Here is a 46,284-nt window from a genome sequence, read left to right as displayed (position 1 = left end):
CCGAAGCTGAAACACAGGCACGCTGGCTGCTGAAGCAACGTGGGCTTGCCTACATCGAAGCCAATGCATCCCAGGCACTGCAGCCCCTCAACGTAGCCGACTCGCGCCTCGCGCGGCTGTGGCTTGCCGAATCGCTGGCGGCACAGGGGAAACACAGCCAGGCCACTGCCGAAATGCAGGCGTTCCTGCGGCAGTGGCCTGCCTCGGTGCTGTCTCCTCAGTTGCTGTCCAGGGCCGAGGCGATCCTCTCGGCCTCGAAGCAGAAGACCACCGCGTGATTACCCGCCCGCGTGAGGTGGGCCTGCAGCTCGCTGCGGGCGGCGGCGATCTCTTCCTTGCTGGCCAGCCGGGTGGTGGTCATGCAATAGAACGGATCGCCCGCGGCAGGCGTCATGGGCGCCAGCGCCTGCGCCGCATCCACGCCAAGATCGGCCAGTGCCTGGATGGGGTTTTCGTGGAAAAGCGCACGGAATGCATCATCGCTGGACAGCTTTTCCAGCAGCGTGTCCGCCATCACCGCATCCAGGCCGGGATGGCCAGCCGCAGCGTCGTCATTGTTGGAGCCGTTGCTCATTGTTCCCCCTGTCCGGTTGGGGGGCGCCAGGGGCGCTTGACCGGCTTCTTGAAGTTGTATGGATATGCAGCGCCCCCCTGCGCGGCATGAGGATCATACCCATGAACGTGCGTCGCTGTGCATGCGTTTTTTTTGAATCGCGGGAGACTGCGAGTTTTGATCTGGCCGGGCTGCTCGCTGGCGGTGTGGGGGTCGCGCGTACCCGTCGCTGGCTCGCACTGGCGCCGCACCTCGAGCAGGAAATCGAGGTGTCGGAGGCAGAGATGGCATGGCTGGGGCGTTTCAGTCCGCAGCTGTGGAGCGTGGCCGATGCCATGCCAGAGGACATCCTGTCGCGCCTGCTGGAAACAGGACTGCTGATTTCCGATGAGCCCCGCTTTGCATCGCAGTGCGCGGCCGATGAACGCCACCGCGCATTGAACTGGTGGCCACTGGCCGCGGTCGTGCACAAGGCCAGTTGCTGGAGCGGCGTGGACAGCGTGGCCTCGATGCAGCGGCTGGGCATGGATACGGTCGCCGGCCTGCTACGTACCTGCGGCACACCGCCGCCGGCTGTGGTCGAACGGGAGGGCTGCGGCCCGGACATCCCGCTGCAGCGTGTCCCCGCCGACAGCCTGGACAGGCTGCTCGAAAGACGCACCACGTGCCGCAACTTCGATAGCGGGCGGGAACTGGAGCAGGCCATGTTCGCGCGGATGCTGGACCGCGTCTTCGCCGCGCAGGGCAGCGTGGTCGCGGGCGAAGGCATCGAGTTCCTGAAGAAACATACTCCCTCAGGTGGAGGGTTGCATGCCACCGAGGCCTACCTCCTGGTGCAACGGGTGCAGGGCGTGCCGCCAGGCCTGTACCACTACCGCCCACACGTGCATGCCCTGCGTCCGTTGCCCGCCCCGGCCATGCCGCTGGATGAGCTGGCGCGCAGGGCACTGGCGGGGCAGTGGTGGTTTGCCCAGGCGCCGGTGCTGGTGATCTATGCGCCTCGCGTGGCGCGCAGCTATTGGAAGTACCGCGACCACCCCAAGGCTTACCGCGCGTTACTGATGGACGTTGGCCACCTTTCGCAGACGCTGTGCCTGAGCGCCACCGACCTGGGCCTGGGAGCGTTTGTGACCGCGGCGATCAACGAAGGCGAGCTGGAGCGTGCCTTCGGCCTGGCGCCCTTGTGTGACGGACCGGTCGCAGTGGGTGGATTCGGCTGGCGCGCCGCGCTACAGGAAGTCGCCGAGTTCGATCCCGGAGGCAGGGTCTGGGAACGAGCCGAATGAATCGTGGCCGCCGCCGCGGCACTGGCGCGCATCGACGCGGATTCTTGACGACGACTCCTCTTCGATCCGCCGGTCAGGCCTGTTGGTCGCCAGCGGACCTGCGCCGGGAGTTGCCTGGCTGAAGGCGGTCAAACCGGATCCGGCCAGGCGTGCGCCCGGGGATGGTGCATGGCGCGCCCATCGCCCCGCGAGTCGCATGGTGGGGCGATGGCCAGCGATCACATGGGATGGATGCGGTCCTGCTGGCAGTGAGGGCAAGTCGCACCGCCGCACCGATCATGCCCCGGTTATCCCGATTCTGATGATGGTTGCAACCTGATCGCCTCCGGGACAATGTGCGGATCAGCTTTCCGGGCCCGCCTCGAAATCCACCAGCACCGCGCCGTCGCCCACCTGGTCGCCGCCGCGCACGCGGTAGCCGTTGACCACGCCGTCGGCCGGCGCCTGCAGGGTGTGTTCCATCTTCATCGCTTCCATCACCAGCAGCGCGGTGCCACGGGTGACCCTGCTGCCCGGCTCAACCAGCAGCGCGATGACCCTGCCGGGCATCGGCGCCAGCAGGCTGCCACCGTGGTCGTTGCCGGCGTCGGCCTCGGCGACCGGATCGTGCACGGTGAAGCGGCGCTGGCCGCCTTCGCCGAAGAGGTAGAGCGCATTGCCGTCGTGCAGGACGTCGCCGCGGTACAGGCGGCCGCCGGCCTGCAGGGCGTAGCTCACTCCGTCCGCCTTGCCGTCGACCCGCAGCGGATCGCCGTCGCCGCCGTGGACCTGCCAGCCGTCCGCGTCGCGGCGCACCCGCAGCGTGCGTTGCTGCTGCAGGTATTCCAGCGTGACCGCGCGCGCGGCCGGGCCGGTCAGGCGCCAGCCGTCGGCGATGGACCAGGCAGACGCATCGGCCGGCGTTGCGGCGCCTGACCCGCTGGCGAGTACCGCGGCCACGGCCCAGTCGGCGTCGCTCGCGGCGTGCTGGGTGATGTCCAGCGCGTCGCGTTCGCGCTCGATCAACGCGGTGTCGAGATCGGCATGGCGGAAGGAGGCGGTTGCCACCAGCCGGTGCAGGAACGCGGCATTGGTGGTGACGCCGGCCACCTGGCAGCGCGCCAGTGCGCGCCGCATGCGCAGCAAGGCCCGGTCGCGGTCCTCGTCCCAGACGATCAGCTTGGCGATCATCGGGTCGTAGTAGGGGGTAATGGCATCGCCCGGTTCGACCCCGGCGTCCACCCGCACGTGGGCATCGGGCGGCGGCAGGCGCAGGTGGCGCAGGGTGCCGGTGGAGGGCAGGAACCCACGGTCGGCATCCTCGGCGTACAGCCGCGCCTCGATGGCGTGGCCGCGGATGGCCAGCTGCGCCTGGGTCTTCGGCAGCGGCTGCCCGGCGGCCACGCGCAGTTGCCACTCCACCAGGTCGGTGCCGGTGATCATCTCGGTCACCGGGTGCTCGACCTGCAGGCGGGTGTTCATTTCCATGAACCAGAACTCGCCGGTGGGTGCGGCGATGAACTCCACCGTGCCCGCGCCGACGTAGCCGACCGCGCGCGCGGCGTCGGTGGCGGCCTTGCCCATCGCCGCGCGGCGCTCGGGCGTCATGCCCGGTGCCGGGGCTTCTTCCAGCACCTTCTGGTGGCGGCGCTGCACCGAGCAGTCGCGCTCGAACAGGTGTACGACGTTGCCATGGCTGTCGCCGAACACCTGGATCTCGATGTGCCGCGGCCGTTCGATGTACTTCTCCACCAGCACGTGCGCGTTGCCGAACGCGGACTGCGCCTCGCGCTGGCAGCTGGCCAGGGCGGCGTCGAAATCCGCGCTGGCCTCGACCTTGCGCATGCCCTTGCCGCCGCCACCGGCGCTGGCCTTGATCAGCACCGGGTAGCCGATGGCGTCGGCCTGCGCGCGCAGGAACGCCGGTTCCTGGCGGTCGCCGTGGTAGCCGGGCGTCAGCGGCACGCCGGCCTGCTGCATCAGCGCCTTGGCCGCGCTCTTGTCGCCCATCGCATCGATGGCGCTGGCTGGCGGGCCGATGAAGACGATGCCGGCCTCGGCGCAGGCGCGGGCGAAACCGGCGTTCTCGGACAGGAAGCCGTACCCGGGATGGATCGCCTGCGCGCCGCTGCGGCGCGCGGCGTCGAGGATGGCGTCGCCGCGCAGGTAGCTTTCCGCCGCCGGCGCCGGGCCGATGCGCACGGCTTCATCCGCCAGCCGCACATGCCGCGCGTCGCGGTCCGCGTCCGAATACACCGCCACGGTGGCGATGCCCAGGCGGCGGCAGGTGGCGATGACGCGGCAGGCGATTTCGCCGCGGTTGGCGATCAGGATCTTGTCGAACATGGCGTATTCCATGACGTGCTGCGCGGTGGCAGCTTGAAGTATTGAAGAGCTTTCACTCCCCTGCCGGGGAGCGAGCTACTTTTCTTTGCTCGTGCAAAGAAAAGGTAGCCAAAAGAAAGCACGCCCTGCCTCCGCGCCCAACGCGCTGCGCGCGCCGGGTCCACTTCGCCGCCGGGATTTTTCGACACGACATCCGTGTCGTGTCGAAAAACGACGTGCATCCATGCACGTCGCCCTCCGGGTCCTCTCCGTCGGCTGCGTCGCTGCGGAAGGGAACCCGGGAAAGCGAAGGCAGCCGCAAGAGCCAGAGCACAAGCGTAGGCGTCCGGCTCGATGCGTGTCATGCCGACGGCCTCACATCCGGAACACGCCGAAGCGCGTGTCCTGCGCCGGCGCGTTGAGGCTGGCGGCCAGCGCCAGGCCGAGGATGCGGCGGGTGTCGGCCGGGTCGATCACCCCGTCGTCCCACAACCGCGCGCTGGCATAGTACGGGTGGCCCTGGCGTTCGAACTGCTCGCGGATCGGCGCCTTGAACGCCTCCTCCTCGTCGGCCGGCCACTGCCCGCCCTTGCCCTCGATACCGTCGCGCTTGACCGTGGCCAGCACGCTGGCGGCCTGTTCGCCGCCCATCACCCCGATGCGCGCGTTCGGCCACATCCACAGGAAGTGCGGCGAATAGGCGCGGCCGCACATGCCGTAGTTGCCGGCGCCGAACGAGCCGCCGATCACCACCGTGTACTTGGGCACGCGCGCGTTGGCCACCGCCATCACCAGCTTGGCGCCGTCCTTGGCGATGCCGCCGTGTTCGTATTTGCGGCCGACCATGAAGCCGGTGATGTTCTGCAGGAACAGCAGCGGGATCCCGCGCTGGCAACACAGCTCGATGAAGTGCGCGCCCTTGAGCGCCGATTCGGAGAACAGGATGCCGTTGTTGGCGATCACGCCGACCGGGTGCCCATGCACGTGGGCGAAGCCGGTGACCAGGGTGTTGCCGTAGCGCGGCTTGAACTCGTCGAAGCGCGAGCCGTCGACGATGCGCATGATCACCTCGCGCACGTCATAGGGCTTGCGGGTGTCGCTGGGGATCACGCCATACAGTTCGCGCGCATCGAACAGCGGCGCGTCGGCGGGCTGCAGCGCGACGCGCGGCTCGGGCCTGCGCCAGTTGAGGCTGGCGATGATGGCACGCACCCGCGCCAGCGCCTGCAGGTCGTTGTCGGCCATGTGGTCGGCGACGCCGGAAATGCGCGTGTGCACGTCGGCCCCGCCCAGTTCCTCGGCGCTGACCACTTCGCCGGTCGCCGCCTTCACCAGCGGCGGGCCGCCGAGGAAGATGGTGCCCTGTTCCTTGACGATCACCGTCTCGTCGCTCATCGCCGGCACATAGGCACCGCCCGCGGTGCAGCTGCCCATCACGCAGGCGATCTGCGGAATGCCCTGCGCCGACAGGTTGGCCTGGTTGTAGAAGATGCGCCCGAAGTGGTCGCGGTCGGGGAACACCTCGTCCTGCAGCGGCAGGAACGCGCCCCCGGAATCGACCAGGTAGATGCAGGGCAGGTGGTTCTGCTGCGCGATCTCCTGCGCGCGCAGGTGCTTCTTGACCGTCACCGGGTAGTAGGTGCCGCCCTTGACCGTGGCGTCGTTGGCGACGACCAGGCATTCCACGCCCTCGATACGGCCGATGCCGGCGACCATGCCGGCGCCCGGCACCGGGTCGTCGTACATGCCGTGCGCGGCCAGCGGCGCGATCTCGAGGAACGCGCTGCCGGGATCGAGCAGCGCGTCGATGCGCTCGCGCACCAGCAGCTTGCCGCGCGCGGTGTGCTTGGCCCGGGCCGCATCGCTGCCACCACGCGCGGTGCGTTGCAGGGTGGCGCGCAGGTCGTCGACCAGCGCCTGCATCGCCGCGCGGTTGGCTTCGAATGTCTCGCTGCCGGGCTGCAGCTGGGTTTTCAGTACGCTCATGGCAGTGGTTCCTGCGGTGGCCTGGGTGCCGTCGGTGGGGGCGTCCGAAGGGCGGGTGCGGGGCGCGCCGGGATCATGATGCGCGAACCCCGTCGATGCCGTTCACCCGCCAGCCCCCGGGGAGAGGTCCGGCGGTCGCCGGGCCTGGATCACGCGGTGCGCTGGAACAGCTCGCGCCCGATCAGCATGCGGCGGATTTCCGAAGTGCCGGCGCCGATCTCGTACAGCTTGGCGTCGCGCCACAGGCGCCCGGCCGGGTACTCGTTGATGTAGCCGTTGCCGCCGAGGATCTGGATCGCCTCGCCGGCGGCCCAGGTGGCCTTCTCGGCCGAGTACAGGATCGCGCCGGCAGCGTCCTGGCGGGTGGTGCGGCCCTGGTCGCAGGCCCTGGCCACCGCATACACGTATGCGCGGCACGCGTTGAGGCCCACGTACATGTCCGCCAGCTTGGCCTGGATCAGCTGGAAAGTACCGATCGCCTCGCCGAACTGCCGGCGCTCGTGCACGTACGGCAGCACCACGTCCAGCGCCGCGGCCATCAGCCCGAGCGGGCCGCCGGACAGCACCACGCGTTCGTAGTCCAGGCCGGACATCAGCACCTTGACCCCGCCGCCGACCTCGCCGAGCACGTTCTCCACCGGCACTTCGCAGTCCTGGAACACCAGCTCGCAGGTGTTGGACGCGCGCATGCCCAGCTTGTCCAGCTTCTGCGCGGTGGAGAATCCCTTCATGCCCTTCTCGACGATGAAGGCGGTGATGCCGCGCGACCCGGCCTCCGGGTCGGTCTTGGCGTAGACCACCAGCACGTCGGCATCCGGGCCGTTGGTGATCCACATCTTGTTGCCGTTGAGCACGTAGTGGTCGCCGCGCAGGTCGGCGCGCAGTTTCATCGACACCACGTCCGACCCCGCGCCCGGTTCGCTCATCGCCAGCGCGCCGACGTGCTCGCCGCTGCACAGCTTGGGCAGGTACTTGTGCTTCTGCGCCTCGCTGGCGTTCTTGCGCAGCTGGTTCAGGCACAGGTTGGAGTGCGCGCCGTAGGACAGGCCGATGCCGCCGGAGACGCGCGAGATCTCCTCCATCGCCACCACGTGGGCGAGATATCCCATGCCGCTGCCGCCGTATTCTTCCTCCACGGTCATGCCGAGCAGGCCCTGCTCGCCCAGCTGGCGCCAGAGCGCATCGGGAAACTGGTTGCCGGCGTCGGCAGCGGCCGCCAGCGGCGCGATGTGCGCGGCGGCGAACTGGGCCACGCTCGCGCGCAGCATGTCGATCTCTTCGCCGAGATCGAAGGAAAGGGTGGGGACGTGCATGGGGGCGGCTCCGGTACGGCAGGACGGGTGGGCGCTCCGGGAGGGGGACGGGCGGACCGTCGGCACGGGCGTTTACGCGCAGCCTAGCCGGTCTCCATGAAAAAGTGAATACAAATTCAATAATTGAACCTAGAATCAGCCCATGGCCTACAAACGTTCGGAACTGATGGAAAAGCGCCTCGCCGGCAACCGCGAGGCGATCCTGGCCGCGGCCCGCCGGCTGGTCGCCGCCGGCGGCTACCGCAATGCGCCGGTCACCGCGGTGGCGGCCGAGGCCGGGGTATCCACCGGCCTGATCTATCGCCATTTCCCGTCCAAGGCCGACCTGTTCGTGGAAGTGCTCACCGCCGCGGTCGAGCATGAGCTGGACATCCTCTCGGCCATCGCCGACCAGCCGCAGCCGGCGGCGCTGCGCCTGCAGCAGGCGGTGGCCTCCTTCGTGCGCCGTGCACTGGCCGGGCCGGCGCTGGCCTATGCCTTCATCGCCGAACCGGTGGACCCGGAGGTCGAGGCCGAGCGCATCCGCTGTCGCCGCCTGTTCGGCGACGTGTTCAAACGCATCCTCGGCGACGGCGTGCGCAGCGGCGAGTTCCCGCCGCAGGACCTGGACGTGGGCGCGGCCTGCATCGTCGGTGCGTTCACCGAGGCACTGGTCGGCCCGACCGCGCCCAGCCGCGACGGACTGCGCGGTGGCGAGCCGCTGGTCGAGGCGATCGGGGCCCTGTGCCTGCGCGCGGCCGGTGCCGGCATCGGCGCGCAGCGCGCCTGATCGCGGCCGGCCCGTGGCCACCGGTGCCCGTTGCCGGTGGGTGGGGGCGCTGGTCTATACTCCGCCGGTAGCTGTGGTCCACCGACTACTTGCCAGGGGTGTTGATACGTGCGGAATTACGACCTGCAGTTCCTGAAGCGCTTCTCCATCGTGATCGCCATCTTGGCTGTCGTCACGGTCGGGTTGATCATCTTCGCGTCGTTCCTGCAGCGCGCGATTCCCACCGAAGCATCCCCGCAGGCGGTCGCGCGCGTCGAGCAGCGCATCGCCCCGGCCGGCGCGGTCTACGCGGGCAGCACCGGCGCCGCGGCGCAGGCCGCGGCGGCCGAAGCCGCGGCAGCGCAGGCCGCGGCCGCGGGCGGCGCCTACGGCGGCACGCTCGATGGCAAGGTGATCTTCGACAAGCTGTGCACCGCCTGCCACCTGACCGGCGTGGGCATGGCGCCGACCCTGGACCATGCGCACTGGGACAAGCGCATCGCCCAAGGCAAGGAGACGCTCTACAAGCACGCCATCGAGGGCTATACCGGCCCCGACGGCGGGGTGATGCCGCCCAAGGGTGGCAACGCCGGCCTGAGCGACGAGCAGATCCACGCCACCGTCGACTGGATGCTGGCAAACCTGAAATAAAACGTGCCCATCATGGACACGCGGCGCCGCCCTCCCGGGCGGCGCTTTGCTTTCCGCCGTTCTGGAGTCCGCCCCATGCGCCATCTTCCCCCGCTGCTCGCCCTCTCGCTGTCCCTGGCCCTTGTGCCGCAGGCGCTCGCCCGGGGGCCGGCGGTCACCGCCATCGGCCAAGTGCAGGGCAGTGGCCCGCGCAGCCCGCTGGAAGGGCGCCAGGTCACCATCGAGGGGTTCGTCACTGCCGACCTGCGCGCCGGGCTCGGCGGCGTCTTCCTGCAGGATGCCGGCGATGGCGATCCGGCCACGTCCGATGCGCTGTTCGTGCAGCTGGACCCGGCGCGCGTGCTGCCCGCGGGGCAGTGGCTGCGTGTCACCGGCACGGTGCAGGAGCTGGCGGCCGGCAAGGGCGGCCAGACCCTGACCGCGCTGCAGGCCGAGACGCTGGCCGCGGCCCGTGCCCGCCCCGCGCCCGCGGTCACCGTGCTGGACGCCGTGCCCGCCAGCTGGGAAGCGCTGGAAGGGATGAAGGTGCGCATCACCGCACCGCTGACCCTGGCCGGGCAGGACCAGCTGGCGCGTCACGGCGAGCTGGCCGTGGCCTTCGACGGGCGGCTGTGGCAGCCGACCGAGTTGGCCGCCGCCGGCACCACGGAGAACGCGGCGCTGGTAGCCGACAACGCGCGCCGCCGGCTGCGCCTGGACGACGGCAGCAGCCAGCGCGATCCGGGCCGCGTGTCCTACCTGCCCGAGGCCGCGCAGCTGCGCACCGGCATGGTGTTCCGCGGCGTCGAGGGCGTGGTCGACCAGCGCCATGACGGCGACTACCGCCTGCAGCTGACCGCCGCGCTGCCGGTGCCGGCGATCGAGCGGCCGCAGCCGCCGGTGGTGGCCGGCGCACTGCGCATCGCCGCATTCAACCTGGAGAACTACTTCAACGGCGATGGCCACGGCGGCGGCTTCCCGACCCTGCGCGGCGCCAAGACGTTCGCGCAGTTCCAGGCGCAGCAGGCCAAGCTGGTCGCCACCATCCGCGGCCTCGACGCGGACGTGGCCGCGCTGATGGAACTGGAGAACGACGGCTACGGCCCGGACTCGGCGATCGCCGGGCTGGTGCGCGCACTCAACGAGGGGCAGGGCAAGGACCGCCACTGGGCGTTCGTCGACGCCGGCAAGGGGCCGGGCGACAACCCGATCCGCGTGGGCATCATCTACCGCGCCGCGCGGGTGGCGCCGGTGGGCAAGCCGGCGGTGCTGGAGCGCGAGCCGTTCGGCGAGCGCAGCCGGGTACCGCTGGCGCAGGCGTTCCGCATGGGCCGCAAGGGCCGGCCGTTCGTGGTCGTGGCCAACCATTTCAAATCCAAGGGCTGCAGCGAGGCCAGTGGCGCCGACGCCGACCAGAACGACGGCCAGGGCTGCTGGACCGCCACCCGGGTGGAATCGGCGCGCCTGCTGCACCAGTGGCTGCAGCGCGACCCGACCGGCAGTGGCAGCGTCGATGCGGTGTTGCTGGGTGACTTCAACGCCTATGCGATGGAAGCACCGATCCGCCAGCTGCAGGCCGATGGCTGGCGCGACGCGTTCAAGGTGGCCGGCGTGCCCCAGCCCTACAGCTACGTCTACAACGGCTTGACCGGGCGCCTGGACCACGCGCTGCTCAACCCGGGCATGGCGGCGCGGTTGAAGGGCGCGGCCGAATGGCACATCAACGCCGATGAAGCCGACGACGCCGGCTACCAGGGGCGCAACGTACCCGGCCCGTGGCGCAGCTCGGACCACGACCCGCTGCTGCTGGGCTTCGATCCCTGAGCCCGGGCGAAGCGGGCGCCGGTGTCATGTGCCTGGGGCCGGTGCCCCTCAGTGCGCGTGCCGCCGCGCCGCGTTCCACAGGTGGGCGCTGGCCAGTGCCAGGCTGCCGGCGACGGTAAGCGGCGTTTCGGCCCGCCCGCCCAGCCCGCCGCACGCCCCGGCCAGCAGCAGTGCCAGCCCGGTGCCCGCCAGCAGCCACAGCGCGGCCGGCAGCGGGCGGTGGCGATGCGCGCGCCACAGCGCGTAGCTGGTCAGCGGCGCGGCGATCAGCACGAACAGCCCATGCACCCATTCGGCCTCGCTCCAGGTGCCGAGCAGCGGCAGCAGCGCGGCCAGCAGCGGCAGCGCCAGGCAGTGCAGCAGGCACAGGCCGGACAGGGCGAGGGCGGAGACATCGAACAGGGCGGCGGCATGCTTCATCGGATCGGCTCCATTTGTTACAAAGTAACATAAAAAGGGGGGTGGGTAATCCCCTGGACAAGGAGGCCGTTCTGCAGGCTCAGCCCTGCGCGCCGCGCGCGATCAGCGCGATCGCCACCACCGCCAGGCCCAGGCCCAGGCGGTTCCAGGTGCTGGTCTTCTCGCCGAAGGCCAGTACGCCGATCAGCGCGCCCAGGCACACCACGCCGATGTTCATGCCGGCGAAGATGGTGGCCGGGCTGTGCGGCAACGCCTGGTGCGCGCGCACGTAGAACAGGATGTTGCCGAAGTTGATCGCGCCCAGCAGCAGGCCGAAGCCGAGGTTGCGCGCCTGCAGCCGCTGGCGGCCGCGGTAGTGGCGCAGCAGCTGCCAGCCCAGCATCAGCACGAAGGCGATGGCGAAGCTGGCCAGCAGCGCCGCGGTGGCCGGGGTGCCGGCCAGTGCCACCTGCTTGAGCAGGATGTCGATCAGCGCGAAGCCGGCCCATACCGCCAGCAGCCAGTGCCAGCTCGACGCCGTGCCGGCGCCGTGCTCGCCGCTGCGCGCACTCACGCCGACGATGGCCAACAGGCCCAGCCCCAGCCCGGCCAGTTTCCAGCCATTGGCGTGTTCGCCGAACAGCACGAACGCCGCGCCCAGCGACAGCAGCAGCGACAGCCGCTGCGCCACGTCGCTGCGCACGATGCCGGCTTCGCGCACGGCGCGCGCCAGCACCAGGAAGATGCCCGGCAGCGCCAGCGCCAGGCCCAGCAGCGCCGGCCACGGCGCATGGCCGTCGCGCAGCGACTGCAGCGATGGCCTGAGCAGCAGCAGCGACAGCACGCTGGCCGCCAGGTAGTTCCAGGTCACGGCCTGGGCGATGTCGATGCCGCGCCGCGGCGCCAGCTTCAGCAGGACCGAGACCAGCACGCTGCAGATCACGCTCAGGATCAGGAAGTGCATTGCCGTCGCTACCGGGGATGGCGGTGAAGCCGGTGAAGGGGGCCGGTATTATGGCGGCATGAGCAATCCTTCCTTTCCCCGCGAACCGGCGGTGCTGATGCTCGAGGGCCCGTGCGGGCCGCTCGAGGTCGCGGTCGATCCGCCCGAGGGCGATGTCGCCGCGCGGCCGGTCGTCGCCGTCATCTGCCACCCGCTGTCCACCGAAGGCGGCAGCATGCACAACAAGGTGGTGACCATGGCCGCGCGCGCCCTGCGCGAGCTGGGCATCACCACGGTGCGCTTCAATTTCCGCAGTGTCGGCGCTTCGGCCGGCAGCTACGACAACGGCGAAGGCGAGCAGGACGATCTGCGCGCGGTGGTGGCCTGGGTGCGCGCACAGCGCCCGGACTGCGCGCTGTGGCTGGCCGGTTTCAGCTTCGGCGCCTACGTCTCGCTGCGCGCCAGTGGCGCGCTGGCGCCGCAGGCGCTGATCTCGATCGCGCCGCCGGTCGGCCGCCGCACCTGGGATTTCGACGCGCTGCAGCCGCCGGCGCAGTGGCTGGTGGTGCAGGGCGACGCCGACGAGGTGGTCGACGCGCAGGCGGTCTATGCGTGGCTGGAGACGCTGGCCGACCCGCCTCAGCTGGTGCGCATGCCCGACACCAGCCATTTCTTCCATCGCAAGCTGATCGACCTGCGCGGCGCGATCCAGCACGAAGTGCGGCGCTGGCTGCCCGACGGCAGTTGCTGAGCATGGAGGCGACGACCCCCTCGCAGCGCTACGCCGCCGGCGTGGCCCGTGGCGACTGGCGCGACGATCCGGCCCAGCACCCGGCACTGGCCGAACTGGACCGCATCCACGAGGCCATCGTCGATTCGGCGCAGGACGGCTGGCTCGACCGGCTGTCGGCCTTCTGGAAGAAGCCCGGGCCGGTCAAGGGCCTGTATTTCTGGGGCGGCGTCGGCCGCGGCAAGACCTTCCTGGTCGACCTGTTCTACGACGGCCTGCCGATCGAGCAGAAGTACCGCACCCACTTCCACCGCTTCATGCGCGGCATCCACGAGCGCCTGCGCGAACACCAGGGCCAGAGCGACCCGCTGGCCAAGATCGCCCAGGAATGGCGCAGCAGGCTGCGGGTGCTGGTGCTGGACGAGTTCTTCGTCACCGACATCGGCGACGCGATGCTGCTGGCGCGCCTGCTGGAACGGCTGTTCGCCGAAGGCGTGACCCTGGTGACCACCTCCAACACCGCGGTGGAGAACCTGTATCTCAACGGCCTGCAGCGCGACAGCTTCCTGCCGGCCATCGCCCTGCTGCAGAAGTATTGTGTGGAGCTGTACGCCGAAGGCACCGAGGACTACCGCATGCGCGCGCTGACCCGCTCGCCGGTGTACCGCGCGCCGCTGGAAGGCGACAGCGACGCCTGGCTGGAGCGGCGCTGGAAGGAGCTGAGCGGCGGCCAGGACGCGCGCGCCGGCAACATCCAGATCGAGGGCCGCAAGATCCCCGTGCGCGGGCGTGGCAAGAGCATCGTCTGGTTCGATTTCGCGGCGCTGTGCGAAGGCCCGCGCGGGCCGTCGGACTACATCGAGATCGCGCGCGAGTTCAACACCGTGCTGCTGGGCGGCATCCCGCACTTCGACCGCCTGAACGAAGATGCCGCGCGGCGCTTCGTCAACCTGATCGACGAGCTCTACGACCGCCAGGTGAACCTGGTGTGCACCGCGCAGGACCCGCCGCCGCTGCTCTATTCCGGCACCCGCCTGGCCGGTGCCTTCGAGCGCACCGCCAGCCGCCTGATCGAGATGCAGAGTGCCGAGTACCTGGGAACCGCCCACCGCCTGTAGCCCGCTGGCCGCGTGCCGGGGCCGACCCCCGGCCGCGGCATGCGCCGCCAACCCCGTTCTTTGCCACCATCCGTTCTGTTCCGTGCCTGCCGCCGCGGCGGCCCACCCCGCAAGCAACGGAGTACGCAGATGAAGCACGCAAGCATGGCCTTCCGGCGTCCGCCGGTACGTTCGATGGCGTTCGCGCTGACGCTGCTGGCCGGCCTGCCGGCGCTCGCCGGCGAGCCGCGGTGGCCACCACCGGCGCCCGCCCCCGCCGTGGTGCAGCCCGACCTGCAGGCGCCCGTGCCCACGCGCCGGCGCCAGACCACCGCGGATTTCCGCGCGCCGGCGGCCAGCGTGTGCAGCGACATGCCGCGGATGCGCGAGGTGCCGGACCCGGACCCGCAGCCACCGGAGCGGGTGCGCGAGATCCCCACCCTGGTCGGCAAGGTTCCGCATCGCAGGGAACTGCACGAGATGGCGCCGCCGCCTCCGCCGCCGGCCCCCATGATCGCCGTCGACGCGGCGGTCAGGGTATCGGAGGTGGCGGACGCGCCCGCCGCGTCGTCGCCACCGGCGATGCAGCGCCCGGCCACGCCGGTGACCGCCGGCGTGGTCGATGACAACGCCGACTTCGGCGGGTTCCAGCAGTTCCTGCAGCGCCACCCCGAGGCGGCGCGGCTGGGGCGCGACGTGTCGGTGCGCCAGCGCCTGCGGGTGGTCGATGCGCAGGGCCGGCCGGTGCCCGATGCCGAGGTCGCCGTCTCCGCGGCCAATGGCGCGCGCATGTGGGCGCGCACCGATGCCGGCGGCCAGGCCTGGCTGCACCTGAATGCCTTCGACGACCGCGATTCGGCCAGCTACCGGGTCGACGTGCGCCGCGCCGGGCAGCAGGCCCGGGCGCAGTTGCGGCGCGGGCAGAAGGACGCGCTGGAAGTGCGCCTGCCCACCGCCGCGGCGATCCCGCGCGCGCGCCTGGACCTGGTGTTCATGGTCGATGCCACCGGCTCGATGGGCGACGAGATCGACAAGCTGCGCGCTTCGCTGCGCGACATCGTGCGCGGCATCGAGCAACTGCCGTCGCGCCCGGACGTGTGCCTCGGCCTGGTCACCTACCGCGACCGCGGCGACGAATACTTCGTGCGCAGCTGGGACCTCACCGGCAACGTCGCCGCGTTCCAGCAGGTGCTCGACGGGGTGCGTGCCGGCGGTGGCGGCGACATGCCCGAGGCGATGAACGAAGCCTTCGCGCATGCGGTGCAGGCGCTGGACTGGCGCGGACCGGCCACCACGCGGCTGCTGGTGTCGCTGGCCGACGCACCGCCGCACATGGACTATCCGCCGCCGCACTACGACCAGACCATGCTGGCGGCGCTGGGCAAGGGCATCAAGGTGTTCAGCGTGGCCGCGTCGGGGCAGGACACCACCGGCGAGATCGTGCAGCGGCAGATCGCCCAGTACACCGGCGGGCGCTTCATCTTCCTCACCTACAAGGTTGCGTCCGACCCGGGCAGCGGGCCGGGTCGCGAAACCGTGCACGATGTGGCCGACTATTCGGTGGATACGCTGGACGCGCTGGTGCTGCGGCTGGTGCGCGAGGAACTGGCGCAGCTGCCGCAGGGGTGAGCGCAGCGCCGGCGTCGTGTCGTCGGCCGGGGGGATCCTTTTCCCCGCGGGAGAAGCCGCCCGAAGCGCGGATCAGGGGGCGGCGTCGACGACGGTGAACCATCGGCCCTGACCGCCCTCACCCCGACCCCGCTCCCGCGGGGAGAAGGGCTTAGGGCAGCTCGATGCGGTTGTCCGGTGCCTGTTCCTTCGCCATCGGCGCCGTGGCCGGTACCCCGCCGCCGACGTTCATCATCCGCAGCGGCTGGCCGTCGTAGCGGAACTCCAGCGCCGACTGCACCCGGTCCAGCGCCAGGACCTGGGTACACAGGGACTGCACGTGCTGCTCCAGGGCGCGGGCGCGCGCTTCGATCTTCGGCTCCAGCTCCGCTTCCATCTTCCCGGTGCGTTTCTCGATGCGCTCTTCGCCGCCGGTGAGCAGGGTCCACAGCAGGCCGCGGGCGAGGGAGCCCTTGAGCGATTCGGCCGATGCCTGCACGCGCTGTTCGAAACCTTCGCCGAACAGCTCCTGCTCCCAGCGCCCGCGGCCGATGGTGGAGGCGACGAAGCGCTCGGCGTCCCTGCGCAGCGCGCGCACCTTGCGCGAATCGAAGTTGCCGGTCATGGAGCCGTACACCATGTCCAGCACGTCGAAGCTGATGCCCACCGATTCATTGGCGATGCCGGTGACCGCCGGCATCAACTGACGCACCCCGGTCTCCAGCACCCGCAGGCGTTGCGCGTCCGCGGCACTGACCACCTGCATGCGCCCGTCGATGCTCAGCTCGCCATCGTGGAACACGATCTCGCGCGGGCTGGCGTCGCGCTGCCGCAGCCAGATGCCGCCGCCGTCGACCAGCACGTCGTAATCGGTGCTGACCCCGCACTGGGTGGACGACAGCGCCGGCGGCTTCACCGGGCCGGCCTGCGCGGACAGGCATGGCAGGGCGAGCAGGGCAGCGGCGAGGAGCAGGCGGCGCATGCGGGGAATCCATTCGAAGGGCCGACAGGATCGCCGGCCGCGCCGTGGCCGGGCGCCCGCCGGAAGTCATGGCGCTGCAACCGGGGTATCGGACGATGAATGCGTGAGGTGTTTTCCTACCCGCCAATTGGCCTCCAAAGGGTTGACTGCGCAGTCCTGATGAGCCGTCAGTCCCGTGCCGGCCTGCCGCTCCGGAAGCGATCGCTTGTGCCACAAGGGGAGCGCGGCTATCCACAATATTTGGCGTTGACCTGGCCGGTCACCCCCACTATCTTGTGGCCCGTCGGTTCTGGCGGGTTGCTCCCCGCCGGATTGAAAGGGAAGCCGGTGACGCCTTCAATGGCCAGTCCGGCACTGCCCCGCAGCGGTAATTGGGAACGAACCCGCCACCTAGCACTGAGGCCCGATGCCTTGGGAAGCGGCGGAAGTAGGAGGAGGCCCCCGCCTCCGCGCCCATGAGTCCGAAGACCTGCCGACAGCCGCGCGAAGCACAGCGCGCGGTGCCGGCTGCGGAGTCTTCGAGGGGAAGACGGCTGGCGACGCGGCAGCGCCGGTGGCGACCTCGGGTCGTGCCCGTCGCGGATGCTGCGACGCCGTCCTTCCATGCTTGTCGCCCGCCACCGGCCCCCCTGGTTCCTGCGAGGGCAGGCGCCGCGTGCACCACGCCATGAGGACGCATTGCCGTGACCGCCACCGATACCGCCGTTGCCCCTGCCGAGGCCGGCTTCGAACTGACCCCCCCGCCGACCGCCACCGCCATGAGCGTGACCAAGCGCAATGGCGGCACCGAGCCGGTGGACCTGAACAAGATCGTCCGCGCGATCCAGCGCTGCTGCGACGGCCTGCATGCGGTCGATCCGATGCGCGTGGCCACTCGCACCATTTCCGGCCTCTACAACGGCGCCACCACCCAGGAACTGGACGAACTGTCGATCCGCACCGCCGCGCTGCTGATCGGCGAGGAGCCCGAGTACGGCCGCCTGGCCGCGCGCCTGCTGGCCAATTTCATCGCCAAGGAAGTATCCGGCCAGGAGATCCACGCGTTCTCGCAGTCGGTCGCCCGCGGCCACGAGGTGGGCCTGATCAACGAGCGCCTGCTCAATTTCGTGCAGGTCAACGCGCGCAAGCTCAACGATGCGGTCAACCTGGGCTACGACCTCAACTTCGACTACTTCGGCCTGCGCACGCTGTACGACCGCTACCTGCTGCGCCACCCGCACACCCGCAAGGTGATCGAGACGCCGCAGCAGTTCTTCCTGCGCATCGCCAGCGCGCTGTCCGAGGACGTGCCCGAGGCGCTGGCGCTGTACCAGCGGCTGGGCAACCTGGACTACCTGCCGTCCAGCCCGACCCTGTTCAACGCCGGCACCAGCCACGAGCAGCTGTCGTCGTGCTTCCTGCTGGATTCGCCGCAGGATTCGCTCGAGTCCATCTATGCCCGCTACGGCGACATCGCGCAGCTGTCCAAGTTCAGCGGCGGCATCGGCGTGAGCTACACCCGGGTGCGTTCGCGCGGTTCGCTGATCAAGTCCACCAACGGCCATTCCAACGGCATCGTGCCGTGGCTGAAGACGCTCGACTCCTCGGTCGCCGCGGTCAACCAGGGCGGCAAGCGCAAGGGCGCGGCCTGCGTCTACTTGGAAACTTGGCATGCCGACATCGAGGATTTCCTGGAGCTGCGCGACAACGCCGGCGACGATGCCCGCCGCACCCACAACCTCAACCTCGCCAACTGGGTGCCGGACCTGTTCATGCAGCGGGTGGAGGCCGACCAGCCGTGGTCGCTGTTCGATCCGCGCGTGGTGCCGGAATTCACCGACCTGTACGGCGAGGCGTTCGAACGCGCCTACCTGCAGGCCGAGGCCCAGGGCAAGGCGGTCAAGACCGTGCCGGCGCGCAAGCTGTACGCGCGGATGATGCGCACCCTGGCCGAGACCGGCAACGGCTGGATGACCTTCAAGGACAAGTGCAACAAGGCCAGCAACCAGACCCTGCGCGCCGGCAACGTCATCCACCTGTCCAACCTGTGCACCGAGATCCTCGAAGTCACCTCGGCCGAGGAGACAGCGGTGTGCAACCTGGGCTCGATCAACCTCGGCAACCACCTGGACGCGCATGGCGATTTCGATTTCGACAAGCTCGCCGAGACCGTGCGCCTGGCCGTGCGCCAGCTCGACCGGGTGATCGACCTGAACTTCTACCCGATCGAGACCGCGCGCCGCGGCAACCTGCGCTGGCGCCCGGTCGGCCTGGGCTGCATGGGCCTGCAGGACGTGTTTTTCCGCAAGCGCCTGCCGTTCGACTCGGACGCCGCGCGCGCGCTGTCGGCGAAGATCGCCGAGGCGATCTACTACCACGCGCTGGAAACCTCGTGCGAGCTGGCGCAGGAGCGCGGCCGCCACCCCTCGTTCAACGACACCCGCGCCGCCAGCGGCGAGCTGCAGTTCGATGCCTGGGGCGTGGTGCCGGCCGACGCCGCGCGCTGGGACGCGCTGCGCGAGCGCATTGCCAAGCACGGCCTGCGCAACTCGCTGATGATCGCTATCGCCCCGACCGCGACCATCGCCTCGATCGCCGGCTGCTACGAGTGCGTGGAGCCGCAGGTATCCAACCTGTTCAAGCGCGAGACCCTGTCCGGCGACTTCCTGCAGGTCAACCGCTACCTGGTCGGCGAGCTCAAGCAGCTGGGGCTGTGGACGCCGGAGATGCGCGACGCGATCAAGCTGGCCGACGGCTCGATCCAGAACCTGCCGCAGATCCCCGAGGCGCTGCGCGGCGTGTACCGCACCGCGTGGGAACTGCCGATGCGCGCGCTGATCGACATGGCCGCAGACCGCGGCGCCTTCATCGACCAGTCCGCCTCGCTCAACCTGTTCATGGAGAGCCCGAACATCGGCGCGATGTCGTCCATGTACATGTACGCGTGGAAGAAGGGCATCAAGACTACGTACTACCTGCGCTCGCGCCCGGCCACCCGGATCGCCAAGACCACGGTCAGCAGTTACACCCCGGCCGAAGCCGTCGCCTGCTCGCTGGAGAACCCGGAAGCCTGCGAGGCCTGCCAGTGAGGCAGGAGTGAATGAAGAGGAGTGAGGAGTGAGAAGGAGCAACGGCAAAAAGCCACCGTCATTTCATCTTTCTCTTCTTCGTCTGCGCCGCATGCTGGTCAGCATGCGGCTGGTTTCCTCGATCAGACTGCGCGCGCCTGTTGTCTGGTCGTGGGGAAACCAATACAGGTCTTCGCACAATGTCAGCAGTGTTTCCACTTCGGACAGTGAGCCGTGTGCTATCGCAAGGAAGTGCGCCTTCTCTGCGGAACTCTCGCCGGTCCAGCCTTCGGCAATGTTGGCAGGAATGGAAATGGCGGCACGGGTGAGCTGGCTCCGCATCCCGTAAACCTCTTCGCGCGGAAGTCCGGGCACCAGCTTGTAGACGGAAAGCGCCAGCTTCATGGCTTTCCGCCAGAGAACAGTTCGTTGGTAATGCATGCGTTCCCGGGGGGCGAATCCGGCCCCAGCCTCACCTTCCCGGGAAAGCCAAAAAATAAGGAATTTTCGTATGTCTTCGTCAGCCGATACCCTTGCAGTGACCCCTCTCGCTCCTCACTCCTCTTCACTCACTCCTCGTCTTCTCGACCCGGGCTTCGAACTGACCCTGCGCCCGATGCGCTACCCGCAGTTCTATGACATGTACCGCGATGCGATCAAGAACAGCTGGACGGTCGACGAGATCAACTTCCAGATCGACATCACCGACCTGCACCACAAGATGACCGCGGCCGACCGCCACCTGATCCACCGCCTGGTGGCGTTCTTCGCCACCGGCGATTCCATCGTTTCCAACAACCTGGTGCTGAACCTGTACCAGCACCTCAACGCGCCGGAAGCGCGCATGTACCTGTCGCGCCAGCTGTATGAAGAAGCGCTGCACGTGCAGTTCTACCTGACCCTGCTGGACAACTACCTGCCCGACCCGGAAGAGCGCTTCCGGGCCTTCGCCGCGGTGGAGAACATCGCCTCGATCAAGAAGAAGGCCGACTTCTGCTTCAAGTGGATCGACTCGATCCAGGGGCTCAAGCGCATCGAGACCCGCGAGCAGCGCCGCCAGTTCCTGCTCAACCAGATCTGCTTCGCCGCCTGCATCGAGGGCCTGTTCTTCTTCGCCGCGTTCGCCTACGTGTACTACTTCCGCTCGCGCGGGCTGCTGCCGGGGCTGGCATCGGGCACCAACTGGGTGTTCCGCGACGAAAGCTGCCACATGGAGTTCGCCTTCGAATGCGTGCGCACCATCCGCGCCGAGGAGCCGGACCTGTTCGACGCGGCGATGGAGCGCCAGGTCTACGAGATGCTGTCCGAGGCCATCGAATGCGAGGTGCAGTTCGCCGAGGACGTGCTGTCCGGCGGCGTGGCCGGTATTTCCACCCGCGACATGCGCCAGTACCTGCAGCACTGCGCCGACAACCATTTCGTCAAGCTCGGCATGGCCAAGCGGTACAACGTGCGCAACCCGCTGCCGTTCATGGAGCTGCAGGACGTGCAGGAGCTGACCAACTTCTTCGAGCGCCGGGTCTCGGCCTACCAGGTCGGCGTACAGGGCGAAGTCGCCTTCGACATGAATTTCTGAGGCGGGGCGCCGGGGTGGGGCGGCGGGGCGCAGGCGTCACGCCGCCGGTGCCCGGCGCTGCGTATCATCCGCTCCTGCCCCCACTGCCGCGACCGTCGCCATGAATGCCACGCCCAGCATCGTCCCGCCCACCGAAGTGCGCATGGTGGAGATCGTCTTTCCCAACCACACCAACCACCTGGGCACCCTGTTCGGCGGCCAGGCGATGGCATGGATGGACAAGGCGGCCTTCCTGGCCGCCGCGCGCTACTCGCGGCGCACCGTGGTTACCGCGCATTCGGACCAGGTGGACTTCAAGCTGCCGATCCGCATCGGCGAGATGGTCGAAACCGTCGGCCGGGTGGTCGAGGTCGGGCGCAGCTCGATGACGGTGCAGGTCGAGCTGATCGCCGAGGACCTGCACAGCGGCGAGCGCAAGCTGTGCACGCGCGGCCACTTCGTGATGGTGGCGCTGGATGCCGACGGGCGCCCGACCTCGGTGCCGCCGCTGCCGGCGCAGGCCTGAGCGGAGGGCCGGACCATGGCGGTGCGGCCGGATGACGCCGGCATCCACGTTCCGGGCGCGGCGGATGCGCGGCTGGCGGCATTCGTCGCCCGCCACCGGCGGCTGCTGCTGCTGACCGGCGCCGGGTGCAGCACCGATTCGGGCATTCCCGATTACCGCGATGCCGACGGCCAGTGGAAGCGCACGCCGCCGGTGGACTACCGCGCGTTCATGGCCGACGCGGCCGTGCGCCGGCGCTACTGGGCGCGCAGCCTGGCCGGCTGGCCGCGCTTCGGTTACGCCCTGCCCAATGCCACCCACCAGGCGCTGGCCGCGCTGGAGGCGGCCGGCCGGGTGGAACTGCTGTTGACCCAGAACGTGGACGGCCTGCACCAGCGCGCCGGCAGCCGGCGTGTGATCGACCTGCACGGGCGGCTGGATCAGGTGCGCTGCATGGGCTGCGGCGCGCGCTCGCCGCGCGAGGCACTGCAGCAGCGCCTGCTCGAGGCCAACCCCGGGTGGGCGACTGCACAAGCATCACAGGCGCCCGATGGCGACGCCGACCTGGAGGGCGATTTCAGCGGCTTCGTGGTGCCGGACTGCCTGGCCTGTGGCGGCCTGCTCAAGCCGGATGTGGTGTTCTTTGGCGAGAACGTGCCGCGCGAACGCGTGGCCGACGTGCATGCGCACCTGCAGCGCGCCGACGCGGTGCTGGTGGTCGGCTCGTCGCTGATGGTCTATTCCGGGTTCCGCTTCGTCGATGCCGCGGCCCGGGCCGGGCTGCCGGTGGCCGCGGTCAACCTCGGCCGGACCCGCGCCGACGCGCTGCTGTCGCTGAAAGTGGAGCAGCCATGCGCGCAGGCGTTGGCGTTCCTGCTCGACGGCAGCTGGGCGGCGGCCAAGACGCAGTGATCCACCGCGCCGGTTGAATCGACCCGCCGGGCGGGAGTGCAATGGGCGCCCCCCACAAGCGGATCACCCCCACGTGAGCCTTCTGTTCTCGCCGCTGTCGCTCGGCCCCCTGTCGCTGTCCAACCGCATCGTCATCGCCCCGATGTGCCAGTACTCGGCCGATGACGGCCGTGCCACCAGCTGGCATGCCCAGCACCTGGGCACGCTGTCGCAGTCCGGCGCCGGGTTGCTGATCCTGGAGGCCACGGCGGTCGAACCCCGCGGCCGCATCAGCTGGGCCGACCTGGGGCTGTGGGACGATGCTACCGAGGCGGCGCTGGGCGAGGTGCTGGCCGCGGTACGGCGCTGGTCGAAGATGCCCATCGGCATCCAGCTGGCGCATGCCGGGCGCAAGGCGTCCACCGCGCGGCCCTGGGACGGCGGTGGCGCCATCGCCCCCGGCCAGGCGCATGGCTGGCAGGTGCTGGCGCCGTCGGCGCTGCCGTTCAACGCCGGCGATCCGGTGCCGCAGGCGCTGGACGCGGCCGGCATCGACGCGCTGGTGGAGGCCTTCGCCGCGGCCGCGCGGCGCGCGGCGCGGCTGGGCCTGGAACTGATCGAGATCCATGCCGCCCACGGTTACCTGCTGCACCAGTTCCTGTCGCCGTTGAGCAACCATCGCGACGATGACTACGGCGGCTCGCTGGACAACCGCATGCGCCTGCTGCTGCGGGTGTTCGACGCGGTGCGCGCGGCAGTGCCGGCGGGTGTCGCGGTAGGCGTGCGGATCTCCGCCACCGACTGGGTGGACGGTGGCTGGGACCTGGCGCAGAGCATCGCCGTGGCCCGCGCACTGGAAGCACGCGGCAGCGATTTCATCCACGTCTCCAGCGGCGGCCTGGACCCGCGCCAGCAGATTCCGGTGGCGCCGGGCTACCAGGTGCCGCTGGCCAGTGCGATCAAGGCGCAGGTCGCCACGCCGGTGATGGCGGTGGGGCTGATCACCGAGCCACGCCAGGCCGAAGCGATCCTGGCCGAAGGCCATGCCGACGCCATCGGCATCGCCCGCGGCATCCTCTACGACCCGCGCTGGCCGTGGCACGCGGCAGCCGAGCTTGGCGCGCAGGTACACGCCGCGCCGCAGTACCTGCGTTGCCAGCCGCACGGGCTGCGCGCGCTGTTCGGGTAGGTGCCGGGCCCGCCGGGCAGGGGCTCTGCGGGGCAAGCCCCGCAGCGACGGGAGGCCCAGTTGGTTTCCCCGGAAAATTTCGAGCGTCGCTAGACTCCGTCGATGCGACCCGATTACATCCTCACCCTTTCCTGCCCGGACCGTACCGGCATCGTCTACCGTGTCTCCGGCCTGCTGTTCGAGGCCGGCTGCAACATCCTCGACGCCCAGCAGTTCGGCGACGAGGAAAGCGGCCGTTTCTTCCTGCGCGTGCACTTCGACATGGCCGCGGCCGGCGACGCGGCGGCGCTGCGCGAACGCCTGGCACAACTGGGCGCGGAGTACGCCATGGACTGGCAATTGCACGACGCGCGCCGCCGCGCGCGGCTGCTGGTGCTGGTCAGCAGGCAGGGGCATTGCCTGAACGACCTGCTGTTCCGCGCGCACAGCGGCCAGCTGCGGGTGGACATCGCCGCGGTGGCCTCCAACCACCCGGATTTCGCCAGCCTGTCCGGTTCCTACGGCGTGCCGTTCCACCATCTGCCGGTGGACGCGGGCAACCGCGTGCAGCAGGAACGGCAACTGCTCGACCTGGTCGAGCGCGAACGCATCGACCTGGTGGTGCTGGCCCGCTACATGCAGATCCTGTCGCCGCAGCTGTGCCAAGCGCTGGCCGGCCGCGCGATCAACATCCACCACAGCTTCCTGCCCAGCTTCAAGGGCGCCCAGCCGTACCACCAGGCGCACGCGCGCGGGGTCAAGATCATCGGCGCCACCGCGCACTACGTCACCAGCGACCTGGACGAAGGCCCGATCATCGAGCAGGACGTGGCCCGCGTGGACCATGCCATGACGCCGCGCGAGCTGGTGCGGCTGGGCAGCGACACCGAATCGCTGGTGCTGGCCCGCGCCGTGCGCCGCCACGTCGAGCACCGCATCCTGCTCAACGGCCACCGCACCGTGGTGTTCCGCTGAGCGGCGGCATCACGCCACGATGTCGATCCCGCCTTCGATCAGCGCGATGCGGGTGGCTTCGTCGCCCTCGGGCGATACCGGCCGCGTCAGCTCCCACAGGAACCGCACGCGGAAGCCACTGATCGCCGCGTCCTGCGCGCTCCACAGCACGCAGTAGTCGCGCGCCAGCCCGCAGACGTGCACCTCGCTGATGCCGCGCTCGTGCAGCCAGCCGGCCAGGCCGGTGGCCGGGCGCTCGCCGCGCGGGCCGTGGTTCTCGCGGAACGCGCTGTACGAATCCACCTGGCGATGGCTGCCCTTGCGCAGGATCAGGTCGGCGCTGCTCCAGTCCACCTGCGGGTGCAGTGCCGCGCCCGCGGTGCCCTGCACGCAGTGGTCCGGCCACAGCGTCTGCGCATGGCCGTGCAGCGGAATCGACTCGAACAGCCGGCGGCCGGCGTGCTGGCTGGCGAACGACGCATGGTCGGCCGGGTGCCAGTCCTGGGTGGCCACGACGGTGGCGTAGTGGCGCCGCGCCAGCAGTGCGGCGATACCCGGCACGATGGCATCGCCCTGGTGGCACGGCAGCGCGCCGCCGGGCATGAAGTCGGGTTGCAGGTCGATCACCAGCAGGGCGGTGTCATTGCCGTACATCGCAGGTTCCGGTGCGGGGAACCTTGAAGTGTAACGCCGTGATGGGCGGTGCCGGCCCGCGGCACACGCCACCCGTGGCCGCGCGGCCTGCGCATCGGCCTACACTGCGGCGTCGGCAGGCTGCCGGCGGACAACCGGGAGGCGGCGATGATCCAGTGGTGGGAACTTGGCCTGCGGCTGCTGCTGGCGGCCCTGCTCGGCGCGGTGATCGGCATCAACCGCGGGCGCCTGGAATGGGCCGCCGGACTGCGCACGCACATGCTCGTCTGCGTGGGCTCGGCGCTGGCGGTGATCGTGTCCACGTTCGGCTTCTTCGACGTGCTGGGGCGGCCGGGCATCCAGCTCGATCCGTCGCGCATCGCCGCGCAGGTGGTCAGCGGCGTGGGCTTCCTCGGCGCCGGCACCATCCTGTTCCTGCAGCGCGAGCAGGTGATCCGCGGGCTGACCACCGCCGCTGGATTGTGGGCGGTGGCGTCGGTTGGCCTGGCTGCGGGCGCCGGCCTTTATGCGGCGGCGATCATGGCGACGCTGCTGATGTGGGCGATCCTGGCATTGCTCAAGCCGCTGGAACAGCGTTACCTGCACCGTCGCGCACACAGCGGCCGGTTGCGCCTGCGCATCGCGGCGGGTACGCCGCTGGCACGGGTGGAGAATGCCGCCAGCGACGCGGGCCTGCCGGTCCGGCGCATCACCCTGCGTCCGCGCGAGCAGGACAACGACATCGTCGACATCGATTGCGACCCGCCGCTGCCGCGCGCGCAGATGCTGGCCAGGGCGGAGCAGCTGGGCCGCGTCGAAGGCGTGGTGTCGGTGGAGCTGCCCGGGCTGGCCGAGGGCTGAGCACGAGGGCGCGGCGCCGGTTCCCGGTGCGCGGTGGAGAGGGCCGCACCGCATCCGCCCGGACTGCTTCATCCGCGGGTCCAGCATGGATCTTCTGCGCCGCTGCGGGATCGGTGGGTCGTGCCGCCTACAACGCGCGCCAATGCCCTGGATTTCCGGGGAAATGCATCTTCACACAATCATCACAAACCTATATGGTGCCCGGTCGCGCGCGCCTGCCCGTGGCGTGCGTCGTGCAGGCCGGAGGGTCTGGATACCTGTCCCGGCAAGGGGCAATCAGGAGATGTGGTGATGATGGAAACTTCAATCCGGCCCCGCGTTGTGATCGCGGCTGTCCTTGGCGTCATTCTGGGAGCGAGCAGCTTTGCCAGCCATGCCGCGATCTCGAAGATCATTCCCGGGGGGCGCCTGATCACCGCCGCGCTGGGCTCGAAGAAGTGTCCGGAAAGTGCCGGCTCCCTGCGCATCGTCGAGCCGGACGACGGCATGGGGGCCTGGGCATCGTACGGCCTGCCCGCACCGACGCGGATGCTGCGCGTGCTGGTGAACGACTCCCGCTGCTTCTCCGTCCTGGACCGGGGCGTCGGCTTTGCGGCTGCGCAGGCCGAGCGCGCGCTGGCCCAGGCGGGCCACCTGCAGGACGACCAGAACATCGGGGCAGGGCAGATGCTGGGCGCCGACTTCGTGCTGATTCCCGACATCGTGTCGCAGAACCCGAACGCGGGCGGCAGCAATGTCGGCGTGCAGGCGGCGTCCGGTCAGAAGCGTGGCCTGATGGCCGGCATGCTCAACGTCGCCACGCTTGGCATCGCGGGCAAGATGTCCAGCAACAAGCAGACCGCGCAGGTGGTGTTGACGCTCGTGGACGTACGCACGTCCGAACAGCTGGTCAGCGTGACCGGCGAGGCGAAGATCACCGATCGCGCGTGGTCGGCGATGGTCAATGCGTCGAATGCGCAGGGCAACGCCGGCGTGCGCCTGGGCAGCTGGGAGAACACCGAGATCGGCAAGGTCATCCAGGAGGCCTACGAAGAGGCCTTCGAGCAGATGGTTGCGGACATCCAGAAGCCACGCAGCCGGGTGTTCGCGCGGCAGCAACCGAAGGCGGCCCCGCAGGCCCCGGCAATCATGGCCGCGGTCGAACCGATGGCGCGCCTGGACGCGCCGGCGATCGCCGCGCAGGCCACCGCGGTGATGCCGGTGCTCGCCGCTGCGGCCGCCGCGTCGCTGCCGCTGCCACTGCCTGGCGAAGTCGAGGCAGTGCCCGGGCTGCCGGTGGCGCCCACCATCGTGCCAGCAGTCGCCGATGGGGTGCCCGACGCGCAACTGGCGCTGAAGCAACTGGCAGGTGCGGGTACGCTCGCGCTGCGCCGCACCGCGCGACTGCTCAGTGGCGCGAACAGCCAGGCGGGCACGGTGGCCGAACTGGCTACCGGCATGCTGGTGTTTCCCACCGGCAACATCCAGGGGAACATGCTCGAAGTCGAGGACGAGATGGGCAACAAGGGCTGGGTGCCCTCGGCGGTGGTGTCGGCGCCCTGAGCCCCATCCGCCGCGCCGCGACGGTGGGGCCTGCACCTGGTCCGGCGCAGGCGGAGCCCACGCGAATCCCGCCCAGACGATGAATCCGTACAAGTGGTGCAGGCTGCAGCCGCTGAGCTGAGGGATGTGGCTGCCCCGCCACGTCCGGGTTGCCGGAGTACAAGCGTGGTCGGTTTGGCTGGCGTCGACATCCGGGCCGGATTTCTCCGTCCGTGGATCGCTGCGTGAACCGGCCGGCTGTCGTCGCTGGCAGCTATGCTGCTTTAGGGGATGAGTCGGCTGAGCGTTTGAGGTACAGCACCCTGTCTGTTGCCTTCAGCAGTGGGTGCAAAAGCCCCGTGTAAGATGTTGTGCCCTTGGCCCGGCGCCTGGCGGCGACCGCTCCCGTCGCGCACATGCACCACGCCGCCGCACGGGCTGTGCCCCGCAGACCCGTAGAAGCACCAGGACCATGCCGCATACCGAAACGCCCCGCGTCGAGGCCTCCAAGCCCCATAAGCCCTACGTTCTGGAGGGTTTGAGGCTGTCGGTCGCGCCGATGATGGACTGGACCGACACACATTGCCGGGTGTTCCACCGCATCCTAGCGCCCGGCGCGCGGCTGTATACCGAGATGGTCCACGCCAATGCGGTCATCCATGGCGACCGCCAGCGGCTGCTGGGGTTCGACCCCAGCGAGCACCCGCTGGCACTGCAGTTGGGCGGCAGTGACCCGGCGTTGCTGGCGCAGGCCGCGCGCATCGCCGCGGACTGGGGCTATGACGAGGTCAACCTCAACTGCGGCTGTCCGTCCGACCGGGTGCAGGCCGGGCGCTTCGGCGCCTGCTTGATGCGCGAGCCGGAGCTGGTGGGCGAGTGCGTGGCGGCGATGGTCGCGGCGGTGGATATCCCGGTCACGGTCAAGTGCCGGCTGGGCGTGGACCAGGACAACGACTACGCCGCGTTCGCCGCGTTCGTCGACCGCCAGGTGCAGGCCGGGGCGGCAATGGTGGTCGTGCACGCGCGCAATGCGTGGCTGCAGGGCCTGTCGCCCAGGGAGAACCGCGAGGTGCCGCCGCTGCGTTACGACTGGGCCTACCGGCTGAAGGCCGAGCGTCCGGGCCTGCCGGTGGTGCTCAACGGTGGCCTGGCCACGGTCGAGGCGGCGCAGGCGCAACTGGTGCACGTGGACGGGGTGATGCTGGGCCGGGCCGCCTACCACGACCCGTATGTCCTGCACCTGCTGGAAGCGGCGCAGACCGGCGCGGCCCCGCGCAGCCGCGAGGACCTGCTGCAGCAGATGCGCCCCTATGTCGAGTCCCGGCTGCAGGCAGGGCTGGCGCTCAAGCACATCACCCGCCACCTGCTTGGCCTGTACCACGGCCAGCCCGGTGGCCGCGGCTTCCGGAAGGTGCTCAGCGAGGGCGCGCATCGGCCCGGCGCCGGCTGGTCACTGGTCGAGCAGGCGGTGCAGGTCACCCGCGACCAAGCGGCACGTGCGGCCTGAAGCATCGGGGCGTATTCATCTTGCTCATGTAGCTGAATGGAGCGGTTGCGGAGGGGGGAGGGTTCAGACCGGATTCACCCCTAAAAATCAAGAATTTGCCTCGATTTCGTAAGTCTCGTGAAAAAACCCGTGGGCCTTTGTTTTCACGGATTTTGAACGATCCGCCGCAGTCCGATAGGATCACGTCATGCTTCCGGTTCCGCGTCACATTCTTGCCCTCGCCGCCGCGGCCGTCTTCACGGCCGGCACGCCGATGGCGCAGGCCTGGGCGCAGGACGGCCGGCCGCAGCAGATGCAGGGGGGCGAGCGGGAGATGCCGCGCGCCCGCATGCGCGACAATGCCGGTTCGCTTTCCGATGCGGTGCGGCGCGTCCAGCGCGAGACCGGCGGCCGCATCCTCGGCGCCGAGCGCGTGCCCTACGATGGCCGCGACATCAACCGGGTGAAGTACATGGACGACCGCGGCCGCGTGCGTTACATGGATGACGCGCCGCCGTCGCCCCGCGCCCCCCGGGGGCCGCGCCAGGCCGAACAGCCACCACGCGGCGATAACCCCTGAACGGCGATAGTTGTCCCGCAATCCGCTTACCCATGCCGGTGAACCGCCGGCCAAGCAACTAGGGAGAGTTCATGCGTATCCTTCTGGTCGAAGACGAAGCCCCGCTGCGCGAGACCCTGGCAGCCCGGCTCAAGCGCGAAGGCTTTGCCGTCGATGCCGCGCAGGACGGAGAGGAAGGGCTGTACATGGGACGCGAGGTGCCGTTCGATGTCGGCATCATCGATCTGGGCCTGCCCAAGATGTCGGGCATGGAGCTGATCAAGGCGCTGCGCGACGAGGGCAAGAAGTTCCCGGTGCTGATCCTGACCGCCCGTTCCAGCTGGCAGGACAAGGTCGAGGGCCTGAAGCAGGGCGCCGACGACTACCTGGTCAAGCCGTTCCACGTCGAAGAGCTGTTGGCGCGTGTCAACGCGCTGCTGCGCCGCGCCGCCGGCTGGTCCAAGCCGACCCTGGAGTGCGGCCCGGTCGCGCTGGACCTGGCCGCGCAGACGGTCAGCGTGGCCGGCAGCAATGTCGATCTGACCAGCTACGAATACAAGGTCCTCGAATACCTGATGATGCATGCCGGTGAGCTGGTCTCGAAGGCCGATCTCACCGAGCACATCTACCAGCAGGACTTCGACCGCGATTCCAACGTGCTGGAAGTGTTCATCGGCCGCCTGCGCAAGAAGCTGGATCCGGACGGCGAACTGAAGCCGATCGAGACGGTGCGCGGGCGCGGTTACCGCTTCGCGATTCCACGCAACGAGGGCTGATCCGCCACGCGCGGTACGGGCATGATCTACGGCCGTCTGTGGTTTTTCCGGCGCTGGCGGCCGCGTTCGTTGCAGGCGCGCCAGCTGCTGGCCGCCTCGGTGGGCCTGGTGGCCTTCCTTGCGCTGGCCGGCTATGCGCTGGACGCCGCCTTCGCTGGCACCGCGCGCGCCAATCTTTCCGAGCGCCTGAAGAACTACGCCACCGCCTACGCGGCCGGCATCGACTTCACCCGCGACCGCTCGCTCTACATCCGCGAACAACCGCCGGACCCGCGCTTCGACGTGCCCGGCAGCGGCCTGTACCTGCAGGTGGTGATGCCCGGCCACTCCGGCAACTCCATGTCGGCCGAAGGCCCGATCCTGCCGGACGTCAGCGGACGCATGCTCGCCCCGCGCGAGGAGATCTTCGAAGGCCCGCTGCCGATCACCCAGATCGACGGTACGCCCGGTGAGGTCTACCGCTACGGCATGGGCCTGGTCTGGGGCGGTGACGGCAGCCCCGAAAGCGAGTTCCCCTACACCATCTACGTGCTCGAGGATTCACGCGCGCTGGGCAAGCAGCTGCGCGTGTTCCGCAGCGCGGTGTGGTTCTGGCTGGGCGTCACCGGCCTGATCCTGCTGCTGCTGCAGACGCTGGTGCTGCAGTGGAGCCTGCGTCCGCTCAAGCGCGTGATCAACGAACTCACCCGGGTGCAGCGCGGCGAGCGCGAGCGCATGAGCGAGATGCACCCGCGCGAGCTGGAGCCGCTGACCGACAGCATCAACGCCTTCATCGAGAGTGAACGCGAGAATCTGGAGCGGCAGCGCAACACCCTGGCCGATCTCGCGCACAGCCTGAAGACGCCGATCGCGGTGCTGCGCACGCAGCTGGACAGCGGTGCCGGCGACGGTGCGCTGCGCGAGGAGCTGGACGTGCAGCTGCAGCGCATGAACAACCTGGTGTCCTACCAGCTGGCCCGCGCCGCGTCGTCGGGCCACAAGCTGTTCTCCGCGCCGGTGCCGATCGAGGCCAACGCCGAGGAGATCGTGCGCGGGCTGGAGAAGGTCTACGCCAGCAAGGGCGTGCTGTGCGAGTTCGAGATCCAGCCAGGCGTGAACTTCTACGGCGAGCCCGGCGACCTGCAGGAGCTGCTGGGCAACCTGCTGGAGAATGCCTTCAAGTGGGCGCGGCGCCGGGTGCTGTTGACGGTGCGCGCCATTCCCGCCGCGCCCGGTCGGCGCGCGGGCCTGGAACTGGCGGTGGACGACGACGGCCCCGGTATCGCCGAGGAGAACATCGCCAAGGTCCTGCAGCGCGGCGTGCGCGGCGACGAGCGCGTGCAGGGCCACGGCATCGGCCTGTCGATCGTGCAGGACCTGATCAAGGATTACCGCGGCGAGCTGCAGGTCAAGCGGTCGCCGGAACTGGGTGGCGCGCGTTTCGAAGTGACCCTGCCGCCGGGCCTGTGACCCGGCGCGGTTGATGGCCCGTGGGTGAGCGCTTCAGGGCGCGATCGGGGCTTTACCGACGACAGCGCGTGCGGGGCGGGCCCCGCACCTACGCACGTTCCGGCGGCTGGGCAGCGAACGGCGAGGGGCCGTAAAAGCGGCGCAGGTGCGCGGCCACGTCCGGCATGTCCCGCTCCAGCAGGTGCGGGGCGGAGAAGTGGTACTCGGTGGCCACGGCGAAGAACTCTTCCGGCGCTTCCGCCGCATACGGATCGATCGCGGTGTCGTGGCCGGCGTCCACCTGCGCACAGAAGGCATCGTAGCGGCGCTGGAAATCGCGTGCCCATTGCCGCTGCCAGTCGCGCGGCAGCGGCGGCGTGCCGTCGAGCGCGCCATCGAGCACGTCGATCTTGTGCGCCATCTCGTGCACCGCCACGCAGAAGCCCGCCTGCGGGTCGGCGATGTCGGCCTGCACGTCGGCCCAGGACAGCAGCAGCGGGCCACTGTCCCAGGCTTCGCCGATCAGTTCATCGTCCCACTCGTGCAGCACGCCGGCCGCGTCCACATGGTTGCGGCGTACCCGGAACGCATCCGGATACACCACCAGTTCCGACCACCCCTGCAGGCCCTGCTCGCCGAACTCCAGCAGCGGCAGGCAGCACAGCGCGGCCAGCAGCAGGCGCTGGCTGTCGTCCAGCGTCAGCCCGGCCACCGGGGTGATCGCCTTGCGGTGCAGGAAATGCGCCGCAAGGCCGCGCAGCCGCTCCTGGCGCCCGGCATCCAGCGCGTGCAGCCACGGGCATGCCTGGCACGTGCTGCGCCAGAGGGTTTCGTCAATGGAAGGCGGCGGGCGCCGCCAGCGGCGCAGGAACGACTGGATCAGCGGAACATACCCGGCAGCAACCGGTGCCACTTCGGCGCGCGCAGCCGCGGGATGATCTCCTCGTCGCTGCCGCCGCCGGCCTGCTGCGGCGCCGGCACGGCGTGCTTGGGCTGCGACGGGGGGGCGGCGTTGGCCAGGCTCACCGACGCCGCCGGTGCCGCCACGCGTTCCACTTCGCCCGGGGCATAGGTGCAGCCGTTGCGGGCCGGGGTGTCGATCGCCTCCGCGGCATGCGCGGCCACGGGGGCCAGCAGCAGGATCAGGCAATGGGCGGTACGGCGCATCGTCGACATCCGGGGGCGGTTGAGCTCCCGATTCTAGCCTGCTTTCCCGGCCGGATTGGAAGCCCCCATGGGCGGTCCGGGTGCCTTCACGCATAATCGGCCGATCTGTTGCGATCAGAAGATCCGTCGTGGACGACCGAGAACTGCTGGCCAAGCTGGGCCAGGGCGCCTTTTCCGGCGACGCCCTGGCGCGTGAACTGGGCCAGACCCGCGCCGCCGTCTGGAAGCGTATCCAAGGGCTGCGGGCGGCCGGCGTGGCCATCGACGGCCGTGCCGGCGACGGCTACCGGCTGGCGCAGCCGCTGGAACTGCTGGACCGCGCTCGCATCCTGGAACACCTGGCCCCCGCGGTGGCGGGCTCGGTCGCGGCGCTGGATATCGCCTGGACGGTGGGGTCGACCAACAGCGAATTGCTGCGGCGCAGCGCGCCTTTGCGCGGGGTCGAGGTGCTGCTGGCCGAGCGCCAGACCGGTGGCCGCGGCCGCCGCGGCCGGCACTGGGCATCGCCGCTGGCCGCCAACATCTACCTGTCGGTGTCGCGGGCGTTCGCCGGCGGCCTGTCGCGCATGGGCGGGCTCAGCCTGGCCGCGGGCGTGGCGGTGGGTGAAGCGCTGCATGCGCTGGGCTTCGCCGCGGCCGGGCTGAAATGGCCCAACGACGTACTGGTCGACGGTCGCAAGTTGGGCGGCCTGCTGGTGGAGGGCGGCGGCGAGTTCGCCGGCCCGGCGCGCGCGGTGATCGGGCTTGGCCTGAACGTGCGCATGCCCGGCGCCAGCGCCGCCGACATCACCCAGCCCTGGGCCGATCTGGATACCCTGGCCGGCGCGCCGGTGTCGCGCAACCAGGTGGTCGCGGCAGTGCTGTCGCAGCTGCTGCCGGCGCTCGACCTGTTCGAACAGCAGGGGCTGGCGCCATTCCTGCCACGCTACGCGGCGATGGACGTGCTGGCCGGGCGCGCGGTGCGCGTGGAGGAAGCGGGCACCCTGCACGAGGGCATCGCCCATGGCCTGGCCGAGGACGGCGCGCTGCGCTTGGCCATCGACGGCGGCGAACGCCATTTCCATGCCGGCGAAGTCAGCGTGAGGGCGCAATGAGCGACTGGTTGTTCGACCTGGGCAATTCCCGCTTCAAGTTCGCACCGCTCGACGGTGCCGTCGCCGGCAGCGTGCAGGCATGGGCGCATGGCGCCGAGGCGATGACCGCGGCCGCGCTGGAGGCCCTGCCGCGCGGCCACACCGCCTGGGTGGCCAGCGTCGCGGCGCCGGCACTGACCGCGACGGTCATGGAGCTGCTGCGGGCCCGCTTCGCACACGTGCAGGTGGCGCGGACGCTGCCGGCATGCGCGGGCGTCACCATCGCCTATGCGCGCCCGGAAAAGCTCGGCGTGGATCGTTTCCTCGCCCTGCTCGCCGCGGCCGCCACGCGACGGCCGGTGCTGGTGGTGGGCGTGGGCACGGCGCTGACGATCGACCTGATGGATGCCGACGGTCGCCATCTGGGTGGCCGCATCGGCGCCTCGCCCACGGTCATGCGCGAGGCCCTGCATGCGCGCGCGGCACAGCTGCCGGCCAGCGGCGGCGACTATGCGGAGTTCGCCAATGACACCGCCGACGCGCTGGCGTCCGGGTGCGACGGCGCCGCGGTGGCACTGGTCGAGCGCAGCCTGCGGCATGGCGCCGACCTGCTCGGGACCGCGCCGTCCCTGCTGGTGCATGGCGGCGGCGCCCTCCCGCTGTTGCCGTTGCTGCCCGATGCCGAGCACCGGCCCGCCCTGGTGCTGGACGGGCTGGCCCGCTGGGCCGTGCACCAGGCGACGCCGGAGCGCTAGGATCGCGCCATGCTGATTCGCTTCCTGATCGTCGCACTGGCCATCCTCAACCTCGGCGTGGCGCTGTGGTGGATGACGCCGCGGCCGGCACCGGCCACAGCGCCCGACGTCCGCGAAACCGGCGTCGCGACGCTGGAACTGGTACCCATGGACGCCGTGGGCGCCGGCGCGCCGGCCGTACCGGCGCCGACCGGTGCTGCCGCAACGGCTGCTGCTGCAACGCCGGCGCCTACCCCGGCCACGGCGCCGGATGCGGCCAGGGCTGCGGCTACCGCCGCCGCTACGCCAGCCGCTGCCGTGTCCGCGCCGCAGCCGTCGCCGCAGCAGCAGTGCGCGAGTTTCGGGCCCTTCCCGAGCCGGGAACAGGCGCAGGCGGCGCAGGCCGCGCTGCGCGCGGACCTGCCCCGCTCGCAGCTGCGCGAAGTGCAGCCCAAAGCGGCCAGCTACCGCGTGCTCACCGCCCCGGCCGCCAGCCGCGAGGAGGCGCAGGCCATGGCCCGGCGCATCGTCGAAGCCGGCTTCAGCGATTACTTCATCATCGCCCAGGGCGAAGACGCCAACGCGGTGGCGCTGGGCCAATACCGCAACCGTGAAGGCGCCGAACGTCGTCTCGCCACCCTGGTGGCGGCGGGCTTCCCGGTGCGGATCGTCGGCAACGGGGTCGAGGCCGACGCCAGCTGGTGGCTGGACGTGGCCCATGCCGACACCGCCAGCGCGGCGGATCTGCACAAGCGCAGCGGCGCGGCGCAGCGGCAGGCGCTGGAGTGCGCGCGCCTGCGCTAGAATGCCGCCCGGGCGCACCGCGGGTGCGCCGCGTGGACCCTTGCCGCTTTAGCTCAGTCGGTAGAGCAACTGTCTTGTAAACAGTAGGTCATCCGTTCGATTCGGATAAGCGGCACCAATGCCCGGTTTCAAGGGCGTCCAGGCAATCGCCGAAACCACGTCGCGGCTGAAGTGCCGGTGTCCGCGCATACGGCCAGCGGGCGCACCCATGTTCGACGCTTGGCGGGCGATGCGTTTGCCCGCGGCGAACCGCGCGTCCGCATCTCCGGTGACTTCCGCACGGCCATCACACCATTCTCCTCAGGGCGCAGGGTCGGCTCACCACCGCCACCGCTCGGCGGCATCGTCTGCTCGTGCGACGGAACCATCGCCCGTGCGCACGGGCAATGGCATGGGATCTGTAGCGGTCCGAAGCCCCGGGCTGGCACGACGCGTCACTGCGCGCGCGACCACATGAGTGGATGCACGGCCCACTGGCCGGCACTGCGTACGACGTCTTCCAGCGGCGCGAACGCGATGGGCGTATCGTGTCCGTGTACCTGGTGGGCCGCGCGGGGTGCGCGCCCATCGCGGGGGCGACGGCGGGAGGGTCGGACGGCCCCAACCGCGGTGTCCGGCGGGGATGGCCGGCATCGTGACGCATAACCCACCGGAACAACCGTCGGTGGCGCCGGTCTGGCGCGCGCGCGGCGTCCCGGGTCGAAGGCCTTGGCAGAACCGCAACAGACACAGGAGCCGGAATCCATGAAACACGACACCTACAACCGCTGGTCGATCGGGCTGCATTGGCTGATGCTGCTGCTGTTCGTGCTGGCGTATGCCTCCATCGAACTGCGCGGAATGTTCGAGAGGGGCACCGCGGCCCGCGACCTGATGAAGAGCCTGCATTTCTCGATCGGCCTGTCGATCCTCGCGCTGGTGTGGGTGCGGCTGCTCACGCGGTTGCTGACCACCACGCCCCCGATCGTCCCGGCACCGCCGGCCTGGCAACGGTGGGCGGCCAGCTCGGTCCACGTGCTGCTCTACGTGTTCATGATCGCGCAGCCGCTGCTGGGCTGGCTGGTGCTGAGCGCCGCCGGCAAGCCGGTGCCGTTCTTCGGCCTGGTCCTGCCGCCGCTGGTGGCCGCGGACGCCACGCTGGCCGACACGCTTGAGGAGCTGCACGAGACCATCGGCACGTTCGGCTACTGGCTGATCGGCATCCATGCGTTGGCCGCGCTGGCGCACCACTACGTGCAGAAGGACAACACCCTGCGGCGCATGCTGCCTGGCGGTGGCCGCCAGGCCGATGCCGCGTCGGAGGCACCGCCCGCCTGAGGCCATGGCCTGGTGGAGCGGTGGCTGCATGGTGCCGCTCCACGCATCGTTGCCGGCCATGGCCACGTCGGCGCCCGTGCGGCGCCGGGCGTGCCGCTTTCCGTGCCGCCGATGCGCGGCCAGCGGATCCCGCTCCGCATGTGTACCCGGGATGCGCCGGTACCTGCCCCGGCCGGATCGATGCGTCTGCCCGCTACGCCGCTACCGGGCGCTACGACGCCGTGACGGAAGCGCGGGTGTCAGCGGCCGTCGAGCACGGCGCCGATGGCGGCGACCAGCTCCGGATCCGCGGCCACGCCCTGCACTTCGCTGCGCGCGCGCACGCGGCCTTCCGCGTCGAGCAGCACCAGCACGCTGGTGTGGTTGATGCTGCCGTCGTCGCGGAAGCGGTAGCGCACATCCAGCAGGTTGGCGAGCGCGCGCACATCGCCCTCGGCCGGTTGCAGGAAGCGCCAGTCGTCGGGCGCGCGGTGGCGCTGCGCGATCCCGGCCAGCGCGGCGGGCGTGTCGCGCACCGGATCCAGGGTGAGCATGTCCACGTCCAGGCGCGTGCGCTGGTCCGCCGGCAGCTGCTTGTGCACGGCCTTGGCGCTCTCGATGATGAGCGGGCACATCAGGTGGCAGTTGCCGTAGAACATGGACACCAGCTGCGGGCGGCCGCGCAGCGATGCCCAGGGGACGGCCTTGCCGTGCTGGTCGGTGAGCGTGACCTGCAGGTGGTACAACGACTGCCCGGGCAGGCTGGCCGCCGGCGCGACCGGCGAGTCGGCGGCATTGAGCGCGGGCGACACGCCCAGCGCCAGGCCGAGCAGCACGAATGCGATGGGTCTGTTCATGGCTGGCTCCTTGCGCAGCGGAAACCGAGATTGCCCAGGGTGGCCCCGGGTTGAAGCGCGGACAGCAGGACGAAGCGCTTGACCACGCCGTAGTCGCCCGGGTCGTTGAAGGCCATGGCGCTGGCGCCGCAGTAGCGCAGGGCGTCGCCGTCGGCCTGGCCGCGGCGGTCGCCGCCGGCCAGCAGCGAGGCGAAATCCTCGCTCCACTCCCAGTGCGCGCCGTGCAGGGCGTGGATGCCGTGCACGTTGGCTGGTGCGCCGGCGGCGGCATCGGGCGCATGCGGCGTGCCGTCGTTGACCTGGCGCAGGCGCCAGCGGCGGTCATCGCGCGCATCAGCGCGGGTGGCATCGGCGGCGGCCGCGTACTCCCACTCGAGGAACGTCGGCAGGCGCGCCTGGTCGGCACGGCAATAGGCGTCGGCCGCGTACCAGTTCACATGGGTGACCGGTGCCCGCGGATCGAGCGCATCGCCGGGTGCATCCGGCCGCGCCCAGTGGCCGAGGTAGCCGGGGCTGGAGAACACCGTTGGAACCTGGTCGCGCCGCCACTGCGGGTTGCGCGCCAGGAATGCGGCGAACTGCGCGTTGCTGACCGGGCGCGCCATCATCGAGAACGCCGCCACGTCGCGCGTGGCGGAGGTCTCCTCGAACCGCACCGAGGAACGGAACGGCCCGCCGGGAACGTTGCGGTAGCCGTCATCGGCCTCCACCGCAGCGGCCGTGGCCGATGCCAGGAGCAACACCAGGAGAAGCGTCCGTTCCATGTGCGGGGCCCTGCTTACTTGTACTGGCTGCCCTGCGGCACGCCTTCGGTGTAGTCGATGTCGTGCTGCTGGCCGGTGTAGATCTCCGGGTTCTTCTCGCCCTCGACCTTGAGGATGCCCAGCGAGCCCTTGTGGAAGGTACGGAAGATGCTGTGGTCGACCAGCACGAAGTTGCCGGGCACGTCGGCCTTGAACTCGACGATCGCCGAACCACCGGCCGGGACCAGTGTGGTCTGCACGTTCTCCTGGTACTTCGAGCCGCCCTCGGTGTAGACCTTGTCGAAGATCTCGCCGATGACGTGGAAGCTCGACACCAGGTTCGGGCCGCCGTTGCCGACGAAGATGCGGATCTTCTCGCCGGCCTTGGCGGTCAGCGCCTTGTCGCCCTGCAGCGAATCGACCGAGCCGTTGAACACCACGTAGGTCGGGTGTTCGTCGATGGCCTTCTCCAGGCTGAAGGCCTGCAGGCCGGGGTCGCCGTGCGCGCCCTCGGTGTAGAAGTCGCCCTGCACCACGTAGAACTCCTTGTCCACCGGCTCCAGCCCTTCCTCCGGCTCGACCAGGATCAGGCCATACATGCCGTTGGCGATGTGCATGCCCACCGGCGCCATCGCGCAGTGGTAGATGTACAGGCCCGGGTTGAGCGTCTTGAACGTGAACTGGGTTTCCTTACCCGGCAGCGTGAACGTGGCCTCGGCGCCGCCGCCCTGGCCGGTGACCGCATGCAGGTCGATGTTGTGCGAGAAGTGCGAGCTGTGGTGGTTCTTCAGCTTGAACTCCACCGTGTCGCCCTTGCGCACGCGGATGAAGCTGCCCGGCACGGTGCCGCCGAAGGTCCAGAAGTTGTAGCTCACGCCATCGGCCATGCGCATCTCCTTCTCGACCATTTCCAGGTCGACGACGACATGGGCCGGCGTCTTGCGGGTGATCGGTGGCGGCGCGAACGGCGGTGCGGTCAGCACGGCCTGGATCGTTTCCAGCGGCGCTTCGGCGACGTCTTTCCTGGCGGCGAAGGCATTGCCGGCGAAGGCGGCGGCGATGGCGCCGGCGAGTGCACAGGCGACGAACGGGTGGTGCAGGCGCTTCATGATGTTACCCCTTGAATGGCCTCTGGCCGATGGGTTCATGTTCCCGGCGCGGACTGCCCGCCAGCGTTGATCCGGATCAATCCGGACACGCCGGAATGCCTTGATTGCAGTGCAATTGCGCATGGCTTGACCCATGTCAAAAGCCCATGCGGGCGCAGGTCCGCGCAACACCGTGGAACGCCGCGCTCAGGGGCGCCAGGTCGATGCCGCGTGCCAGCAACGCCATAGCGCCCACGCGGCGCCCAGCCAGGCCAGCAACAGCAATGCGCCGGCCAGGCGCGCCAGCCCCGGCAGCACGCAGGCCAGGGCCAGCGACAGCGATGCGGCCGCGTGCAGCCACCACACCCGTCGCTTGTGCCGCTCGTCGAACAGGCTGCCGACGCCGGGTACGCGGACACCACGCGGCAGCCGTCGGCGCAGCGCGATCCAGGCGAGGAAGCCGGTGATTTCCATCGCCATGCCCAACACCAGGGCGGGAAAGCCCACCGCTATCACCAGCGTACCGGCCAGCAGCTCGCGCCCAGGCAGCCACAGCGCCAATGCGCCGCCGCCAAGCGCCACGCTGCCCAGTGCCCAGAAGCGCCGCAGCATGGTGCCGCGGCGATGCGGCGCGCGCCGTTGCAGCGCGATCACCGTGGCGGCGAACAGCAGCAACGGCAACGTCGCCAGGGTGCGCGACCCTGCCGCCGGCAGCGTGGCGCCGAGGCCATCGGCCGCCGCGGCCAACATCACCCCGGCCAGCAGGACCAGCCAGCCCCACCGCCATGCCGGCGCGATGCAACGCACGCCCTGCAGCATCGGCATGACCACGCCGCCCACCGCGGCCAGCAGCCCCAGCACCCAGCCCAGCAGGCCGAAGCCGGCGTGTGCGGCGGTCAGCGGCCGGGCCGGCACCAGCCATCCCAGTCGCATCGACAGCAATGCGGCGCCCAGGGCGAGCGCCGCCAGCAGCGATGCCGCGGCCAGGCCGATGCCGGTGCGTACGGTGCGCGCGCCGCTGCCGCGCGCCACCGCGACCAGTACCGCGCCAGCGGCCAGTGCCAGCGTGCCCAGCAGCAGGGGCACCGCGAGCACGCCGCATGCGGCCGAATGCGCGGCCATCGCCGGCAGCAGCAACATCACGCCCAGGTTGAACGTGGCGTGCAGCGGTGCGACGCCGCGCGCCAGCGGCAGCGGGCTGCCTGCGGCCACCGGCAGGAACTGCACCAGGCTGCCGAGCATCGCGTTGCCCAGCAGCCCCAGGGTGAACACATGCACCAGCGCGAGGGTGGCCGGCGCATGCAGGGACAGCAGCAGGTTGTCGCCCGCGACCAGCAGCCACGCACCGGCCGCCGCGCCCCAGAGCAGGGACGTGGCAAGAAAGCGCAGCGGATGCGAGGGCGGTGGCGCCTGGGCGAACGCCAGGCCGCTCATGGTGACGGCGGGATATCCAGGAGGTGTCGCTCGGCGGCGTGGCAGACCACCAGGCGTGCGCCGTCGGCGAGGCCGTGCACGTCCCAGGCGAAGCCCATGTGTTCCAGCATCGGCAGCAGCGGCGCCGGATACAGTGGGGTCAACGCCAGCAGCCGTTGTCCCGCCGGCAGCGTGTGCAGGCAGGCGAGGATCTGCTCCATCGGCTGCGGGGCCGGCAGGCCGCGCAGGTCCAGGCAGGTCGTCGCCACCGCGCTCAACCGCCCAGCCACAGCAGCCAGCCCAGCGGATGATGCGTCCGCGCGATGCCGTAGACCTGCAGGAAGCACAGCGCCGCGGCTGCCACCAGGACCACGCGCGCGCGCGCCTCGCGTCCGCGCCGGAATGCGGCCATGCCCAGCCCCACATAGGCCACCAGGAAGGCGAGCTTGGCCCACAGCCAGCCGTTGGCGAACAGCGCTGCCGGCAGCAGGGTCAGCAGCATCATCGCCGCGGTCAGCAGCACGGTATCGATGCTGTAGCTCAGGTAGCGCACCGCGGCCAGCCGCGGCCAGCGCATGCCCGCCATCAGCGCCAACGCACGCAGCGCGAACAGCGTGCCGCTGGTCATCGCCGCGCTGATGTGGACAAGCTTGATGTCCGGGTAGAACGCCAGCATCGCGCTCATCCGGGGCGCCCGTCCGCGCGCGGCGCCAGGTAGATCCGGCCGATGCGGGTGACCCATGGCGCCAGCGCCAGCAGCCAGCCCAACGCGGCCGCGGCCTGCCACGCCAGCGCGTCGGGCGCGATGTCGGCGACGATGCGCATCACCGCCACCGCCTGCAGCAACCCGAACGCGAACCACGCCACCTTCGGCATCACCAGCGGCCTCCCGGAGTGGCCTTGTGTCACCCGCGTCACCATCGCCACCAGCAGGCTGCCGAAGAAGCCGATGAACAGCGCGTGCATTGGCGCGCGGCCGAGGATGAAATCACCGCTGGCCAGGTACGTCACGCTCTGCACCAGGTACAGCGCGAAGGTCACCGGCAGCCATGCGCTGCCGACGAACAGCACCGCCAACAGGCCGGGCATGCGCCGCCGCGGCCACCAGCGCCATACTGCCCAGCCGGTCAACAGCAGCAGCGGCAAGTCGGCCAGCCACAGCCAGGCATAGCCGTGCACCAGTTCCAGTCCAAGGTGCACCAGCAGCAGCACCCAGACCGCGCCCAGCCACGGCAGCGGCCGCCACGGCTGGTAGCCCGGCACGATGTTGCTGGCGAAGAACGGGAACATGCGGTGCGCCACGGTCACGTACACCGGCAGCAGCAGGCCGATTCCGCCGATCTTGATGCTGGCGAAGGCCCAGGCGGGCGAGGCGCCGAGCACGAAGGCGATGAACATCGCCAACCCCAGCCAGCCCAGCAGCAGCCCGGCGAAGCATGAGCGCGCGTGCCAGGTATGGCCCTTCTCGTCGGCCAGCAGGCGGCCCAGGGTGAACAGCGCCGAGGTCCAGCCGGCCAGCGCCATCCACAGGCCCACGGTCAGCCCGGCCTGCCATCCCGCCGCGCCGAGCAGGATGGCCAGCTGCCCGCCCATCAGGCCCAGGCCCACCGGCACATAGCGCCAGCGTTCCAGCTCGGGCAGGCCCATCCAGCGCGGGAACACGGTCAGCAGGAAGCCGAAGATGAAGCTGGGCAGCACCAGGTACTGCATCACGAAGGCATGCAGCCAGCCGGCGGGGATCGCCAGCGCCGGCATCGTCCAGCCGCCCCAGCGCGCCGCTGCCAGCCACAGCGCCCACCACAGCATCGCCAGCAGCACATTGCCGGCGCCGACAAAGAACATCAGCCGGTGCGGGGCGTGGGCGAGCCACGCGGGCGAGAGGCGGGGCGGCGGCGTGGCTTCGGTTTTCATGGGGCGCAGCTTGCTACCGGGCGGTGGGCGGTGCCTTGACGTGGGTCAGGTCTGGGGCTGGTCGCGGGCCGGCGGCTGACGGCTCTTGCCCTTGCCCTTGCGGTTGCTGTCGCTGTTGATCTTGCCGTTGCCCTTGGCATTTGACGTCCCCCGGCCGTAGAGCGAGCCGAGCACCGCAGCGGGACGAGGGGCGAAGAGGCGCACGTGTCTGAGCGAAGCGAGTTGTGCGCCGTCCCCTCGGCACGCGAGGAGCGCAGGGGACCGGCGGGCGCAGCCCGACGGATCGCGTCCCGGCCCGTGCTTTCTCTTGGTTACTTCTCTTTGCACGAGCAAAGAGAAGTAACTCGCTCTTGCGAAGCAGGAGTGAAAGCTCTGCTTCAAGCACCTGCTTTCATGCTTTGCCTTTGGATTTCCCGGCTATCGGCCGGGCACGGTTCTCTTGGTCGACGCTCTGGCCGGCCTTGGGGAGCCCAAGCAATGGCGGAAGCGGAATCAGGGGCTTTCGCTCCCCTTCGGGGCGCGAGCCACCTTCTTTGCTCGTGCAAAGAAACGTGGCCCAAAGAGGCGCTTTTCAACAGCCGGATGGCTGGTCAACACGCCCCTGCCTCAGCGCTTTCCGTACCAGCGGCACTCCGGGTCCACTCTACCGCCGGGATTTTTCGACGAGACCCAGCTGCGATGCAGCTGGGGCCGGGGCAGTCGCCTCACGGCGCCAGCCCGCTCATCGGGGCGAAGCAGTGCTTCACCTGTTTCCGGTTCGCCCCTGTCTCGTCGAAAAACGACGTGCTCGCCCGCTTCGCAGCCGAGTCCGGGGCAGGCGCCGTGCGGCGCCCGCCCGTCCGGCGGGGCGAAGCAGTGCTTCGCCTATTTCCGCCGAACCCATGCACGTCGCCCCTGCGGTGTCTTGTCCGTCGGCTCCGTCGCTGCGGAAGGGACCCGGAAGTCAAATGCAAAGGAAAAAACAAAATCACGGCAACGCCAACAACAACAGGCGTCCGGCTGAAGTGCCCAAAGAAGAAGAGCCGCTTGCGCGGCCCTTCCCGTTGCATCGTGCGATGTATCCGATCAGGCCTGATCGGCCTCGCCCACCGGCAGCGCTGCCTTCTTCGGCGCCACCCACAGGCGGAACACGAACCACGCCAGCGCCAGCGCGCCGACGCTGAACAACGTGTCGGCCGGCACCCGCATCCACACCAGCATGTCCACGATCGGCTGCTGCATGAACTCGGCCGAGCGCGCATACCAGTAGCCGTGCTTGAGCGCGGCGCTGAGCTGCAGGATGCCCAGCGGCAGCAGGGTGAACGCGGCCATGCCGGCCAGGCCCAGGTTCAGCGCCCAGAAGCTGGCCTTGAGCAGCTTTTCGTTCCACACCACGTCCGGCTTGAGCCCGCGCAGGCAGAACAGCATCAGGCCGATGCCGAGCATGCCGTACACGCCGAACAGCGCGGTGTGGCCGTGGGTCGGGGTCAGGTTCAGGCCCTGCATGTAGTACAGCGACAGCGGCGGGTTGATCAGGAAACCGAACAGGCCGGCGCCGACCAGGTTCCAGAACGAGACCGCGATGAAGAACAGGATCGGCCACTTGTACTTCGCCATCCACGGCGTGGCCTTGCCCATGCGGTAGTTGTGGTACGCCTCGAAGCCCACGTAGGCCAGCGGCACCACTTCCAGCGCGCTGAAGCTGGCGCCCAGCGCGATGACCGCGGTCGGGGTGCCGGTGAAGTACAGGTGGTGCAGGGTGCCGAGCACGCCGCCGGCCATGAACACGATGGTGGCGAACAGCACGGCCACGGTGGCCGACTTCACCTGCAGCATGCCCAGGCGGGTGAACAGGAAGGCGATGACCGCCACCGCGAACACTTCGAAGAAGCCTTCCACCCACAGGTGCACCACCCACCAGCGCCAGTACTCGACCATCGACAGGTGGGTATGCTCGCCCCACATCAGGCCGGCGGCGTAGAACAGGCCGATGGCGACCACCGACAGGAACAGCAGGCTGACGATCGACTTGGACTCGCCGCCGTTCCTGATCGCCGGCCACAGCGCCCGGCCCACCAGGGTCAGCCACAGCACCAGGCCGATGAACAGGAACCACTGCCAGAAGCGGCCCAGGTCCACGTATTCCCAGCCCTGGTGGCCGAACCAGAAGTTACGCTCCAGCCCCAGCTTCTGCATCACCGCGAACCACTGCCCGGCGAACGCGCCGACCACGATCACGATCAGGCAGATCCAGAGGAAGTTGACTCCCAGCCGCTGGAACTTAGGCTCATGGCCGGAGATCGCCGGCGCGATATACAGGCCCATGCCCAGCCAGGCGGTGGCGATCCACAGCACCGCCAGCTGCGTGTGCCAGGTGCGGGTGAGCGAGTACGGCAGCACGTCGGCGATGGCGAAACCGTAGGCCTGTTGGCCTTCCACCTGGTAATGCGCGGTGATGGCACCGAGCAGGATCTGGGTGAGGAACAGTGCGATCACCACCCAGAAGTACTTGGCGGTGGCGCGCATCGACGGGGTCACCTTGATCGCGGCCAGCGGATCGGTCTTCGGCAGCACCGGGGCCATTTCGTCGCCGTGGTTGACCGCGTAATGCCAGCCGAGCAGGGCGACGCCGGCGATCAGGAACAGCACGCTGAACACCGTCCAGATGAAGGTGCTCGGCGGCGCGGTGTTGCCGACCAGGCTGTCGGCCGGCCAGTTGGCCGTGTAGGTGATGTCCGAGCCGGGGCGCTCGGTCACCGAGGCCCAGGCTGCCCACCAGTAGAACGCGGTGAGCTGGCGGCGGTGCCCGGCGTCGGGCACGGTGTCGTTGCGCATGGCGTAGGCCTCGCGCAGTCCGGCAGTGGCCGGGTCGGCCGAGAACAGGCTCTGGTAATGCGCGGCGACCGTGGCGATCGCCGCGGCGCGGTCGTTGTCGACGATGATCGTGCCGTCCACGGCGTCGTAGGTATTGGGCCGCAGCAGGGTCTGCACGCGCTTGGCGTAGGCGGCCTGGGTGGCCGCGTCGAGCTGCTTGTAGCTCTCCGCGCCGGCCTCGCGCCGGGCCCACAGGTCCATTACCGCTTCGGCTTCACGATGCAGCCAGTCCGCGCCCCAGTCCGGCGCGACGTAGCCGCCATGGCCCCAGATCGAGCCCAGCTGCTGGCCGCCGATCGACTGCCAGACCTGGCGGCCGGTCTCGATGTCGTTGCGGGTGAAGATGACCTGGCCGTCCTCGGTCACGACCTTCTCGGGCAAGGGCGGGGCCTGGCGATGGACCTCGCTGCCGACCCATAGCAGGACGGCGAACGAGGCGATGAGCAGGGCCGCCAGCCCCACCCATAGCTTGCGTGTCGAATTCATGATGCGGCTCTCCTGAGGATACCGGCGCATCATCGGCGTGGCCGCCAAGGGGCTCCATGACGCAGGTCAAGC

The 46,284-nt window shown here is 69.9% G+C and carries 43 protein-coding genes, 1 tRNA gene, 1 pseudogene and 1 riboswitch; of the genes and pseudogenes, 25 read left to right on the top strand and 20 right to left on the bottom strand.

Annotated elements, in window-relative coordinates; all coding sequences use genetic code 11:
* Positions 1-278, top strand: a pseudogene (locus tag AC06E6_RS13810) (putative peptide modification system cyclase); the annotation flags it as partial.
* Here AC06E6_RS13810 and AC06E6_RS13805 read toward each other — a convergent pair.
* On the bottom strand, positions 218-574 hold the full coding sequence (locus AC06E6_RS13805; protein WP_161614505.1) for an NHLP-related RiPP peptide: 357 nt from the start codon (positions 572-574) through the stop codon (positions 218-220). The pseudogene AC06E6_RS13810 and the gene AC06E6_RS13805 sit on opposite strands and share 61 nt — an antisense overlap.
* Positions 575-675: 101 nt before the next feature.
* On the opposite strand from AC06E6_RS13805, the gene AC06E6_RS13800 reads away from it, so the two are divergent.
* Positions 676-1,839, top strand: coding sequence for a putative peptide maturation dehydrogenase (locus AC06E6_RS13800; RefSeq protein ID WP_240212475.1), 1,164 nt, complete (start codon positions 676-678; stop codon positions 1,837-1,839).
* Between the two features lie 342 nt (positions 1,840-2,181).
* Here the strand turns inward: AC06E6_RS13800 and AC06E6_RS13795 are convergent, their stop codons facing one another.
* From AC06E6_RS13795 to AC06E6_RS13785, 3 genes are all read right to left on the bottom strand, one after another.
* A complete protein-coding gene (locus tag AC06E6_RS13795; RefSeq protein WP_240212474.1) occupies positions 2,182-4,164 on the bottom strand; it encodes an acetyl/propionyl/methylcrotonyl-CoA carboxylase subunit alpha in 1,983 nt (660 codons plus the stop codon).
* A 354-nt stretch (positions 4,165-4,518) separates the two neighbouring features.
* A complete protein-coding gene (locus AC06E6_RS13790; RefSeq protein ID WP_240212473.1) occupies positions 4,519-6,129 on the bottom strand; it encodes a carboxyl transferase domain-containing protein in 1,611 nt (536 codons plus the stop codon).
* Between the two features lie 149 nt (positions 6,130-6,278).
* Positions 6,279-7,442 (bottom strand): isovaleryl-CoA dehydrogenase, encoded by a 1,164-nt coding sequence (locus tag AC06E6_RS13785; RefSeq protein ID WP_478061702.1) that lies wholly within the window; start codon positions 7,440-7,442, stop codon positions 6,279-6,281.
* 142 nt (positions 7,443-7,584) lie between these two features.
* On the opposite strand from AC06E6_RS13785, the gene AC06E6_RS13780 reads away from it, so the two are divergent.
* From AC06E6_RS13780 to AC06E6_RS13770, 3 genes are all read left to right on the top strand, one after another.
* Positions 7,585-8,211 carry a TetR/AcrR family transcriptional regulator gene (locus AC06E6_RS13780; RefSeq protein WP_240212471.1) on the top strand — a complete coding sequence of 209 codons (627 nt, stop codon included), beginning with the start codon at positions 7,585-7,587 and terminating at the stop codon, positions 8,209-8,211.
* A 108-nt stretch (positions 8,212-8,319) separates the two neighbouring features.
* Positions 8,320-8,841, top strand: coding sequence for a c-type cytochrome (locus tag AC06E6_RS13775; RefSeq protein ID WP_104939843.1), 522 nt, complete (start codon positions 8,320-8,322; stop codon positions 8,839-8,841).
* A 75-nt stretch (positions 8,842-8,916) separates the two neighbouring features.
* Positions 8,917-10,644 (top strand): ExeM/NucH family extracellular endonuclease, encoded by a 1,728-nt coding sequence (locus AC06E6_RS13770; RefSeq protein WP_478061700.1) that lies wholly within the window; start codon positions 8,917-8,919, stop codon positions 10,642-10,644.
* Between the two features lie 48 nt (positions 10,645-10,692).
* On the opposite strand, the gene AC06E6_RS13765 is transcribed toward AC06E6_RS13770, so the two are convergent.
* Entirely contained in the window at positions 10,693-11,064 is a 372-nt protein-coding gene (locus tag AC06E6_RS13765) for a MerC family mercury resistance protein (protein WP_313248911.1), read from the bottom strand.
* 79 nt (positions 11,065-11,143) lie between these two features.
* A complete protein-coding gene (locus tag AC06E6_RS13760; protein WP_240212468.1) occupies positions 11,144-12,007 on the bottom strand; it encodes an EamA family transporter in 864 nt (287 codons plus the stop codon).
* A 58-nt stretch (positions 12,008-12,065) separates the two neighbouring features.
* Between AC06E6_RS13760 and AC06E6_RS13755 the strand changes: the two genes are divergently transcribed.
* From AC06E6_RS13755 to AC06E6_RS13745, 3 genes are all read left to right on the top strand, one after another.
* Complete coding sequence (locus AC06E6_RS13755) at positions 12,066-12,737, top strand: alpha/beta hydrolase (protein WP_056932714.1); 672 nt, start codon at positions 12,066-12,068, stop codon at positions 12,735-12,737.
* Between the two features lie 2 nt (positions 12,738-12,739).
* Positions 12,740-13,834 (top strand): cell division protein ZapE, encoded by a 1,095-nt coding sequence (zapE, locus tag AC06E6_RS13750; protein WP_104940297.1) that lies wholly within the window; start codon positions 12,740-12,742, stop codon positions 13,832-13,834.
* A gap of 129 nt (positions 13,835-13,963) precedes the next feature.
* A complete protein-coding gene (locus tag AC06E6_RS13745) occupies positions 13,964-15,442 on the top strand; it encodes a vWA domain-containing protein (RefSeq protein ID WP_240212467.1) in 1,479 nt (492 codons plus the stop codon).
* A gap of 151 nt (positions 15,443-15,593) precedes the next feature.
* On the opposite strand, the gene AC06E6_RS13740 is transcribed toward AC06E6_RS13745, so the two are convergent.
* Complete coding sequence (locus tag AC06E6_RS13740; RefSeq protein WP_240212466.1) at positions 15,594-16,403, bottom strand: DUF2884 family protein; 810 nt, start codon at positions 16,401-16,403, stop codon at positions 15,594-15,596.
* Positions 16,404-16,670: 267 nt separating this feature from the next.
* Positions 16,671-16,894, top strand: a riboswitch (cobalamin riboswitch).
* Between the two features lie 267 nt (positions 16,895-17,161).
* Here AC06E6_RS13740 and AC06E6_RS13735 point away from each other — a divergent pair.
* Positions 17,162-19,471, top strand: a complete 2,310-nt coding sequence (locus tag AC06E6_RS13735; protein ID WP_240212557.1) for a ribonucleoside-diphosphate reductase subunit alpha — start codon at positions 17,162-17,164, stop codon at positions 19,469-19,471.
* A 63-nt stretch (positions 19,472-19,534) separates the two neighbouring features.
* On the opposite strand, the gene AC06E6_RS13730 is transcribed toward AC06E6_RS13735, so the two are convergent.
* On the bottom strand, positions 19,535-19,891 hold the full coding sequence (locus AC06E6_RS13730; protein WP_275692527.1) for a four helix bundle protein: 357 nt from the start codon (positions 19,889-19,891) through the stop codon (positions 19,535-19,537).
* A 175-nt stretch (positions 19,892-20,066) separates the two neighbouring features.
* Here AC06E6_RS13730 and AC06E6_RS13725 point away from each other — a divergent pair, with 175 nt between their 5' ends.
* The 5 genes from AC06E6_RS13725 to purU all read left to right on the top strand — a co-directional run bounded on the left by AC06E6_RS13725 (position 20,067) and on the right by purU (position 24,544).
* Positions 20,067-21,026, top strand: coding sequence for a ribonucleotide-diphosphate reductase subunit beta (locus AC06E6_RS13725; protein WP_240212556.1), 960 nt, complete (start codon positions 20,067-20,069; stop codon positions 21,024-21,026).
* Positions 21,027-21,126: 100 nt separating this feature from the next.
* Positions 21,127-21,531 carry an acyl-CoA thioesterase gene (locus AC06E6_RS13720; protein ID WP_104939837.1) on the top strand — a complete coding sequence of 135 codons (405 nt, stop codon included), beginning with the start codon at positions 21,127-21,129 and terminating at the stop codon, positions 21,529-21,531.
* Between the two features lie 15 nt (positions 21,532-21,546).
* Positions 21,547-22,422, top strand: a complete 876-nt coding sequence (locus tag AC06E6_RS13715; RefSeq protein WP_478061698.1) for an NAD-dependent protein deacetylase — start codon at positions 21,547-21,549, stop codon at positions 22,420-22,422.
* A 73-nt stretch (positions 22,423-22,495) separates the two neighbouring features.
* Positions 22,496-23,590 carry an NADH:flavin oxidoreductase/NADH oxidase gene (locus AC06E6_RS13710; protein WP_313255117.1) on the top strand — a complete coding sequence of 365 codons (1,095 nt, stop codon included), beginning with the start codon at positions 22,496-22,498 and terminating at the stop codon, positions 23,588-23,590.
* A gap of 102 nt (positions 23,591-23,692) precedes the next feature.
* Complete coding sequence (gene purU / locus AC06E6_RS13705; protein WP_240212462.1) at positions 23,693-24,544, top strand: formyltetrahydrofolate deformylase; 852 nt, start codon at positions 23,693-23,695, stop codon at positions 24,542-24,544.
* Between the two features lie 9 nt (positions 24,545-24,553).
* Here the strand turns inward: purU and pncA are convergent, their stop codons facing one another.
* On the bottom strand, positions 24,554-25,177 hold the full coding sequence (gene pncA, locus AC06E6_RS13700; protein WP_240212461.1) for a bifunctional nicotinamidase/pyrazinamidase: 624 nt from the start codon (positions 25,175-25,177) through the stop codon (positions 24,554-24,556).
* A gap of 147 nt (positions 25,178-25,324) precedes the next feature.
* On the opposite strand from pncA, the gene AC06E6_RS13695 reads away from it, so the two are divergent.
* The 6 genes from AC06E6_RS13695 to AC06E6_RS13670 all read left to right on the top strand — a co-directional run bounded on the left by AC06E6_RS13695 (position 25,325) and on the right by AC06E6_RS13670 (position 31,808).
* Positions 25,325-26,017: an MgtC/SapB family protein gene (locus AC06E6_RS13695; protein WP_240212460.1), complete on the top strand. Its 693-nt coding sequence runs from the start codon at positions 25,325-25,327 to the stop codon at positions 26,015-26,017.
* 291 nt (positions 26,018-26,308) lie between these two features.
* Complete coding sequence (locus AC06E6_RS13690) at positions 26,309-27,559, top strand: CsgG/HfaB family protein (RefSeq protein ID WP_275692533.1); 1,251 nt, start codon at positions 26,309-26,311, stop codon at positions 27,557-27,559.
* Positions 27,560-28,010: 451 nt separating this feature from the next.
* Positions 28,011-29,045, top strand: coding sequence for a tRNA dihydrouridine(20/20a) synthase DusA (dusA, locus tag AC06E6_RS13685; protein WP_478061695.1), 1,035 nt, complete (start codon positions 28,011-28,013; stop codon positions 29,043-29,045).
* A 187-nt stretch (positions 29,046-29,232) separates the two neighbouring features.
* A complete protein-coding gene (locus AC06E6_RS13680; protein ID WP_409475963.1) occupies positions 29,233-29,604 on the top strand; it encodes a PepSY domain-containing protein in 372 nt (123 codons plus the stop codon).
* A 71-nt stretch (positions 29,605-29,675) separates the two neighbouring features.
* On the top strand, positions 29,676-30,359 hold the full coding sequence (locus AC06E6_RS13675) for a response regulator transcription factor (protein ID WP_004136763.1): 684 nt from the start codon (positions 29,676-29,678) through the stop codon (positions 30,357-30,359).
* A 21-nt stretch (positions 30,360-30,380) separates the two neighbouring features.
* On the top strand, positions 30,381-31,808 hold the full coding sequence (locus AC06E6_RS13670; protein ID WP_104939823.1) for an ATP-binding protein: 1,428 nt from the start codon (positions 30,381-30,383) through the stop codon (positions 31,806-31,808).
* Between the two features lie 88 nt (positions 31,809-31,896).
* On the opposite strand, the gene AC06E6_RS13665 is transcribed toward AC06E6_RS13670, so the two are convergent.
* Positions 31,897-32,700 (bottom strand): M90 family metallopeptidase, encoded by an 804-nt coding sequence (locus tag AC06E6_RS13665; RefSeq protein WP_240212458.1) that lies wholly within the window; start codon positions 32,698-32,700, stop codon positions 31,897-31,899.
* The gene (locus tag AC06E6_RS13660; protein WP_161614855.1) at positions 32,667-32,954 is read right to left on the bottom strand and encodes a hypothetical protein; all 288 of its coding nucleotides are present in this window, start codon (positions 32,952-32,954) and stop codon (positions 32,667-32,669) included. The genes AC06E6_RS13665 and AC06E6_RS13660 overlap by 34 nt, the downstream gene beginning before the upstream one ends.
* A 128-nt stretch (positions 32,955-33,082) precedes the next feature.
* Between AC06E6_RS13660 and birA the strand changes: the two genes are divergently transcribed.
* From birA to AC06E6_RS13635, 5 genes are all read left to right on the top strand, one after another.
* Positions 33,083-34,048: a bifunctional biotin--[acetyl-CoA-carboxylase] ligase/biotin operon repressor BirA gene (gene birA, locus AC06E6_RS13655; RefSeq protein ID WP_240212457.1), complete on the top strand. Its 966-nt coding sequence runs from the start codon at positions 33,083-33,085 to the stop codon at positions 34,046-34,048.
* Complete coding sequence (locus tag AC06E6_RS13650; protein ID WP_240212456.1) at positions 34,045-34,782, top strand: type III pantothenate kinase; 738 nt, start codon at positions 34,045-34,047, stop codon at positions 34,780-34,782. The genes birA and AC06E6_RS13650 overlap by 4 nt, the downstream gene beginning before the upstream one ends.
* Before the next feature lie 9 nt (positions 34,783-34,791).
* Complete coding sequence (locus AC06E6_RS13645) at positions 34,792-35,565, top strand: SPOR domain-containing protein (protein WP_478061693.1); 774 nt, start codon at positions 34,792-34,794, stop codon at positions 35,563-35,565.
* A gap of 42 nt (positions 35,566-35,607) precedes the next feature.
* Positions 35,608-35,683, top strand: a tRNA-Thr gene (locus tag AC06E6_RS13640).
* A gap of 626 nt (positions 35,684-36,309) precedes the next feature.
* The gene (locus AC06E6_RS13635) at positions 36,310-36,882 is read left to right on the top strand and encodes a cytochrome b (protein ID WP_240212454.1); all 573 of its coding nucleotides are present in this window, start codon (positions 36,310-36,312) and stop codon (positions 36,880-36,882) included.
* 239 nt (positions 36,883-37,121) lie between these two features.
* Here AC06E6_RS13635 and AC06E6_RS13630 read toward each other — a convergent pair whose 3' ends face one another.
* The 9 genes from AC06E6_RS13630 to AC06E6_RS13590 all read right to left on the bottom strand — a co-directional run bounded on the left by AC06E6_RS13630 (position 37,122) and on the right by AC06E6_RS13590 (position 46,212).
* Positions 37,122-37,718 carry an SCO family protein gene (locus AC06E6_RS13630; protein ID WP_478061691.1) on the bottom strand — a complete coding sequence of 199 codons (597 nt, stop codon included), beginning with the start codon at positions 37,716-37,718 and terminating at the stop codon, positions 37,122-37,124.
* Complete coding sequence (locus tag AC06E6_RS13625; protein ID WP_240212452.1) at positions 37,715-38,482, bottom strand: formylglycine-generating enzyme family protein; 768 nt, start codon at positions 38,480-38,482, stop codon at positions 37,715-37,717. The genes AC06E6_RS13630 and AC06E6_RS13625 overlap by 4 nt, the downstream gene beginning before the upstream one ends.
* 14 nt (positions 38,483-38,496) lie before the next feature.
* Positions 38,497-39,570 (bottom strand): copper-containing nitrite reductase, encoded by a 1,074-nt coding sequence (gene nirK, locus AC06E6_RS13620; RefSeq protein WP_161614847.1) that lies wholly within the window; start codon positions 39,568-39,570, stop codon positions 38,497-38,499.
* Between the two features lie 186 nt (positions 39,571-39,756).
* A complete protein-coding gene (locus AC06E6_RS13615; RefSeq protein ID WP_478061689.1) occupies positions 39,757-40,983 on the bottom strand; it encodes a hypothetical protein in 1,227 nt (408 codons plus the stop codon).
* Complete coding sequence (locus AC06E6_RS13610; protein ID WP_240212450.1) at positions 40,980-41,231, bottom strand: DUF2249 domain-containing protein; 252 nt, start codon at positions 41,229-41,231, stop codon at positions 40,980-40,982. Before AC06E6_RS13610 ends, AC06E6_RS13615 begins: the two co-directional genes overlap by 4 nt.
* A 5-nt stretch (positions 41,232-41,236) precedes the next feature.
* The gene (locus AC06E6_RS13605) at positions 41,237-41,647 is read right to left on the bottom strand and encodes a SirB2 family protein (RefSeq protein WP_313230080.1); all 411 of its coding nucleotides are present in this window, start codon (positions 41,645-41,647) and stop codon (positions 41,237-41,239) included.
* Positions 41,644-42,873 (bottom strand): NnrS family protein, encoded by a 1,230-nt coding sequence (locus AC06E6_RS13600; protein WP_240212449.1) that lies wholly within the window; start codon positions 42,871-42,873, stop codon positions 41,644-41,646. Before AC06E6_RS13600 ends, AC06E6_RS13605 begins: the two co-directional genes overlap by 4 nt.
* Before the next feature lie 45 nt (positions 42,874-42,918).
* On the bottom strand, positions 42,919-43,077 hold the full coding sequence (locus tag AC06E6_RS13595) for a hypothetical protein (RefSeq protein ID WP_240212448.1): 159 nt from the start codon (positions 43,075-43,077) through the stop codon (positions 42,919-42,921).
* An 861-nt stretch (positions 43,078-43,938) separates the two neighbouring features.
* A complete protein-coding gene (locus AC06E6_RS13590; RefSeq protein ID WP_240212447.1) occupies positions 43,939-46,212 on the bottom strand; it encodes a nitric-oxide reductase large subunit in 2,274 nt (757 codons plus the stop codon).
* Positions 46,213-46,284: the final 72 nt, after the last annotated feature.

Source organism: Stenotrophomonas sp. Steno-Z10-HUANG (assembly GCF_056393075.1).
This window is presented reverse-complemented; position numbering and strand designations above follow the sequence as displayed.

Excerpts from the sequence above, each read along its gene's own strand:
- AC06E6_RS13600 (WP_240212449.1), bottom strand. The coding sequence starts at position 42,873 with ATGAAAACCGAAGCCACGCCGCCGCCCCGCCTCTCGCCCGCGTGGCTC.
- AC06E6_RS13725 (WP_240212556.1), top strand. The coding sequence starts at position 20,067 with ATGCGCTACCCGCAGTTCTATGACATGTACCGCGATGCGATCAAGAAC.
- AC06E6_RS13790 (WP_240212473.1), bottom strand. The coding sequence starts at position 6,129 with ATGAGCGTACTGAAAACCCAGCTGCAGCCCGGCAGCGAGACATTCGAA.
- AC06E6_RS13740 (WP_240212466.1), bottom strand. The coding sequence starts at position 16,403 with ATGCGCCGCCTGCTCCTCGCCGCTGCCCTGCTCGCCCTGCCATGCCTG.
- AC06E6_RS13735 (WP_240212557.1), top strand. The coding sequence starts at position 17,162 with ATGAGCGTGACCAAGCGCAATGGCGGCACCGAGCCGGTGGACCTGAAC.
- dusA (WP_478061695.1), top strand. The coding sequence starts at position 28,011 with ATGCCGCATACCGAAACGCCCCGCGTCGAGGCCTCCAAGCCCCATAAG.
- AC06E6_RS13695 (WP_240212460.1), top strand. The coding sequence starts at position 25,325 with ATGATCCAGTGGTGGGAACTTGGCCTGCGGCTGCTGCTGGCGGCCCTG.
- AC06E6_RS13625 (WP_240212452.1), bottom strand. The coding sequence starts at position 38,482 with ATGGAACGGACGCTTCTCCTGGTGTTGCTCCTGGCATCGGCCACGGCC.
- AC06E6_RS13805 (WP_161614505.1), bottom strand. The coding sequence starts at position 574 with ATGAGCAACGGCTCCAACAATGACGACGCTGCGGCTGGCCATCCCGGC.
- AC06E6_RS13800 (WP_240212475.1), top strand. The coding sequence starts at position 676 with ATGAACGTGCGTCGCTGTGCATGCGTTTTTTTTGAATCGCGGGAGACT.
- AC06E6_RS13660 (WP_161614855.1), bottom strand. The coding sequence starts at position 32,954 with ATGCGCCGTACCGCCCATTGCCTGATCCTGCTGCTGGCCCCCGTGGCC.
- purU (WP_240212462.1), top strand. The coding sequence starts at position 23,693 with ATGCGACCCGATTACATCCTCACCCTTTCCTGCCCGGACCGTACCGGC.
- AC06E6_RS13675 (WP_004136763.1), top strand. The coding sequence starts at position 29,676 with ATGCGTATCCTTCTGGTCGAAGACGAAGCCCCGCTGCGCGAGACCCTG.
- AC06E6_RS13715 (WP_478061698.1), top strand. The coding sequence starts at position 21,547 with ATGGCGGTGCGGCCGGATGACGCCGGCATCCACGTTCCGGGCGCGGCG.
- AC06E6_RS13680 (WP_409475963.1), top strand. The coding sequence starts at position 29,233 with ATGCTTCCGGTTCCGCGTCACATTCTTGCCCTCGCCGCCGCGGCCGTC.
- AC06E6_RS13630 (WP_478061691.1), bottom strand. The coding sequence starts at position 37,718 with ATGAACAGACCCATCGCATTCGTGCTGCTCGGCCTGGCGCTGGGCGTG.
- AC06E6_RS13720 (WP_104939837.1), top strand. The coding sequence starts at position 21,127 with ATGAATGCCACGCCCAGCATCGTCCCGCCCACCGAAGTGCGCATGGTG.
- AC06E6_RS13635 (WP_240212454.1), top strand. The coding sequence starts at position 36,310 with ATGAAACACGACACCTACAACCGCTGGTCGATCGGGCTGCATTGGCTG.
- AC06E6_RS13785 (WP_478061702.1), bottom strand. The coding sequence starts at position 7,442 with ATGCACGTCCCCACCCTTTCCTTCGATCTCGGCGAAGAGATCGACATG.
- AC06E6_RS13605 (WP_313230080.1), bottom strand. The coding sequence starts at position 41,647 with ATGAGCGCGATGCTGGCGTTCTACCCGGACATCAAGCTTGTCCACATC.
- AC06E6_RS13745 (WP_240212467.1), top strand. The coding sequence starts at position 13,964 with ATGAAGCACGCAAGCATGGCCTTCCGGCGTCCGCCGGTACGTTCGATG.
- AC06E6_RS13650 (WP_240212456.1), top strand. The coding sequence starts at position 34,045 with ATGAGCGACTGGTTGTTCGACCTGGGCAATTCCCGCTTCAAGTTCGCA.
- AC06E6_RS13760 (WP_240212468.1), bottom strand. The coding sequence starts at position 12,007 with ATGCACTTCCTGATCCTGAGCGTGATCTGCAGCGTGCTGGTCTCGGTC.
- AC06E6_RS13615 (WP_478061689.1), bottom strand. The coding sequence starts at position 40,983 with ATGAGCGGCCTGGCGTTCGCCCAGGCGCCACCGCCCTCGCATCCGCTG.
- AC06E6_RS13645 (WP_478061693.1), top strand. The coding sequence starts at position 34,792 with ATGCTGATTCGCTTCCTGATCGTCGCACTGGCCATCCTCAACCTCGGC.
- AC06E6_RS13755 (WP_056932714.1), top strand. The coding sequence starts at position 12,066 with ATGAGCAATCCTTCCTTTCCCCGCGAACCGGCGGTGCTGATGCTCGAG.
- AC06E6_RS13690 (WP_275692533.1), top strand. The coding sequence starts at position 26,309 with ATGATGGAAACTTCAATCCGGCCCCGCGTTGTGATCGCGGCTGTCCTT.
- nirK (WP_161614847.1), bottom strand. The coding sequence starts at position 39,570 with ATGAAGCGCCTGCACCACCCGTTCGTCGCCTGTGCACTCGCCGGCGCC.
- AC06E6_RS13770 (WP_478061700.1), top strand. The coding sequence starts at position 8,917 with ATGCGCCATCTTCCCCCGCTGCTCGCCCTCTCGCTGTCCCTGGCCCTT.
- pncA (WP_240212461.1), bottom strand. The coding sequence starts at position 25,177 with ATGTACGGCAATGACACCGCCCTGCTGGTGATCGACCTGCAACCCGAC.
- AC06E6_RS13590 (WP_240212447.1), bottom strand. The coding sequence starts at position 46,212 with ATGAATTCGACACGCAAGCTATGGGTGGGGCTGGCGGCCCTGCTCATC.
- AC06E6_RS13730 (WP_275692527.1), bottom strand. The coding sequence starts at position 19,891 with ATGCATTACCAACGAACTGTTCTCTGGCGGAAAGCCATGAAGCTGGCG.
- zapE (WP_104940297.1), top strand. The coding sequence starts at position 12,740 with ATGGAGGCGACGACCCCCTCGCAGCGCTACGCCGCCGGCGTGGCCCGT.
- AC06E6_RS13670 (WP_104939823.1), top strand. The coding sequence starts at position 30,381 with ATGATCTACGGCCGTCTGTGGTTTTTCCGGCGCTGGCGGCCGCGTTCG.
- AC06E6_RS13795 (WP_240212474.1), bottom strand. The coding sequence starts at position 4,164 with ATGTTCGACAAGATCCTGATCGCCAACCGCGGCGAAATCGCCTGCCGC.
- AC06E6_RS13780 (WP_240212471.1), top strand. The coding sequence starts at position 7,585 with ATGGCCTACAAACGTTCGGAACTGATGGAAAAGCGCCTCGCCGGCAAC.
- AC06E6_RS13765 (WP_313248911.1), bottom strand. The coding sequence starts at position 11,064 with ATGAAGCATGCCGCCGCCCTGTTCGATGTCTCCGCCCTCGCCCTGTCC.